Origin of the sequence: Arthrobacter sp. Ld5, from assembly GCF_051172775.1 — a bacterium.
Classification (GTDB): Bacteria; Actinomycetota; Actinomycetes; order Actinomycetales; family Micrococcaceae; genus Arthrobacter_D.
The window spans coordinates 277,409-333,361 of record NZ_JBPKBO010000024.1 but is presented as its reverse complement, the minus strand read 5'-3'; the positions used below and the strand labels follow the sequence as shown (position 1 = coordinate 333,361).

The 55,953-nt window shown below is 71.3% G+C and carries 55 protein-coding genes and 1 tRNA gene (2 of these 56 only partly in view); 13 read left to right on the top strand and 43 right to left on the bottom strand.

All coding sequences use genetic code 11. The features are described 5' to 3' along the window. The 6 genes from ACSGDB_RS14565 to ACSGDB_RS14540 form a co-directional block, all read right to left on the bottom strand. On the bottom strand, positions 1–586 hold the 5' portion of the coding sequence (locus tag ACSGDB_RS14565) for a hypothetical protein (RefSeq protein WP_434995608.1). Its footprint begins 35 nt before the window's first position; only the first 586 of its 621 coding nucleotides appear in the window; the start codon lies at positions 584–586; the stop codon falls past the left edge of the window. Positions 587–684: 98 nt separating this feature from the next. After that, positions 685–1,422 carry a helix-turn-helix domain-containing protein gene (locus tag ACSGDB_RS14560; RefSeq protein ID WP_434995606.1) on the bottom strand — a complete coding sequence of 246 codons (738 nt, stop codon included), beginning with the start codon at positions 1,420–1,422 and terminating at the stop codon, positions 685–687. A 135-nt stretch (positions 1,423–1,557) separates the two neighbouring features. After that, positions 1,558–1,785, bottom strand: coding sequence for a hypothetical protein (locus ACSGDB_RS14555; protein WP_434995604.1), 228 nt, complete (start codon positions 1,783–1,785; stop codon positions 1,558–1,560). 244 nt (positions 1,786–2,029) lie between these two features. Then, on the bottom strand, positions 2,030–3,298 hold the full coding sequence (locus ACSGDB_RS14550; RefSeq protein ID WP_434995603.1) for an endonuclease/exonuclease/phosphatase family protein: 1,269 nt from the start codon (positions 3,296–3,298) through the stop codon (positions 2,030–2,032). A gap of 124 nt (positions 3,299–3,422) precedes the next feature. Further along, positions 3,423–4,043 (bottom strand): hypothetical protein, encoded by a 621-nt coding sequence (locus ACSGDB_RS14545; RefSeq protein ID WP_434995602.1) that lies wholly within the window; start codon positions 4,041–4,043, stop codon positions 3,423–3,425. Between the two features lie 454 nt (positions 4,044–4,497). Further along, positions 4,498–4,574, bottom strand: a tRNA-Lys gene (locus ACSGDB_RS14540). 141 nt (positions 4,575–4,715) lie between these two features. On the opposite strand from ACSGDB_RS14540, the gene ACSGDB_RS14535 reads away from it, so the two are divergent. The 3 genes from ACSGDB_RS14535 to ACSGDB_RS14525 all read left to right on the top strand — a co-directional run bounded on the left by ACSGDB_RS14535 (position 4,716) and on the right by ACSGDB_RS14525 (position 7,209). Continuing rightward, entirely contained in the window at positions 4,716–5,363 is a 648-nt protein-coding gene (locus ACSGDB_RS14535) for a hypothetical protein (protein WP_434995601.1), read from the top strand. A 217-nt stretch (positions 5,364–5,580) separates the two neighbouring features. Next, complete coding sequence (locus ACSGDB_RS14530; RefSeq protein WP_434995600.1) at positions 5,581–6,198, top strand: DUF47 domain-containing protein; 618 nt, start codon at positions 5,581–5,583, stop codon at positions 6,196–6,198. Continuing rightward, entirely contained in the window at positions 6,199–7,209 is a 1,011-nt protein-coding gene (locus ACSGDB_RS14525; protein WP_434995598.1) for an anion permease, read from the top strand. 184 nt (positions 7,210–7,393) lie between these two features. Here the strand turns inward: ACSGDB_RS14525 and pstB are convergent, their stop codons facing one another. From pstB to pstS, 4 genes are all read right to left on the bottom strand, one after another. After that, positions 7,394–8,173: a phosphate ABC transporter ATP-binding protein PstB gene (gene pstB, locus ACSGDB_RS14520; RefSeq protein ID WP_434995597.1), complete on the bottom strand. Its 780-nt coding sequence runs from the start codon at positions 8,171–8,173 to the stop codon at positions 7,394–7,396. 78 nt (positions 8,174–8,251) lie between these two features. Continuing rightward, positions 8,252–9,355: a phosphate ABC transporter permease PstA gene (gene pstA, locus ACSGDB_RS14515; RefSeq protein ID WP_434995595.1), complete on the bottom strand. Its 1,104-nt coding sequence runs from the start codon at positions 9,353–9,355 to the stop codon at positions 8,252–8,254. A gap of 1 nt (position 9,356) precedes the next feature. Then, the gene (gene pstC, locus ACSGDB_RS14510; protein ID WP_434995594.1) at positions 9,357–10,289 is read right to left on the bottom strand and encodes a phosphate ABC transporter permease subunit PstC; all 933 of its coding nucleotides are present in this window, start codon (positions 10,287–10,289) and stop codon (positions 9,357–9,359) included. A gap of 163 nt (positions 10,290–10,452) precedes the next feature. After that, positions 10,453–11,568, bottom strand: coding sequence for a phosphate ABC transporter substrate-binding protein PstS (gene pstS, locus ACSGDB_RS14505; RefSeq protein WP_434995593.1), 1,116 nt, complete (start codon positions 11,566–11,568; stop codon positions 10,453–10,455). Between the two features lie 222 nt (positions 11,569–11,790). On the opposite strand from pstS, the gene ACSGDB_RS14500 reads away from it, so the two are divergent. The 3 genes from ACSGDB_RS14500 (at position 11,791) to disA (ending at position 15,629) form a co-directional block, all read left to right on the top strand. Next, complete coding sequence (locus ACSGDB_RS14500) at positions 11,791–12,918, top strand: FUSC family protein (protein ID WP_434995592.1); 1,128 nt, start codon at positions 11,791–11,793, stop codon at positions 12,916–12,918. Between the two features lie 51 nt (positions 12,919–12,969). Then, positions 12,970–14,355 (top strand): DNA repair protein RadA, encoded by a 1,386-nt coding sequence (gene radA / locus ACSGDB_RS14495; protein ID WP_434995591.1) that lies wholly within the window; start codon positions 12,970–12,972, stop codon positions 14,353–14,355. Between the two features lie 197 nt (positions 14,356–14,552). Next, positions 14,553–15,629 carry a DNA integrity scanning diadenylate cyclase DisA gene (disA, locus tag ACSGDB_RS14490; RefSeq protein ID WP_434995590.1) on the top strand — a complete coding sequence of 359 codons (1,077 nt, stop codon included), beginning with the start codon at positions 14,553–14,555 and terminating at the stop codon, positions 15,627–15,629. A 26-nt stretch (positions 15,630–15,655) separates the two neighbouring features. On the opposite strand, the gene ACSGDB_RS14485 is transcribed toward disA, so the two are convergent. Next, on the bottom strand, positions 15,656–16,351 hold the full coding sequence (locus ACSGDB_RS14485; RefSeq protein WP_434995589.1) for a hypothetical protein: 696 nt from the start codon (positions 16,349–16,351) through the stop codon (positions 15,656–15,658). 83 nt (positions 16,352–16,434) lie between these two features. On the opposite strand from ACSGDB_RS14485, the gene ACSGDB_RS14480 reads away from it, so the two are divergent. Continuing rightward, positions 16,435–17,448, top strand: coding sequence for an A/G-specific adenine glycosylase (locus ACSGDB_RS14480; protein WP_434995588.1), 1,014 nt, complete (start codon positions 16,435–16,437; stop codon positions 17,446–17,448). Between the two features lie 28 nt (positions 17,449–17,476). On the opposite strand, the gene dhaM is transcribed toward ACSGDB_RS14480, so the two are convergent. The 25 genes from dhaM to dacB form a co-directional block, all read right to left on the bottom strand. Further along, positions 17,477–18,238, bottom strand: a complete 762-nt coding sequence (gene dhaM / locus ACSGDB_RS14475) for a dihydroxyacetone kinase phosphoryl donor subunit DhaM (protein ID WP_434995586.1) — start codon at positions 18,236–18,238, stop codon at positions 17,477–17,479. Next, on the bottom strand, positions 18,235–18,885 hold the full coding sequence (gene dhaL / locus ACSGDB_RS14470) for a dihydroxyacetone kinase subunit DhaL (RefSeq protein WP_434995585.1): 651 nt from the start codon (positions 18,883–18,885) through the stop codon (positions 18,235–18,237). The genes dhaM and dhaL overlap by 4 nt, the downstream gene beginning before the upstream one ends. A 2-nt stretch (positions 18,886–18,887) precedes the next feature. After that, a complete protein-coding gene (gene dhaK, locus ACSGDB_RS14465; RefSeq protein WP_434995584.1) occupies positions 18,888–19,889 on the bottom strand; it encodes a dihydroxyacetone kinase subunit DhaK in 1,002 nt (333 codons plus the stop codon). A gap of 213 nt (positions 19,890–20,102) precedes the next feature. Next, positions 20,103–20,279 (bottom strand): CsbD family protein, encoded by a 177-nt coding sequence (locus ACSGDB_RS14460; RefSeq protein WP_434995583.1) that lies wholly within the window; start codon positions 20,277–20,279, stop codon positions 20,103–20,105. A 130-nt stretch (positions 20,280–20,409) separates the two neighbouring features. Further along, positions 20,410–20,919, bottom strand: a complete 510-nt coding sequence (locus tag ACSGDB_RS14455; RefSeq protein WP_434995582.1) for an amino-acid N-acetyltransferase — start codon at positions 20,917–20,919, stop codon at positions 20,410–20,412. 97 nt (positions 20,920–21,016) lie between these two features. Beyond that, the gene (locus tag ACSGDB_RS14450) at positions 21,017–21,895 is read right to left on the bottom strand and encodes a bacteriorhodopsin-like (RefSeq protein ID WP_434995579.1); all 879 of its coding nucleotides are present in this window, start codon (positions 21,893–21,895) and stop codon (positions 21,017–21,019) included. Positions 21,896–22,076: 181 nt separating this feature from the next. Next, positions 22,077–24,095 (bottom strand): S9 family peptidase, encoded by a 2,019-nt coding sequence (locus ACSGDB_RS14445; RefSeq protein WP_434995577.1) that lies wholly within the window; start codon positions 24,093–24,095, stop codon positions 22,077–22,079. Between the two features lie 155 nt (positions 24,096–24,250). Beyond that, on the bottom strand, positions 24,251–26,758 hold the full coding sequence (locus ACSGDB_RS14440; protein WP_434995575.1) for an ATP-dependent Clp protease ATP-binding subunit: 2,508 nt from the start codon (positions 26,756–26,758) through the stop codon (positions 24,251–24,253). 124 nt (positions 26,759–26,882) lie between these two features. Beyond that, positions 26,883–27,215, bottom strand: a complete 333-nt coding sequence (locus ACSGDB_RS14435; protein ID WP_434995574.1) for a histone-like nucleoid-structuring protein Lsr2 — start codon at positions 27,213–27,215, stop codon at positions 26,883–26,885. Positions 27,216–27,308: 93 nt separating this feature from the next. Beyond that, positions 27,309–27,497, bottom strand: a complete 189-nt coding sequence (locus ACSGDB_RS14430) for a hypothetical protein (protein ID WP_434995573.1) — start codon at positions 27,495–27,497, stop codon at positions 27,309–27,311. A 2-nt stretch (positions 27,498–27,499) separates the two neighbouring features. Next, positions 27,500–29,002, bottom strand: coding sequence for a lysine--tRNA ligase (gene lysS / locus ACSGDB_RS14425; RefSeq protein WP_434995572.1), 1,503 nt, complete (start codon positions 29,000–29,002; stop codon positions 27,500–27,502). Positions 29,003–29,050: 48 nt separating this feature from the next. Continuing rightward, on the bottom strand, positions 29,051–29,980 hold the full coding sequence (panC, locus tag ACSGDB_RS14420) for a pantoate--beta-alanine ligase (RefSeq protein WP_434995571.1): 930 nt from the start codon (positions 29,978–29,980) through the stop codon (positions 29,051–29,053). A gap of 64 nt (positions 29,981–30,044) precedes the next feature. After that, positions 30,045–31,040, bottom strand: coding sequence for a Rossmann-like and DUF2520 domain-containing protein (locus ACSGDB_RS14415; RefSeq protein ID WP_434995570.1), 996 nt, complete (start codon positions 31,038–31,040; stop codon positions 30,045–30,047). Beyond that, positions 31,027–32,787 carry a PH domain-containing protein gene (locus ACSGDB_RS14410; RefSeq protein ID WP_434995568.1) on the bottom strand — a complete coding sequence of 587 codons (1,761 nt, stop codon included), beginning with the start codon at positions 32,785–32,787 and terminating at the stop codon, positions 31,027–31,029. Before ACSGDB_RS14410 ends, ACSGDB_RS14415 begins: the two co-directional genes overlap by 14 nt. Next, positions 32,784–33,299 (bottom strand): PH domain-containing protein, encoded by a 516-nt coding sequence (locus ACSGDB_RS14405; RefSeq protein ID WP_434995567.1) that lies wholly within the window; start codon positions 33,297–33,299, stop codon positions 32,784–32,786. The genes ACSGDB_RS14410 and ACSGDB_RS14405 overlap by 4 nt, the downstream gene beginning before the upstream one ends. Continuing rightward, positions 33,292–33,783 carry a DUF3180 domain-containing protein gene (locus ACSGDB_RS14400; RefSeq protein WP_434995565.1) on the bottom strand — a complete coding sequence of 164 codons (492 nt, stop codon included), beginning with the start codon at positions 33,781–33,783 and terminating at the stop codon, positions 33,292–33,294. Before ACSGDB_RS14400 ends, ACSGDB_RS14405 begins: the two co-directional genes overlap by 8 nt. Positions 33,784–33,789: 6 nt before the next feature. Beyond that, the gene (gene folK / locus ACSGDB_RS14395) at positions 33,790–34,284 is read right to left on the bottom strand and encodes a 2-amino-4-hydroxy-6-hydroxymethyldihydropteridine diphosphokinase (RefSeq protein ID WP_434995564.1); all 495 of its coding nucleotides are present in this window, start codon (positions 34,282–34,284) and stop codon (positions 33,790–33,792) included. After that, on the bottom strand, positions 34,281–34,697 hold the full coding sequence (gene folB / locus ACSGDB_RS14390; RefSeq protein WP_434995563.1) for a dihydroneopterin aldolase: 417 nt from the start codon (positions 34,695–34,697) through the stop codon (positions 34,281–34,283). Before folB ends, folK begins: the two co-directional genes overlap by 4 nt. Beyond that, a complete protein-coding gene (folP, locus tag ACSGDB_RS14385; protein ID WP_434995562.1) occupies positions 34,694–35,605 on the bottom strand; it encodes a dihydropteroate synthase in 912 nt (303 codons plus the stop codon). Before folP ends, folB begins: the two co-directional genes overlap by 4 nt. Positions 35,606–35,616: 11 nt before the next feature. After that, entirely contained in the window at positions 35,617–36,234 is a 618-nt protein-coding gene (folE, locus tag ACSGDB_RS14380; protein ID WP_434995561.1) for a GTP cyclohydrolase I FolE, read from the bottom strand. A gap of 76 nt (positions 36,235–36,310) precedes the next feature. Continuing rightward, on the bottom strand, positions 36,311–38,407 hold the full coding sequence (ftsH, locus tag ACSGDB_RS14375) for an ATP-dependent zinc metalloprotease FtsH (RefSeq protein ID WP_434995559.1): 2,097 nt from the start codon (positions 38,405–38,407) through the stop codon (positions 36,311–36,313). 171 nt (positions 38,408–38,578) lie between these two features. Beyond that, positions 38,579–39,130, bottom strand: a complete 552-nt coding sequence (gene hpt / locus ACSGDB_RS14370; protein WP_434995558.1) for a hypoxanthine phosphoribosyltransferase — start codon at positions 39,128–39,130, stop codon at positions 38,579–38,581. Between the two features lie 3 nt (positions 39,131–39,133). After that, a complete protein-coding gene (gene tilS, locus ACSGDB_RS14365; RefSeq protein ID WP_434995557.1) occupies positions 39,134–40,276 on the bottom strand; it encodes a tRNA lysidine(34) synthetase TilS in 1,143 nt (380 codons plus the stop codon). Then, the gene (locus ACSGDB_RS14360) at positions 40,269–41,417 is read right to left on the bottom strand and encodes a zinc-dependent metalloprotease (RefSeq protein WP_434995556.1); all 1,149 of its coding nucleotides are present in this window, start codon (positions 41,415–41,417) and stop codon (positions 40,269–40,271) included. The genes tilS and ACSGDB_RS14360 overlap by 8 nt, the downstream gene beginning before the upstream one ends. A gap of 67 nt (positions 41,418–41,484) precedes the next feature. Further along, entirely contained in the window at positions 41,485–42,918 is a 1,434-nt protein-coding gene (gene dacB, locus ACSGDB_RS14355) for a D-alanyl-D-alanine carboxypeptidase/D-alanyl-D-alanine endopeptidase (RefSeq protein ID WP_434995555.1), read from the bottom strand. Between the two features lie 171 nt (positions 42,919–43,089). Between dacB and ACSGDB_RS14350 the strand changes: the two genes are divergently transcribed. After that, positions 43,090–43,656, top strand: coding sequence for an inorganic diphosphatase (locus ACSGDB_RS14350; protein ID WP_434995554.1), 567 nt, complete (start codon positions 43,090–43,092; stop codon positions 43,654–43,656). A 65-nt stretch (positions 43,657–43,721) separates the two neighbouring features. Next, positions 43,722–44,351 (top strand): hypothetical protein, encoded by a 630-nt coding sequence (locus ACSGDB_RS14345; RefSeq protein WP_434995553.1) that lies wholly within the window; start codon positions 43,722–43,724, stop codon positions 44,349–44,351. Positions 44,352–44,374: 23 nt separating this feature from the next. On the opposite strand, the gene ACSGDB_RS14340 is transcribed toward ACSGDB_RS14345, so the two are convergent. Next, positions 44,375–45,211: an HAD family hydrolase gene (locus ACSGDB_RS14340; RefSeq protein ID WP_434995551.1), complete on the bottom strand. Its 837-nt coding sequence runs from the start codon at positions 45,209–45,211 to the stop codon at positions 44,375–44,377. Positions 45,212–45,257: 46 nt separating this feature from the next. Continuing rightward, positions 45,258–46,538 carry a serine--tRNA ligase gene (serS, locus tag ACSGDB_RS14335; protein ID WP_434995549.1) on the bottom strand — a complete coding sequence of 427 codons (1,281 nt, stop codon included), beginning with the start codon at positions 46,536–46,538 and terminating at the stop codon, positions 45,258–45,260. A gap of 67 nt (positions 46,539–46,605) precedes the next feature. Between serS and ACSGDB_RS14330 the strand changes: the two genes are divergently transcribed. Continuing rightward, positions 46,606–47,712 carry a diacylglycerol/lipid kinase family protein gene (locus tag ACSGDB_RS14330; protein ID WP_434995548.1) on the top strand — a complete coding sequence of 369 codons (1,107 nt, stop codon included), beginning with the start codon at positions 46,606–46,608 and terminating at the stop codon, positions 47,710–47,712. A 19-nt stretch (positions 47,713–47,731) separates the two neighbouring features. Here ACSGDB_RS14330 and ACSGDB_RS14325 read toward each other — a convergent pair whose 3' ends face one another. From ACSGDB_RS14325 to ACSGDB_RS14310, 4 genes are all read right to left on the bottom strand, one after another. Then, complete coding sequence (locus ACSGDB_RS14325) at positions 47,732–48,088, bottom strand: hypothetical protein (protein ID WP_434995546.1); 357 nt, start codon at positions 48,086–48,088, stop codon at positions 47,732–47,734. A gap of 87 nt (positions 48,089–48,175) precedes the next feature. Further along, positions 48,176–49,150: a DNA topoisomerase IB gene (locus ACSGDB_RS14320; RefSeq protein ID WP_434995544.1), complete on the bottom strand. Its 975-nt coding sequence runs from the start codon at positions 49,148–49,150 to the stop codon at positions 48,176–48,178. A 44-nt stretch (positions 49,151–49,194) separates the two neighbouring features. Continuing rightward, positions 49,195–50,175, bottom strand: a complete 981-nt coding sequence (gene pheA / locus ACSGDB_RS14315) for a prephenate dehydratase (protein WP_434995542.1) — start codon at positions 50,173–50,175, stop codon at positions 49,195–49,197. Continuing rightward, the gene (locus ACSGDB_RS14310; protein ID WP_434995540.1) at positions 50,172–50,498 is read right to left on the bottom strand and encodes a rhodanese-like domain-containing protein; all 327 of its coding nucleotides are present in this window, start codon (positions 50,496–50,498) and stop codon (positions 50,172–50,174) included. The genes pheA and ACSGDB_RS14310 overlap by 4 nt, the downstream gene beginning before the upstream one ends. An 81-nt stretch (positions 50,499–50,579) precedes the next feature. Between ACSGDB_RS14310 and ACSGDB_RS14305 the strand changes: the two genes are divergently transcribed. From ACSGDB_RS14305 to ACSGDB_RS14295, 3 genes are all read left to right on the top strand, one after another. Continuing rightward, positions 50,580–51,974 carry an amidase gene (locus ACSGDB_RS14305; RefSeq protein ID WP_434995539.1) on the top strand — a complete coding sequence of 465 codons (1,395 nt, stop codon included), beginning with the start codon at positions 50,580–50,582 and terminating at the stop codon, positions 51,972–51,974. Positions 51,975–52,020: 46 nt separating this feature from the next. Further along, positions 52,021–53,484 (top strand): peptide MFS transporter, encoded by a 1,464-nt coding sequence (locus tag ACSGDB_RS14300; RefSeq protein WP_434995537.1) that lies wholly within the window; start codon positions 52,021–52,023, stop codon positions 53,482–53,484. Positions 53,485–53,637: 153 nt separating this feature from the next. Further along, positions 53,638–55,161: a long-chain-fatty-acid--CoA ligase gene (locus tag ACSGDB_RS14295; protein ID WP_434995535.1), complete on the top strand. Its 1,524-nt coding sequence runs from the start codon at positions 53,638–53,640 to the stop codon at positions 55,159–55,161. On the opposite strand, the gene ACSGDB_RS14290 is transcribed toward ACSGDB_RS14295, so the two are convergent. Continuing rightward, on the bottom strand, positions 55,158–55,953 hold the 3' portion of the coding sequence (locus ACSGDB_RS14290) for a glycerate kinase (RefSeq protein ID WP_434995534.1). Its footprint extends 410 nt past the window's final position; the window shows 796 of its 1,206 coding nt (coding positions 411–1,206); its start codon lies beyond the right edge, outside the window — the gene reads right to left on this strand; its stop codon occupies positions 55,158–55,160. The genes ACSGDB_RS14295 and ACSGDB_RS14290 overlap by 4 nt on opposite strands.

Sequence of the window (55,953 nt, the reverse complement as noted above, 5' to 3'; positions counted from 1 at the left end):
TGCCGACGGCGCGGCTCGCCCAGATCAGGCAGAGGCCCAGGACGGTCAGCAGGATGGCCGAGAACGGGAGGACGATGTCCCAGTGCATAAGGTCCAGGGGGGTCAGCCTCAGCAGCACGAACACCACCACGAGCGCGTAGCCGCAGGCCACGAGGGCGCACGCGAGGCGGTGGACCGTTCGCCCGTGCCGGTCCAACGCCGCCAGGGCCGCCGGGACGACGAGGCAGGCGGCGACGTACCCCGGGTAGAGCCGGCCGACGGTGGCGTACTGCTGCACCGTGTCCTGGTCCCCGAAGGCCCGCAAGCCGGTCGAGCTGCCCTCGAGCTCGCTCGCCGCGAAGAAGTAGAGCGTCGCCGCGACGGTCACGGCCACGATCGACAGGCCGACAGGCCCGACGATCAGGCGCCGGGCGCGCGCGGAATCGAACGCCGCCGCCATCCGGATCCCGAAGAGCACGAAGACGGCGTAGAGGGCCATCCGCAGCAGGAGGTTCGCGATGTTGACCCCGCCGAGGGCCCCGTCCACCGCGAGGTAGATCGGCTCGATCGACAGGCCGACGGCGCAGGTGAGGAGCAGGAGTGCCACGCACATGGAGCGTCCCCTGCCCCGGCACAGGCCGGGAATCCGGACTGCGGTCCCCGCGGCGCAGAGACCGAGTGCGGCCCACTGAATCGTCGACGTGTTCATCCGAGGTTCTCCCACAGGGCGCGGTCCCTGCCGTCGTCGAGCTCGGCCCGCCGGATCTGCTTGCCGAGGACGTCGAGGCGGTCGCGGGCGAGGAACACGAGGTCGAGGTCGCTCAGGGCGCAGAGGGCACGGGCGCGCCCGTCCTCCGGCCAGCCCCCCTCCTGCGCGGTGAGGAGCCCGGTGACCACGAGTCCGCTGGTGAGGGAGACGCCGGCGATCCTGGCGGCCTGGACGGCGATCTCGGGGGCGAGCCGACCCGCGGTGAGCTGCGCGGAGAGGTTCTGGCGGGCGACGCCGGTGCTGGCCGCCAGCTGCTGGCGGAGATCGCCCGGATCGATCGCCTCGATCCAGGCGCGCACGGAGTTCCGGTGCGGGAAGGATGCGAGATGCAGCTGCAGGTCCGTTCCCGCGCACTCCTTGTCCTCGCTGCGGGCCACGAGCAGCCGGAGGATGTCGATGTGCGAGACCTGGCTGACGAGTTCGGCGTCCGTCGGCTCCGTGGTGCCGCCGGGCAAGTCCTCATAACCCTCGAACTCGGCGAGCGCCTCCGCGGGCGGGAGCCCGTAGGCGCGGGCGATCGCCACGATGGTCGACACGGACACCTTGCCCCGGACGAGCTGCTGGGCAAGGGTGGATCGCTTGATGCCCGCGACCCTGCAGAGGTCGGTCACGGTGTCGTCGGGTGCAATGCGGGAACGCCACAGCTGGAACGCCTTGGCTGTGACGGCCATCATCACCTTTCGATTGGACTTTTCTGTCTATCGTCGAAGTATACTGAGATCGCTGGCTCCGAGTTCTGCGATTCCCCCATACGCAGAACTCGGGGCCAGCTCCACTTAAGCGGCCTCTTCGGCCACCCCGGTCAGGGGCTACCAGCGGACCTTCTTCTCCTTCTTCCCCTGCTTGCTGCTCTCGTGCGCGGCCTTGGCATGGCCCGCGCCGGTCGCAGCGGTGGGACTGGCTGCATGGTTCTTCTTCGCCAGCGCGAGTTGCGCTCGGGGATCGTCCTGGAGCTTCCGGGCACCGCGCCCCGCGGGGGCGGTGTCGGCTGCGGGCACGTCGTTCTGGGGCTCTTGGTCTTGAGGGGTGTTCGTCATGGTGTTCCTTTCGAGTGGGACGCCCACGGAACACGACTGGACTATCAGCGCGCAGGAAGCAGGAAACCCGCGGTGCGTGCTGGGAGGACCGGACAGATTCAGTGGGCGCCCTTGGAGGGTGTCATCGACAAGTGGCGTGGAGCTCGGCGGGGCCGGCTCACCTACTGGAAAAGAAGTGTCCTCATGGCCACGACCGTACACCCGGCCGCCGCGGCCGACAAGGGGCCGGGCAGGTCCTGCGGTCCTAGCGCTCGCGGCTGCCGTGCAGCGTGACGTCGACGAAGACCAGGCGGTGATCACTCGTGGGGAAGGGGAAGATCCCGGTCAGTTCCGACCCGGGCATGCCGGCCCGGGGCCAGAACACCCCCGCACCGGCAACCCGGAGCGTGCGGGACGGGAGGACGTAGTCGGCCCGGATGTTGCCGGCGCTGCGATCCTCGAAGTCCGCGGTGTCGAATCGGGCATCGCTCCGATGGTCGGCATTGGCGCCGCCCTGGAACGCCGACGCTTCGGTGGCTCCGTCCGACGACGGCAGCGGGTCCTGCACCAGCTTGTTGCCCAGCAGCTGATCGATCGATCCGTCGAGCGAGTCGCCGTCGAGCGGATCGCTGTTCTGGTCCCCCATCACGACGAAGCGTTCGCCGCGCTGGAGTCCCCCGACCGTCCCGGCGTCGTCGTAGATGTAGGAGGCGTCGCGGCCGCCGGTGACGTAGTCGGACCAGAACCGGATCTCGTCGCTGTTGCGCCTGCCGTTGCGGTCCTCCACGCCGTCGAAGACGGGAGGGGTGGGATGGCTGGCCAGGACATGGACGGTCTTCCCGCCCACGCTCACCGGCACGTCCCAGTGGGACTTGCTGGACAGCGGGAGTGCGTCGAGCTCGTTCGCGGAGTACCAGTCGTCAGGGGTGTCCGTGGCCGGATTGTCGGGAAGGAGCGCGCCGGGCATGTCCTTCCACAGGAAGGTGCGGAAGGTCCGCACCGACTCCGTGACGATCGGGTACCTCGAGTAGATGACCATGCCGTACTGGCCCTCGAACGCGCCGAAGCCCAGGGCATCGTCCGCGCCGCCCACGGAGCCGTCGTTGTTCAGGTCCTGCCCGCTGGGAACACCGGTGTTCGACGGCGCGGTGTACACGTAGGGGTAGTCGAGCGGAGCCTTGCCGTTCTGGCCGACCGACAGGTAGTTCTGGTCGAAGAGGTCGGCGGCCCGGCCTCCCGGGACGTAGTCGAACTCGTTGAGAAGCACCACGTCGGGGCGGTTGATCTGGAGGACCTCGGCGATCGCCCTCGCCTGCGCGTTGCCGGGCGTCGACAGGTCCCGGACCAGCTCGCCGGCCGAGGACCTGTTCAGGCTCGCGTTGTAGGTCGCGAACCGGACCTCCTGCTGCACGGACCGGCCGGCGGGGAGCACCGAGCGCGTGTCGTCCGCGTGCTTCGCGACAGCGAGGGGGGCAGGCACCATGAGGAGCGAGACGGCCAGCAGGCCGGTGGCACAGCGCGCTAGGAGTCGCATCGCTTCCCTCCTCGGATTTGGCAGGAGACGCCGCCGTCCGGCCGCGCCCTGCCCCAAGCCGTTCGCTCGGGTAACTTGATCCTAGCGGCGAAAAGCGTCCGTGAGCCGGCGCGGAGGTAACGATTCAAGGTCGACCCGGGGTGGCCCGGTGCCGGCCGCGACGTCGAGCCTCGAGCGCGCCGAGGTCGTGCTCGGCGGCGTCGAACGCCTGCTCGAGGCGGGTCACCGCGACCGCGTACCGCACCGCTCCGCTGTCGTCGTCCGGGGAGGTCGCGACGGCGTCACGGGCCGACCCCGCCGCACGGACGGCCCGCACCACGGGGCGCAGGACGGGGTTGCCGGGCTCGTGCATACCCGGGTAGTAAATGGCCTTGCCCGGGTCGAGGTCGTAGTCCGCCCACCGCCTCAACACGGCATCGTGGCGGCGCTGCAGGTCCTCCCTCACCGCCGCCCGCGACGCTTCCTCCGCCCGGCGGCGCCGCAGGTCGTGGCGACGCCACGTCCAGATCACGCCCGCCGTGGACGAGGTGACACCCACTGCCAGCGCCAGCCATGCCGCCCCGAGGGTTCCGGCGACGACGCCCGCACCCGCGACGACCACGGCCCCGCCGAAGACGAGCCAGAACAAGTCGTCCGCGTCGCCGCCGTGACGGGCGACGGCATCGACACGCCACGCGGTCAGGCCGACGGCGCCGACCATGACGACACAGGCGGCCAGGCTGCCCATCAGGGCGACGGCGTCCATGAATCCCTCTCCGGTGCACCTCGGCGGGCTTCCCTGCGCTCCACCGCGCAAGAGCTCCTACCAGTTCAAACGAGCGGGCGCCCCGAGTCAATCCCCGATGGCGGCAGGGACACCACGACGCACCGTACCGGGGGCGGCGGGCTGTGGCAGGCCGGGTCACGACCGGCCGGACCGCGCCCTGCGGACCCGGCACCGTCGTGCCGGAGCGCATCGAAGGGGAAGCCGTGCCTTTGTGGATCGAGGCGCTCGCCGGGGGCGATCGCCGGAGGAGCACTGCTCATCGGGGCCGGCACCGTGTGGAGATGGACGGTGCCTCCGCAAGCTGTGGCCTTCGTGATGGCCTTCGAGCTCGTACACGAGGCTTCGCCGCCGCCGCCGTCGTCGTCCACTGGGTATCCGCCCAGGACCGTCGACGCAAAAGGGCCCCGGCAGGACCGGGACCCTCTGCACCTGATGGTGGGCCCTGTGGGGCTCGAACCCACGACCCACGGATTAAAAGTCCGTTGCTCTAGCCAACTGAGCTAAGGGCCCGCGCCACGCCCCCCGTACACCGCATCCGTGGATGCCGCCGCCGGGCGTCGACCCGCTTACTTTATCGCAATCATCCGCGCTCGGAGGACCGCCCCGGGGCCAGCCTTCCTGCCCGAAATCGCCCAGGAGTATCCTCGTTCCATGGACGGCGAATACACGAACAACAGCCCGCGGCCCCACAAGCCGAAGCCATTCGCCCCCGCGGACTTCGAGGTTTTCGCGGGGGGAATCGACCCGTCGAGGGTCTCCGAGGCAGCGCACATGGCCGCCCATGCCCTCGTCCATCACGGGCGCGACTCCGACGATCCCGAGGTGACGCGCCGGCTCGTGGAACTCGCCGACCAGCAGGGGCTGGACGCGATCGCCGAGATGTGGGCCGCGAGTCCGCCGCGGTCCCTGCCCGGCGCCCTGTGGCGCCTCTATGCGCTCCGCGCAGCGACCCAGCAGAATCCCGAGCGCATGGCCGCGTTCTTCGCCTCGGGCAAGGAGGCGGCCCAGGTCTCGAAGGTCGTCGCCGGCGTCGCCGAGCCGCCGGGCGCCACGGAGATGGCCGCGATGGCCGACACCATCCTGTCCGGCGCCTTCGAAGGGGAGTTCGACGTCGCGCTCGAACGCTTCGCCGCGTTCTGCCGCGTCGTCGCGCTCGGACAGGCGAACCACGCCGACGACGCCGAGGTCGCCAACGGACCGCACGCCTCGAAACTCACCCGCAATTCGCACCAGCTCATCAAGACGGCCGAGGATCTCGAGCATGCCGCGGTGTCCTGGCGGCGCGGCGAACTCGACTGAGTTCCCGGGGACGGGGTCGATGTTGACAGGGGCTCCGGGGAGGGCAAGACTTAAGTCGGCGTCGGACCGTGGAACCCCCGGGCTTCAACACTCAGCCGCTTCGAGCGGCCTTCCGCCGAGAGGCGCTCCCGGTTCGACGCCACTACTCTGCCCTCCCGCATTCAGCGTGGCCCCCTCGGGCATGCTGACAGCCCCCTGTCCTCCTGAGGAAGACTCCGTGAAACTACGCCTCTTCCCGCAGGAGAACGCTGGGCTGGAACTCCTCTCCCGCATGGCCCGGCAGCTCGTGCTCGGCGTGGGGACCATGTCCGCCATCCTCGGCGCCTCGACGCAGGAGTACGACCGCCTGTCGGAGGAACTCCACCAGCACGAGTCGGCGTCGACGGACCTGCACTTCGCCCTCCTGACCTCCATGCGGACCTCGTTCATCAATCCGTTGCCCCGCGAGGACCTGTACGCCCTCTCCCGCCTGCTCAACGAGGCCATCGAGAAACTGGACGGCGCGGGCGAACTGATCGCCCTGTACAAGCTGAGCAAGCTCAGCCACCGCGCCGCCGACCAGCTCGAGGTGATCAACCGGCAGGCCGAACTGACCGCGGTCGCCATGCAGCACCTGGATTCGATGGACGATCTCGAGGAGTACTGGATCGAGATCCTGCGACTGGCCCGTCGGGCCGAACGGACGCACCGCAGCTGGTGCGCCGAGATCCTCGAAGACCACAAGCCGCTCGTCTACGCGCGGCACCGCGACGTCGCCAACCAGCTCGTCGACGTCACCAGGGACATCCGGCGGGTGGCCACCCAGGTGGGCAGCATCCTCGTCAAGGAATCGTAGGTGGAGCCACTCCTCCTCGGTGCGGTGGTCCTCGCCGCGGGCGGCTTCGCCTTCCTCAACGGCTTCCACGACGTCTCGAATTCGGTCGCCGCCGCGGTGCGCACCCGGGCGCTCACGCCCACGGTCGCCGTCCTGCTCGCGGCCCTCTTCAACTTCGTCGGAGCGCTGCTCAGCACGGCACTGGCGCTGTTCTTCACGCAGGCCGCCATCGGCCTCCCCTCCGGGCCGTCGGGGCTCGGCATCCTCCTGGCGGCGCTGCTGGCCGCCTGCCTCTGGGGCCTGCTCACCTGGTACCGCGGCATGCCGTCGTCGTCGACCCACGCACTCCTCGGCGGCATCCTGGGCGCGGGAGGCGCATCGCAGCTCACCCGCGGGCCCGCGATGAGCGGTGCGGGTGAGCTGCTCCTGCTGCAGATCGCAGTGCCCCTGATGCTCTCGCCGATCGCCGCCTACCTCCTCGCCTACGCTGCCGTCTTCCCCGCCACGTGGCTGCTCCGCCACGGCTCCCCGGCCCGGGTGAACAGCGGCAACCGGATGGCACAGTCCGTCCTGGCCGGGACGTTCGCCCTGGGACACGGCCTCCAGGACGGGCAGCGGACGATGGCCGTCATCCTGCTGGCCCTGGTCGGCTCCGGCTACGCGACGGGCTCGACGATGCCCCTGTGGGTCCAGGTCTTCGCCGCCGCGCTCCTGGCCACGGGGTCCCTCTTCGGCGGGTGGCGCATCACCCACACCCTCGGCAGCCGCCTCGTGCACATCGATCCGCTGCGCGGCATGACCGCGCAGGGCGTCGGTTCGGCGATGCTGTTCATCGGCGCCATCTCGCTGCAGATGCCGCTGTCGAGCACGCACACGATGACGGCGGCGATTGTCGGGTCGGGTGCGAACCAGCGGTTCGCCTCCGTCCAGCGCCCACGGGTGGTCCGGATCCTCGCCGTGTGGCTCGGGACGGCCGTCATCACCGCCCTCCTGGGCGCCGTCTTCTACCTGGCCCTCAGTCCACTCCTGTAACGCCGGACGCACGTCCGGGGGGTGGACCGCCGCGGCGGCGGCCCAGACCCGGCGGAACGTTCCGCCGGGTCTGCACGCCCGCCGCGGCGGTCCGCACGACGACGGGGGCGGTGCGCCTGGTGCCGGGACGACGACGGCGACCCCCTCGAGAGCCGCCGTCGCCCTGCTCCCCCGGGGGATGCGCCTACCCGAAGCGGCCGGAGACGTAGTCCTCGGTGGCCTTCACGGCGGGCTTGCTGAAGATCGTGGTGGTCTCCCCGTACTCGATGAGCTTGCCCGGCTTGCCGGTCCCGGCGATGTTGAAGAACGCCGTCTTGTCGGACACCCGCGCCGCCTGCTGCATGTTGTGGGTGACGATCACCACGGTGTACTCGGCCTTGAGCTCGTTGATGAGGTCCTCGATGGCCAGCGTGGAAATGGGGTCCAGGGCCGAGCAGGGCTCGTCCATGAGGATCACCTGGGGCGAGACCGCGATGGCCCGGGCGATGCAGAGGCGCTGCTGCTGTCCGCCGGAGAGGCCCGACCCCGGTCGCGCCAGGCGGTCCTTCACCTCGTTCCACAGGTTGGCGCCGCGCAGCGACTTCTCGACGAGGGCGTCGGCGTCGGACTTGCTGATGCGCTTGTTGTTGAGCTTCACGCCGGCCAGCACGTTGTCCCGGATGGACATCGTGGGGAAGGGGTTGGGGCGCTGGAAGACCATGCCGATGCGGCCACGCACGGTCACCGGGTCCACCTCGGGGTCGTACAGGTTGTCGCCGTCGAGCAGCACCTCACCCTCGACGCGGGCGCCCGGGATGACCTCGTGCATGCGGTTGAGGGTGCGGAGGAAGGTGGACTTGCCGCAGCCCGAGGGGCCGATGAACGCCGTCACGGAACGGGCCTCGATGACGATGTTGACGTCCTCCACCGCAAGGAACTTGCTGTAGTAGACGTTCAGGTCCTTGACGTCGATGCGATTGGACATTGCTTCCTTATCGGTAGTAACCGCGTGATGTCAGCGGCTGGTCGTGGGAAAGAACGGTTCTCGACCCGCACGTGCGCGTCATCGGCTGGTCTTCGGCGCGAAGGCGCGGGCGATGAGACGGGCGCCCAGGTTCAGGAGCATGACCATCACGATGAGGATCAGCGCGGCGGCCCAGGCCCGCTGGGTACTGGCATCGATGTTGGTCGGGGACGTCGGGGTGAGGATCTGGTAGTAGATGAACGTCGGAAGCGTGCTCATCCACCCGCTGAACACGTTCGTATTGATCGAACTCACGAAGCCCGCCGTGACGAGGATGGGCGCGGTCTCGCCGATGACCCGGGCAATCGCGAGCGTCACGCCCGAGGCGATACCCGAGATGGCGGTGGGCACCACGACCCTGACGATCGTCCGCCATTTGCGGACACCCAGCGCGTAGGCGGCTTCACGCAGTTCGTTCGGGACGATCTTCAGCATCTCCTCGGTGGAGCGGACCACCACGGGGATCATCAGTACCGACAGCGCCACCGCCGCCACGAAGCCCGTCCTGGTCCCGGGACCGAACAGCATGGCGAAGAAGGCCGCGGCGAACAGGCCCGCGACGATCGACGGGATACCGGTCATGACATCGACGAAGAACGTGATCGCCCGGTCGAGCCGTCCGCCCGTCCCGTACTCGACCAGGTAGATGGCCGCCATCAGCCCGATGGGGACGGAGATGATCGTGGCCCAGAGCGTGATCTGGAGTGTCCCGATGATGGCGTGGTAGGCGCCGCCGAGGACGGGGGTCCCGTTCTCGGCCGACTCGTTGTCGGTGGCTCCCGTGACGCCGTTCATCGACGTGAAGAAGAAGTCGTAGGACAACCCCGGCAGCCCCCGTTCGAGGACGGTCCAGATGACCGACAGGAGGGGGAGCAGCGCAATGAGGAAGCAGCCGTAGACGAGGTAGGTCATCAGGGAGTCGGAGGCCTTGCGGGTGCCCTCGAAGGCCGCCGTGATGATCGTGGCACCGGCGACGAAGAACACGGCCGCCAGCACCGCCCAGACGATGACGTTGAATCCGACGAGGGCGGAGACGGCTGCGCCGAGGACGACCGCCGCGGCCAGGACCACCCAGACGACGTACCGGGGCATCCGGCCCTTCGTCAGCTGCGAGCGGCGCTTCTCGAGTGTTGTGCTGCTCATGTCAGTTTGCCCCTGAGAATTCCTTGTGGCGGCTGATGATCCAGCGCGCGATGATGTTGACGGCCAGGGTGATCACGAAGAGCACCAGGCCGGCCGCGATGAGTTCGCTCAGCCTCAGACCGAACGCCTCGGGGAAGTTGAGGGCGATCTCCGCGGCGATCGTCTGGTTGCCCGACTGGATCAGGCTTGCCGTGAGCGCTCCTCCGGACAGGACGAGCGCGACGGCCATCGTCTCTCCCAGCGCCCGGCCGAGGCCCAGCATGGCCGCGCTGACGATTCCCGCCCGCGCGAACGGAAGGACGGCCATGCGGATCATCTCGAGCCTCGTGGCACCCATGGCCAGCGCCGCTTCTTCGTGAAGTGTCGGCGTCTGCAGGAAGATCTCCCGGCTGAGCGAGGTGATGATGGGCAGGACCATGACTGCCAGGACGATGCCGGCCGTGAGGATGGTGCGCCCGGTCTGGCTGGCCGGGCCTTCGAAGATGGGCAACCAGCCGAGGTTCTCCGCCAGCCAGTCGTAGCCGAGGGCCAGCTGCGGCGCGAGGACCGCGTACCCCCAGGCGCCGTAGACGACGGAGGGGATCGCCGCGAGGAGATCGACCAGGTAGCCGAACCCCTGGGCGAGGCGCCGGGGCGCGTAGTGCGAGATGAAGAGCGCGACGCCGATCCCGAGCGGCGTAGCGATCAGGAGCGCGATGGAGGCCGCGATGACCGTCCCGATGACGATGGGGAAGATGTACGCGCCGAAGCCCTCGCCGCCGGTGATGTCGGCGGGGTCGGCACTGAAGGTGGGCAGCGCCTGGACGATCAGGAAGACGGCGACGCCGAAGAGGACTGCCAGAATGAGGCATCCCGCGGCGAGGGTGGCTCCGGAGAAGATCTTGTCTCCGGACTTCCCTCCCACGTCACTTCTGGTCAGAGTGTTGGTTGACACGGGGAACCCTTCGTGGCGAGTGGTGGTGGGCGTTGCGCGCTCAGGACATTTTTACGGTACGGGATTCTGCGGCACGCGTCCCCATCGAGCGCAACCCCCGGACAGCTGACAACCCCGTCCGGTGTCCCTCGGGACCCGGACGGGGTGTCGGTAGCGGTGTCGGCTAGGAGGCCACCGTGATGGACTCGACGGCGGCCTCGGCATCCGTGCGGATGGTGTCCGAGAGCGGGGCGTTCCCGGCCGAACCGGCGGCGGTCTCCTGGCCCTCGGCGCTGACCACGTAGGACTCGAAGGCCTTGACGAGGTCGACGGTCTCCTGGTCCTCGTAGGTGCTGCACACGATGTGGTAGGACACGAGGACGACCGGGTAGGCGCCCGACTCGGTCGTGTCGCGCTCGAGTTCGAGGGACATGTCGACGTCCGAACGGCCCTCGACGGGCGTGGCGGCCTCGACGGCCAGCGCGGCCGCCTCGGGGCTGAACGGGACGTACTCCTCGCCGACCTTGACCGCCACCTGGCCGAGGTCGCCGACGGCGGACGCGTCGGCGTAGGTGATCGCGCCGTCGGTGCTGGTGGTGGTCGAGACGACGCCGTTGGTGCCCTGGGCGTTCTCGGCGACGTAGGCGGCGGGCCATGCGCCGTCGGCCTCGTCGGTCCAGACGTCGGGGGCTGCGGCGGCGAGGTACTCGGTGAAGTTCTCGGTGGTACCCGAGTCGTCCGAGCGGTGCACCACGGTGATGGGCGTGCTCGGGAGCTCGACGTCCGGGTTCTGCGAGGCGATCGCCTCGGCGTCCCAGGTGGTGACCTCGCCGCGGAAGATCGACGCGATGGTGGCGGCGTCGAGGTTCAGGGTTTCGACGCCGTCGAGGTTGAAGGCGATGGCGATCGGGGAGACGTAGACGGGGATGTTGATCGCGCCGTCGGGGCCGCAGATCTCCTTGGAGGCCTCGTACTCCTCGTCGTCGAGGAAGGCGTCGGAGCCCGCGAACTGGGCGCCCTGCGCCAGGAAGGCCTCCCGGCCGGCACCGGAGCCGTCCGGGGAGTACTGGACGGTGGCTCCGCTGTTGGCCGAGGAGAAGCCGTCCTGCCAGGCCGTCATCGCAGCGTTCTGGGCGGAGGACCCCGCTCCGGTCAGGGTGCCGCTGACAGCAGTTGCGCCCTCGGAGGCGGCGCCGCCGGCGTCGGCCTCACCTGTGGCGTTGTCGGACCCGCACGCGGTCAGCGCCAGCGCGGCGACGGAGAGAACTGCCGCGGCGCGGCCGAAGCGAAGAACCTTCACGAGATATTGCCCCTTCCAGGGATGTATTCTCCGATGCGCGGACGGCGCTCGGGAGATGTACGCGTTCCTGTACGCCTGAAACGCTAGGCAGTACAGATGAAGAGACTGGCCAAGGAACATGAACGGAAGGTGAACGGCGCCGGTCCATTCTCCGGTGGCACCGGTCCCGCGCGGCCGACGGGTCGGCGTCCCGGCCCACTGCGCACCTCCTAGACTGGGTCCATGCCGCCGCGCCAGGGAATCGCCACCACGCTGGCCTTCCTGCGCAAGCGCTCCCGGATCGGTTTCAAGCGTAGTGCCGGCTCCGTGGTCACGGCCCTCCAGATGACCGTCTGCGCGGTGGGCGCCTACGCCTTCGCGGAGCAGGTCCTGGGTCACGAGGGGCCGCTGTTCGCGGCGACGGCGTCGATGATCTCCCTGGGCTTCTCGCGGGATCCCCGCCTGCGGCGCGTCCTGGAGGTGGCGATCGGCTGCACGCTCGGGATCGCGGTGGGCGACCTCCTGCTCGCCCTGTTCGGGAACGGCCTGTGGCAGGCCGCCCTCGTACTGTTCATCTCGATCCTGCTGGCCCGGTTCCTGGACAGCGGGACGATCTTCACGACGCAGCTCGGGCTGCAGTCCCTGCTGGTGGTGCTGCTCCCGGCGCCGGAGGGCGGGCCGTTCACGCGGAGCGCCGACGCGATCGTGGGCGGCCTGTTCGCGCTCGTGGTCACCGTCTTCCTGCCGCGCGACCCGCGACGCGAGCCGAAGACGAACGTGCGCGGGCTCCTGGACGAACTCTCCGGCGTGCTCCGGGACGGCGCGTCGGCCCTCCGGACGAGCGATTCCACGCAGGCATGGCACGCGCTGATCCGCGCGCGGAACTGCCAGTCCCAGCTGGACGGCCTGACGGGCAGTATGAGGGCCGCCCAGGAGGTCGCCCGCATCTCCCCCGCGTACCGCCGCCACCGCGAGGAGCTGGGGTCCCTGGGGGACGCCATCGATTCGATCGACCTCGCCATCCGCAACAGCCGCGTCTTCTCCCGCCGCCTGACGTCCGTGATCAATCACGCGGCGCTCACCGACGAGGCGATCGAGTCCCTCAGCGCGTCCCTCGACGACACGGCCGACGCCGTCGACGTGCTGAGCCGGGCCCTGTCGGTCGGCGATCCGTCCGAGCGGCGCCTGAACCTGCGGCAGGCACGCAACGAACTCGCGGCCGTCGCGACGGACCTCCACCCCAGGACCCTCCACATCAGCCGGCTCGAGGGCGAGGGGCTCGTCCTCCTCCTCCGGCCGCTCGTCGTGGACCTGCTCGGCGCCACGGGCCTCTCGCACGAGGACGCCGCCGACTACCTCCCGCGGCTCTAGGTGACCGCCGCCGTGGCGGGCGCTGTCGGTGGCCGCCGGTAGCCTGAAGCCATGGCCACCAAGACCTCCCCTGCCGCCCGCGTGGGCCGCAGCAACACCCCGGGTTACCGCTGCGCGGAATGCGGATGGACCACCGCGAAGTGGGTGGGTCGCTGCGGCGAGTGCCAGGCGTGGGGCACCGTCGAGGAGACCGGCCAGGTCGTCGCGCGCACCACGGCCGCGACGGCGGTCACGACGCCGGCCCGGCGGATCGCGGACGTCGACGCCACGCTCTCCGGCTTCCAGCCCACCCGCATCGACGAACTCGACCGCGTCCTGGGCGGCGGGCTGGTGCCCGGCGCCGTGATCCTCCTCGCCGGGGAGCCGGGCGTCGGGAAGTCGACCCTCCTGCTCGACGTCGCCGCGCGGGTCGCACGGCTCGGCCGGGACGTCCTGTACGTGACGGGGGAGGAATCGGCCGCCCAGGTGAAGCTGCGGGCGGACCGGATCGATGCCGTCGCGGACTCCCTGTACCTGAGCGCGGAGACGGATCTGGGCCAGGCGCTCGGGCAGGTCGAGAAGGTGGACCCCGCACTGCTCGTCGTCGACTCCGTGCAGACCCTGAGCAGCGCCGCGGTGGACGGCAGCGCCGGCGGGGTGACGCAGGTGCGGGAAGTCGCGGCGTCGCTCATCGGGGCGGCGAAGGCGCGGGGGATGACCACGCTGCTCGTGGGGCACGTCACCAAGGACGGCTCGATCGCCGGACCGAGACTCCTCGAGCACCTCGTCGACGTCGTCTGCCAGTTCGAGGGCGAGCGCCACTCGCGCCTGCGCCTCCTGCGCGCGGTGAAGAACCGGTACGGTCCCACGGACGAGGTGGGCTGCTTCGACCTGACGGACGGCGGCATCGAGGGACTGGCCGACCCCAGCGGGCTCTTCGTGTCCCGCACCAAGGACCCGGTGTCGGGGACGTGCATCACCGTGACGCTGGAGGGCCGGCGCCCCCTTCTCGCCGAGGTCCAGGCCCTGCTCGCCGAGTCGCCGAACTCCCAGCCGCGGCGGGCCACCAGCGGGCTGGACAGCTCCCGGGTCGCGATGCTGCTGGCCGTGCTGCAGAGCCGCGCGTCGGTCAGCCTGCACAAGGACGACAGCTACGTCGCGACGGTCGGTGGTGTCCGGCTGACGGAGCCCGCCACCGATCTCGCCGTCGCCCTGGCGATCGCCTCCGCGAAGACGGACCACCCGCTGGCCGCTCGGCTCGTCGCGTTCGGGGAGGTGGGCCTCGCCGGCGAGGTGCGGCCGGTCCCGGGGATCGGCCGGCGCATCCAGGAGGCGCAGCGCCTGGGCTTCACGCACGCCATCGTCCCCGCCTCGCCCGCCGGCACCGGGCCGGTGCCGAAGGGCTTCTCCGTCCGGGAGGTCTCCACGCTCGCGGAAGCACTGGCACTGCTGTTCTGACCACGCCGCCCCGGCGGCGGCACGCAGGGATGTGTTACGGCTCTGCGACCGACGACGGCGGCGGGGGATTCGGCGCGCCAGTAGTATGGAACCCGGCCCTGGCGTTCCGTCGGGAGCCGCTGCACGCCGTCCGAGGACCGACGGCGGCCGCCCGACTGCGCCGGGCTCCAACAGCGCGGGCGGTGAAAGGATAGGCCATGGTTCGTAGTCCGGAGGACTCGCTCAAAGCCACCCTCGCCAGAGTAGCCCCGGGCACGCAGCTCCGCGACGGTCTCGAGCGGATCCTGAGGGGACGGACCGGCGCGCTGATCGTCCTCGGCTTCGACCGCACGGTGGATTCCATCTGCTCCGGCGGCTTCGACATCGGGATCGAGTTCTCCCCCACCCGTCTGCGCGAACTGGCGAAGATGGACGGGGCGATCGTCTGCGACAAGGACGCCGGCAAGATCCTCCGCGCCGCGGTGCAGCTGGTGCCGGACCACACCATCGAGACGCAGGAGTCCGGGACACGCCACCGGACCGCGGAGCGGGTCGCGAAGCAGACCGGCCTCCCGGTGATCAGCGTCAGCCAGTCCATGCAGATCATCGCCCTGTACATCGACGGCCTCCGCCATGTGCTCGAGGGTTCCGAACCGGTGCTCGCCCGCGCCAACCAGGCGCTGGCCACCCTCGAGCGGTACCGCGCGCGCCTGGACCAGGTGACCAACTCCCTGTCCGCCCTCGAGATCGAGGCGATGGTCACGGTGCGTGACGTCGCCGTCACCCTCCAGCGCCAGGAGATGGTGCGCAGGATCTCCGAGGAGATCTCCCAGTACGTGCTGGAACTCGGCGTGGACGGGCGCCTGCTGTCCCTGCAGGTGGAGGAGCTGACCACGGGCCTCGGGCCCGGCAGCGAGATGGTGCTGCGCGACTACATGGACCTCGGCAGCAGCACGGCGCCGGTCGAGGAGCGCGTGGCGACGCTGCAGGGGTTCAGCTCGACGGACCTCATCGACCTGGGCACCATCGCCAGCGTGCTGGGCTTCAACCCGTCGCTGGATTCACTGGAGGCGGTCATCCAGCCCAAGGGCTACCGGCTGCTCTCCGGCATCAAGGCGATGCCGCCCGCCGTGGCGAAACGGCTGGTGGAACACTTCGACGGACTGCAGAACCTCATGGCGGCCAACATCGAGGACCTCATGGCGGTCGACGGCATCGGCGAGCAGCGCGCCCGCACGGTCCGTGAGGGGTTGTCGCGCATCGCGGAGACGAGCCTCCTCGACCGCTTCATCTAGATCCGCCGCAGCGGGCGGCCCGCGGCCTACTGCAGCGTGAAGGTCACGGGGTCGCTACTCCTCGTCCCCAGTCGCGTGGTCAGGGTGTAGGTGCCCTCGACCGGCTCCTCCTCCACGACGGTGCACCCGGGCACCGTGGAGTTGCGTGCCCACTCGAACGTCGCCCGCTCCTCTCCATCCGGTTCGATGACGCGATCGAGATCCTCCGAGGACTCCTGGCAGTCGATCGACGAGAACACGCGGTCGTCGCCCCGGGTGAGGACGAACTCCATCTGCGAGGTCCCCACGTTCACCGTGCACGGGGTGGTCCCGCCGTTGCGGATGACCAGGGACAGGACCGGGGTCTCCTCCGGGGAGTAGGTGCGCTCATCGGTCTCGGCGACGACCACCACGGCGTCCGGATCGCAGCGGTCCGCGGACGGGCTCGGGGCGGCGGTGGCAGCGGCCGACGATCGGGACGGAGACGCACCCGGGCTCGGCGGGGTCCGGCTCGCCGAATAGGCCGGGCCCGTCGGCGAGGACTCCGATCCCCCGGGAGGTGGTCCACCCGCGGTGTCCTCCCGCCCGAAGAGACCCGCCACGACGGCAGCCCCGACCGCGAGCGCGGCGACGACGACGAGCACGAGGACGGCCACCGCCAGGCGGCGCCGCCGGTACACCCTCGGGCTGGGCCGCCGCCCGCCGCCTGTCGGTCCGCCGGTGCCGTGATCCGTTGATGCCATCCATCAAGGCTAGGGGGTTCCGCGTTCCTCCGGGCACCACGCCGGTGGATAGAGTAGTCACGACGAGACCCCAGGAGCACCCCATGACCCCCGGTACTGCGGCGTCGGCCGTCCCACGGAGACCGGCGGACGCGGTCGACGACGCGCCGCCCACCCTGCCCGAGCTGCACCGCCGGGTGACGGACTGGTTCGCCGGATCGGCCCGCGACCTGCCGTGGCGGGAGGCCACCTGTTCCCCCTGGGGCATCCTCGTCAGCGAGGTCATGCTGCAGCAGACCCCCGTGGTCCGGGTCCTCCCGGTCTGGCACGAGTGGCTCGACCGCTGGCCCTCCCCCGCGGACCTCGCAGCGGAGCCCTCCGGCAGCGCCGTCCGGCACTGGGGGCGCCTCGGCTACCCCCGGCGCGCCCTGCGCCTCCACGCGGCGGCCACGGCCGTGGTCGAGCGTCACGGCGGCGCGGTCCCCGCGACCTACGACGACCTCCTGGCCCTGCCAGGGGTGGGCACCTACACCGCCGCCGCCGTGGCGGCCTTCGCGTTCGGACGGCGCGAGACCGTCGTCGACACGAACATCCGCCGGGTCCACGCGCGCCTCTTCGCGGGCAGCGCGCTGCCCGCGCCGGCGCTGACGGCCGCCGAGACGCAGCGCGCGGCAGCCCTCCTGCCGCACGACGAGGCGCTCTCCGTCCGCTGGAACGCCGCCGTGATGGAGCTCGGAGCCGTGGTCTGCACGGCCCGGGCCCCGCAGTGCTCCGCCTGTCCCGTGCTGGACGCCTGCGCCTGGGTGGCGGCCGGGCGGCCGGCCCCCGACTACGTCCCCAGGGGCCAGGCGTGGGCCGGGACGGACCGGCAGGTGCGCGGCGCCATCGTCGCCGTGCTGCGGCACAGTGACGCCCCGATCCCGCGGTCGCTCCTGCTGGACACGCCCGTCGACCTCACCATGGCGTCCGCCGGAGGCACCGCCGCCGTCCTGCCGGGACCCCTGGCGGCCCTGCACGGACTGCAGGCCCCGGCCGAGCAGCTCGAACGCGCCCTCGCGGGCCTGCTGGCCGACGGGCTCGCCGAGGAACGGGCCGACGGGGTCCGGCTGCCGGGCTGAGCGGTCCCCGCGAGCGCGGGGGACGGTCTCAGGTCGGCTCGCCGAACCCCACCTCGACCTCACGGCCGACGAGGTCCACCGCCTCCTGCGCGTCGGGGCCGGTGGCCTCGACCGTGATCGTGCGGCCCTGACCGAGGCCGAGGCTCATCAGGAGCATGACCGACTTGCCGTCGACGCCGTTCACGGTAACCTCCGCGTCGAGGTCCGCGAGCGCGGTGGCGAGCATGGCCGCCGGCCGGGCGTGCAGGCCCATCTGGTTCGGGAGCGTCCACGAGCCACGGGCCGTCACGCCCGGCTCCCCCTCCGTCGCGGGGCCGGGCGGAACCGGCGACGACGGACCCGCGCCCGGCGCCGCCGCGGCGTGCGTCACGAAGGGCTCGAGCTCCTCGGGCCGGATGGAGACGACGGCACCCTCGGCTGCCCGCACGACCTCCTCCAGCGCGGATCCGCCCTGCGCCTGCACCGCGGCGGCGACGGCCCCCTCCACGAGGGCCGCCTCGGCGAGGCGGACCCGCTCGCGCGCCTCGGGGTCGAGGAACTCGAGCACCATCTCCGCCGTCATGACGGCGGAGCCCAGATCCGTGAGGATCACGACGCCGTCACCGCCGTCCGCCTCCGCGATCGCAGCCTGGACCCGGTCGAAGCTCGTGCCGATCCGCGCGGGTCCGGCGCCGTCGCCCGTTCCCCCGGCGGCGGCGAGGACGACGTCGGGCGCCATCTGTGCGGCGAGGTCGACGACCCCCTCCGCGATCTTCTCGCTGTGCGACACGATGACGAGGCCTACGCTCATGCCGACCGTCCGCCGGCGGTCTCCGCGGCGACCTCCAGGAGGAGGGCCGTCGACTCCGCGCCCGGATCCCGATGCCCGGCACTGCGTTCGCCGAGGTAGCTGGCCCTGCCCTTCCGGGCGACCAGCGGTTCCGTCGCGACGGCCCCGGTGCGCGCGGCGGCGGCCGCCGCCGCCAGGACCTCGGCTGCGGTCGCCCCGGCCTGGGCCGCGGTCCCTGCCGCATCGGTGGCGGGGGTCCAGGCGTCGACCATGGTCTTGTCCCCGACCTCCGCCTTCCCCCGCGCGACGATGCCGTCGCGGGCGGCCCTGATCATGCCGGCAGCCGCCGCGGCGTCGATCTGCTCCGCCTCTCCCAGGGCCGTCGCGGCCCGCAGGAACGCCGTCCCGTACAGGGGTCCTGCGGCCCCTCCGACGGTGGACATCAGCGTCATCGCGACCTGCTTGAGCACCGCTGCCGGCGTCCCGGGGGCCTCCCCGGCATCCAGCTTCGCCACGACGGCGCTGAAGCCCCGGTCCATGTTCTCGCCGTGGTCGGCGTCCCCGATGGCCCGGTCGAGTTCGATCAGGCGGGTGCGGTTCTCCGCGACGACGCGGGCCGCCTCGTGGATCCACAGGACGGCCCACCGGGTGTCCAGGGGTTGCGCCATCCTCACGCCCCCCAGCGCAGTGCGGCGGTGTGCACGGGCGAGTCCCAGAGCTCGAGCATCTCGTCGTCGGCCCGCAGGATGGTCAGCGACGCCCCCTGCATCTCGAGCGCCGTGATGTAGTTGCCGACGAGGGAGCGGTCGATGCTCACGCCGAGCCCCTCGAGGAGCTGCGCGACCTTCCGGAACACGATGTACAGCTCGCTGGCGGGTGTCCCGCCCATGCCGTTCACCATCACGATGGTGCGGTCACCGGAGGCGAGCTTGAGGTCCGCGACGATGGGGTCCAGGAGCCGCTGCGTGATGCCGTCCGCGTTCTCCATCGCGATCCGGTGCCGCCCGGGCTCCCCGTGGATGCCGATCCCGATCTCGATCTCCTCCTCGGAGAGGTCGAAGCTGGGCACACCCGCGTGCGGCACGGTGCAGGCCGCCAGGGCCACGCCCATGGAACGGACGTTGTCGATGACGCGCTGCGCCACGGCGGTCACGCCGTCGAGGTCGTCCCCCCGCTCGGCTGCAGCACCGGCGAGCCGCTCCACGAAGACGGTCCCCCCGACGCCGCGCCGGCCCGCGGTGTACAGGGAGTCCTCGACGGCGACGTCGTCGTTCACGACGACGGACCGGACCGTGACGCCCTCCGCCTCAGCCATCTCCGCCGCGGTCTCGAAGTTGAGGACGTCCCCGGTGTAGTTCTTCACGATGTGCAGGACGCCCGCACCGCCGTCGACCGCCGTGGTCGCCGGGATGATCTGGTCGGGGGTGGGGGAGGTGAACACGGCGCCCGGGACGGCGGCGTCGAGCATGCCGCGTCCCACGAACCCCGCGTGGAGCGGTTCGTGGCCGCTGCCGCCGCCGGAGACCAGGCCGACCTTGCCCTGGACGGGGGCGTCCTTGCGGGTGATGAACAGGGGCGCGGGATGGACGGTGACGAGGTCGGCGTGCGCGATGCCGAATCCTTCGACCGACTCGTCGACCACGGCCTTGGGGTCATTGATGAGCTTCTTCATGACGCTGCTCCTTGACTGCGAACGGACATTTGACAGCCTGCAGCCCGCCTCACATGGACCACGCCGGCCACTGTGAACGTTACCGCCCGTTCCTGCCCCTGCCTATAGGTCGGTGTGGCCCGTTCCCACCCGGTGGAACGCCTGAGGGAGGGGCCCGGACGGGCTCCCTCCCTCAGGTGGTGGGACCGCCCCATGGGGGCGGCCCGCAATGCATCAGTCGCGCTTGAACGCGTCCTTGACGTTCTCGCCGGCGTCCTTGAGGCTCGAACTGGCCTGGTCCTTGTGGCCCTCGGCCTCCAGGTTCTCGTTGCCGGTCGCCTTGCCGAGGCCTTCCTTGACTTTGCCGCCGAGGTCTTCGCCCTTGTTCCCGATCTTGTCATCCAGTCCCATGATTCGGACCTCCTTCAACTCGGTGTACGGCCACCGGTTCCGATGGCCTGCCCGGCATCCCTAAGGAACACTAAGCTGTCTTACCGTATCCTCCCGCACGGCTGGAAGGCCAGTGCGCGGCGCGGGCGGGTCACAGCTCCCGGATCATGCGGGTGTTGCCGAGGGTGTTCGGCTTGACGCGTGCGAGGTCGAGGAACTCTGCAACCCCCTCGTCGTGGGACCGGAGGAGTTCGGAGTAGACGCGGGGGTCCACGGCGGACTGGTCGGCCATGACCTCGAACCCGTGACGACGGAAGAAACCGACCTCGAACGTCAGGCAGAAGACCCTGCTGACGCCGAAAGCCCGGGCCTCCTCCAGCAGCCGTTCCACCAGCGCGTGCCCCACACCCTGCCCCCGGGCCGCGGGTGAGGTCACCAGCGTGCGCACCTCCGCCAGGTCCTCCCACATCACGTGCAGCGCTCCGCAGCCGAGGATCTCACCGCCGTCGGACTCCGCGATCCTGAACTCGGGCAGGCCCTCGTAGTACGCCACCGTCTCCTTGGCCATGAGGACGCGCTCCTCGGCGAGCGGCCCGACGAGGGCCTTGATCGCGGGGACGTCCGACGTGCGGGCGGGGCGGATGGTGAAGGGCTCGGTCATTCACCCCACTCTACTGAGCCCCCACCACGCAGCAGGCCCGACCGGGGTTCCCGGTCGGGCCTGCCCGGTCCTGCGACCAGGCCGCGGGGTCCTGAGGTCAGGCCAGTTCGTCCGCTTCGCGACGCTGCGCCCGCACGGGTTGCGCTACGGCGCTGCGGCGTCCGGGCTGCAGGTCGTCGTCCTCGACATGCCCTTCGAGCGCGGCGAACGCAGGATCGTCCGCGTAGGACTTCAGCTTCGCCAGGCGGTAGATGATCAGTGCGTAGACCGCCTTGGCCGCGATGTCCGCGAGGGAGTACCCGGCCTGTTTGAGCACCCAGGCGTCTGCGCCCGAGATGCCCAGCAGCGGCAGGGCGTAGGCCACCGGGTAGACGAGCCAGCTGACCAGGAGCAGGATCCGCAGCTGGCTGATCAGGGACTTGACGCCGGCGGGCTGCCGGTCGAGGGACTTGGTCAGCTCGACGAACAGCACGTACAGGATGTACAGGAACGGGAGGGTGGAGAGCACGCCCCACAGCACGCGGGCCCCGTCGGTCGTGCTGATTTCCCCGGGGTACCCCAGGAGGATCATCAGGGTCGCGGCGGGGATCAGCTTCCACAGCAGCTTCCTCTGCACCGCGGCCGCCAGGGCCAGCACGGCGATGAGTTCCACGAGCAGGAGCGGGACCGTCAGCAGCCAGTCGACGTAGCGGTAGCCCTCGTTGAACGAGGCCCCGGGAGCCTGCACGTAGGTGCCGCGGCCTCCGACGGCGTCCGTGACGAAGGCGTCCCTGAACGAGTCGAAGATGCGGAAGTAGTGGTACGCCGCGATGCCGCAGACCACGGCAGCGATGATCAGTGCCTGCCGGTATCGGGGCAGGACTCGCTGGAGAGCGAGGATCAGGAAGAGTGCGGTGAACAACTGGGCTGCGATGACGAGCGACAGGAAGTTGTAGACCGTATCGAATTGGCCCTGCGTGAGGGCGTCAGGAATCATGGACGTGCTCCTTCGGACGGGATGAAAGCAGTGAACCCTGCACCCCGGTGAACCCGGAAAGTGGCCCGTTCCACGCGGAGCTTGCAGATATTCTACGCCCTGTAGAAAAGTTGTCCAGAGGTGGCGGTGCGTGGTCTCCGACCCGTGCCGCGCGTGGGGGGAGGCCCCCCACGCGCGGGGCCTACAGTCCGAGCTCGGGCGGCAGCGCGCGCTCCTCCCCGAGGAGATGGGTGGCGAGGAACGCCTCGACGACCCCGTACCAGATCCGGGCGTGCTGGGGCTTCAGGATCCAGTGGTTCTCGTCGGGGAAGTAGAGGAAGCGGTGCGGCGTCTCGCCGCCCTCGCCGGCGGCGAGCTTCGACTGCGACAGCAGTTCGTACCAGAGCCGGAGCCCCTCCCCGATGGGCACGCGGTAGTCCTTGTCCCCGTGGATGACGAGCATCGGCGTTGCGATCTCCGCCACGTGGTGGTGCGGGGAGTTCTCCTCCCTCGCCGCGGGCGTCATCTCCCGCTCCCAGTAGAAGGCCGCGTCCGTGGTGGGGCCGAATTGGTCGAGCGCCCAGAGGCTGGCATGGGTGACGATCGCCGCGAAGCGGTCGGTGTGCCCGGCCACCCAGTTCGCCATGTAGCCGCCGAAGCTGCCGCCCATCGCCGCGACCCGCGTCGGGTCGATGTCCTCGCGCGCCACGAGGGTGTCCGTGGCGGCCATCAGGTCCGTGTAGGGGGCGCGCCCCCACTGACCCCATCCGCGGTCCACCATGTGCTGGCCGTACCCGGTGGAGAGCGCCGGATCGGGCAGCAGGACGGCGTAGCCGCGGGCCGCCATGATCCACGGCGACCAGCGCCAGGTCCAGGCGTTCCACGAGCCGATCGGCCCGCCGTGGATCCAGAGCAGGGCCGGCGCCGGGCGATCCGCCGAGGCCCCCTCCGGGAGCACGAGCCAGGACCTGACGGGCTGGCCGTCCTCACCGACGGACTCGATCCGCTCGAGCGTGCCGGGCAGTGCGGGGCGCTCGGCCGGGTTGTGCAGGCGCTCCGTGCGGCCGGTCGCGAGGTCGATGCGGACCGCCTCCGCCGGGAAGAGGTAGGAGCTGCGCAGCGCGTAGGCGGTGGCGCCGTCGGGGGACACGCTGACGTCCGTATAGGCGGCGGCGTCCTCCGTCACCCGCCGCACGGTGCCCGAGGCGACGTCGATGAGAAAGACCGGCGCGGCACCGTCGTCGTCGGCCGTCACCAGGAGGGCCGATCCGTCGGGCAGCCAGGCCGCGGGCGACGGCCAGCGGTCCCAGTCCTCCGCCAGGACCGTGGGGTCCCCGCCGTCCAGCGGGAGCAGCAGCAGGCTGGTCCGTGGCGCGAGCGCCGCCGTGGTACGCCGGTCCCGGACGACGGCGAGGAAGCGTCCGTCGGGGCTGACGGGCCCCGGCGAGTAGTCGTTCCCGAGGTCGTCGAGGAGGACGGTGAGTTCCTTGGTGGCGATGTCGACGCGGACGAGTACAGAGCGCTGGGAGCCGCGCTCCTCCGGCAGAGTGAGGGAGGAGAACAGCGCGGTCCCGTCGGGGGCGAGCACGGGATGGGCATCTCTGAGGCCGCTGCGCGCGGACGGGACGAGGTCGTCCAGCGACACCTCGCCGTCCAGGCCATCGAGCCCGAAGTAGCGCGGCTCGTCGGGCCCGAGGTCGGCGTCCCAGTAGCGGACGGGGTACCCGGAATGCAGGATGGCGGCGACGCCGGACTCCTTGCGGGACTTCCGGCGCGCGGCGTCGTCGTCCTCGTTCGCGGATCCGGCGAGGACATCACCGGTCACGACGACGACGTCGGCCGCCTCCGCCGTCGCCACCCCGGCCACGCCGCCCGCGCGGGTCAGCACGAGGGAGGCCTCCCCACCCGCGGCCGGGAGGCGCCAGAGGGCCGCGCGCTTCTCGCCGTCGGCGTCGTCCGGGTCCGGCCTGGACGAAGTGAACAGCAGATCGCCGCTCACGAGGAACGCCGCCCCGGATTCGCCGGCGGAGCTGCGCGTGAGACGCCGGGCCGGCTGCTCCCCGGCGGGGTCGATCTCCCAGAGCGCCGTCTGGTAGGCGGTCTTCTTGGGGTTGAGGGTGGCCAGGGAGGTCACGAGCCGCGTGCCCTCCGCGTTGAGGACGAGCCCGCTCTGGCGGGGCAGTCCGACGAAGTCGTCGAGGGATGAGAAGGGGGTGGTCATGCCTCATCTCTACCACCGCCTGTGGCTCGGGTCACAGGCGTTCACTCAGGGACGAATCCGTTGCCACGGGCACCCAACGGCTGTGGGAACCCCGGAGACGACGAACCCGCCCTGGTGGTCCAGGGCGGGTTCGGGTGCCGGAGTGCGAGCCGGTGCTACTCGGGGACGGTCGCCTCGATGGCTGCCGGGGCGTCCTCGATCTCCTTGGGTGCGCCGTGTCCGGTGAAGGTGAAGCGTGCGTCCACGCCCTCGCCCTCCACGTCGATGTCGATCCGCTCGCCCGACTTGATCTCGCCGAACAGGATCTTCTCGGAGAGCTGGTCCTCGATCTCGCGCTGGATGGTGCGGCGCAACGGCCGCGCACCCATCGCGGGGTCGTAGCCGCGGGTCGCGAGGAGCACCTTGGCCGCCGGCGTGAGCTCGATCGTCATGCCCTTGTCGGCCATGCGTCCGCCCAGGCGCTCGAGGAACAGGTCCACGATCTGGACGATCTCGTCCTGCGTGAGCTGCGGGAACACCACGGTGTCGTCCACACGGTTGAGGAACTCCGGGCGGAAGTGCTGCTTGAGCTCCTCCTGGACCTTGGCCTTCATCCGGTTGTAGCTCGTGCTGGTGTCGGTGCCGGACTGGAAGCCCGTCATGACGCCCTTCGAGATGTCCCGCGTGCCGAGGTTGGTGGTCATGATGATCACCGTGTTCTTGAAGTCCACCATGCGGCCCTGGCTGTCCGTCAGGCGTCCGTCCTCCAGGATCTGGAGGAGCGAGTTGAAGAGGTCGGCGTGCGCCTTCTCCACCTCGTCGAAGAGCACCACGGAGAACGGCTTGCGGCGGACCTTCTCGGTCAGCTGGCCGCCCTCCTCGTAGCCCACGTAGCCCGGAGGGGCACCGAAGAGCCGGGAGACGGTGTGCTTCTCCGAGTACTCGGACATGTCCAGCGTGATGAGGGCGTCCTCCTCGCCGAAGAGGAACTCGGCGAGAGCCTTGGCGAGCTCCGTCTTACCCACGCCGGTGGGGCCGGCGAAGATGAAGGAACCGCCCGGACGCTTCGGGTCCTTGAGGCCGGCCCGCGTGCGGCGGATGGCCTGGGAGATGGCCTTGATGGCCTCGTTCTGCCCGATGACCCGCTTGTGCAGCTCGGCCTCCATGTTGAGCAGTCGCGAGGACTCGGCCTCGGTCAGCTTGAACACGGGGATGCCGGTGGAGTTGGCGAGCACCTCGGCGATGAGTTCCTCATCCACCTCGGCGATGTCGTCGAGTCCGCCCGACTTCCAGCGGCGTTCCTTCTCGCTGCGCTCGTCGTGGAGCTTCTGCTCCTTGTCGCGCAGCGCCGCGGCTCCCTCGAAGTCCTGGGAGTCGATCGCAGACTCCTTCTCGCGCTTGACGTCCGCGATGCGCTCGTCGATCTCCTTGAGCTCGGGCGGCGCGGTCATCCGGCGGATGCGCAGCCGCGCGCCCGCCTCGTCGATGAGGTCGATCGCCTTGTCCGGCAGGAAGCGGTCCGAGATGTACCGTTCGGCCAGCGTCGCCGCGCTGGCGAGCGCGCCGTCGGTGATCGAGACGCGGTGGTGCGCCTCGTAGCGGTCGCGCAGGCCCTTGAGGATCTCGATCGCATGCGCCACGGAGGGCTCTGCGACCTGGATGGGCTGGAAGCGGCGCTCGAGGGCGGCATCCTTCTCGATGTGCTTGCGGTACTCGTCCAGGGTGGTCGCACCGATCGTCTGGAGCTCCCCACGCGCGAGCATGGGCTTCAGGATCGACGCGGCATCGATGGCGCCTTCGGCGGCACCTGCCCCGACGAGGGTGTGGATCTCGTCGATGAACAGGATGATGTCACCGCGTGTGCGGATCTCCTTGAGGACCTTCTTCAGGCGCTCCTCGAAGTCACCACGGTACCGGGAACCGGCGACGAGGGACCCGAGGTCCAGCGTGTACAGCTGCTTGTCCTTGATGGTCTCGGGCACGTCGCCGCGCACGATCGCCTGGGCGAGGCCCTCGACGACGGCGGTCTTGCCGACGCCGGGCTCACCGATCAGCACGGGGTTGTTCTTGGTGCGGCGGGAGAGGACCTGCATGACGCGTTCCATCTCCTGCTCGCGCCCGATCACGGGGTCGAGCTTGGACTCGCGCGCAGCCTGGGTCAGGTTGCGGCCGAACTGGTCCAGGACCACCGACCCGGCGGGAGTGCCCTCCTGCTGGGGGCCGCCCGCGGCAGCGGGCTCCTTGCCCTGGTATCCGGACAGCAGCTGGATGACCTGCTGGCGGACACGGTTGAGGTCCGCCCCGAGCTTGACGAGGACCTGCGCGGCGACGCCCTCACCCTCGCGGATGAGACCGAGCAGGATGTGCTCGGTACCGATGTAGTTGTGGCCGAGCTGGAGGGCCTCCCGCAGGGACAGCTCCAGGACCTTCTTGGCGCGGGGCGTGAAGGGGATGTGACCGGACGGGGCCTGCTGGCCCTGGCCGATGATCTCCTGCACCTGCTCCCGGACGGCACCCAGCGAGATGCTGAGTGACTCCAGCGCCTTGGCGGCGACACCCTCACCCTCGTGGATCAGGCCAAGCAGGATGTGCTCGGTGCCGATGTAATTGTGGTTGAGCATGCGGGCCTCTTCCTGGGCCAGCACAACAACACGACGGGCACGATCTGTAAATCTCTCGAACATCAGACACACACTCCTAGCTAACGCGTATTTCGATGCTACGGGTACGGGGTGTGCTTTGGGCGCGTGTTCGCCACAGGCGAGATAACGCCGGAGGCCTTCCGCCCCGGCGCCTTCTCGGAGTGGGTCAGCGCTGGGCGGCCCGGTAGGCCTCGACGATCTCGCTGTTCACGCGGCCGCGGGCGGAGACGTTGTAGCCGTTCTCCTTCGCCCACTCCCGGATCCGGGCGGCATCCTGGTTGCGGGACGACGACCCGCCCGAGGTGCCCGGGCGCTGCTTCGACTGCCCGCCGCGGCGGGCCTTGTCGACGTAGCCGGACAGCGCCGACCGCAGCTCCGAGGCGTGCGCCTCCGAGAGGTCGATCTCGTACTGCACGCCGTCGAGCCCGAACCGCACCGTCTCGTCGGCTTCTCCGCCGTCGATGTCGTCAATGAGAATAATGTTTACCTTCTGTGCCACGGTGCTCTCCTGATATTCCTCGACGTGAATGCGCTCAAAAGCAATTATGCGCCACCGTCAGATCGAGGTCAAAGAAGGGCAATTGTATGTGGACTAATTCTCCTGCTCGCCCTTTTCCTCTTCCGCGGTTCCGCGGTTCCGCGCGTCCTCTGCGTCCTGCAATTCCTCCGCGCGCGCCATGGCCTCCCGTTCCGCCCGGTCGACGTTGAATATGGCCTTGATCACGAAGTAGAAAAGCACGGCCAGGCAGACCGAGGGCAGGAGGACGGCCACATATTCCACGGCTACTGGCCGCCTTCCGGCTTCAGAATGGGGAAGAGGATGGACTCGCGAATCCCGACGTTCGTGAAAAGCATCACGAGGCGGTCGATCCCGAGCCCGATGCCGCCCATCGGCGGGGCGCCGTATTCGAGCGCGCGAAGGAAATCCTCGTCCAACTGCATGGCGTCGTGGTCGCCGGCCGCGGCCTGGCGGGACTGCTCCGTGAGGCGCTCGCGCTGGATGACCGGGTCGATGAGCTCGGAGAAGGCCGTTCCGCGCTCCATGCCGCCGATGATCAGGTCCCAGGCCTCGATCAGCCGCGGGTCGTCGCGGTGCGGGCGGGCGAGCGGCTGGGCCGAAGGAGGGTAGTCGTAGACGAAGGTCGGCTGGATGAGCGTGGGCTCCACGATCTCCGAGAACAGCTCGAGCACGATCTTCTCGGCACCCCACGCCGGATCGAGGGAGACCTCGTGGCGCGCGGCGATGGCGCGGAGTTCCTCCGCCGGGGTGTCCGGGGTGACCTCCTGGCCCACGGCCGAGGACAGGCCCGGGTAGACGCCGAGCCACGCCCACTCGCCGTCGAGCTCGATCGTGCCCTTCGCCGTCTCGATGGTGCGCGAGCCGAGCAGGTCGGCGCACGCGAGGATGATCTCCTTCATGCGGTCCGCCATGACGAACTGGTCCGCGTAGGCCTCGTAGCACTCGAGCATCGTGAACTCCGGGCTGTGCGTGGAGTCCACGCCCTCGTTGCGGAAGATGCGCCCGATCTCGTAGACGCGGTCGATCCCGCCGACGACCGCGCGCTTGAGGTACAGCTCGAGGGCGATCCGCAGGGTCATCTTCTGGTCGAACGCGTTGAGGTGCGTGGCGAACGGGCGCGCCGTGGCGCCGCCGTGGACGAGCTGGAGGACGGGCGTCTCCACCTCGATGTAGTCGCGGCGGTTGAGGGTCTCCCGGACGGTCCGCGTGATGGCGGCGCGCGTGCGCACCATCTGGCGGGCTTCCTCGCGCACCATGAGGTCGACGTACCGCTGGCGCACGCGCGTCTCCTCGTTGACGCCCGCGTGCAGCGTGGGCAGCGGGCGGAGGGCCTTGGACGCCATGGTCCACGAGTCGGCCATGATGGAGAGCTCACCGCGGCGGGAGCTGATGACCTCGCCGTGCACCTGCACGTGGTCGCCGAGGTCCACGAGGGCCTTCCACTCGGCGAGGCGCCCGTCGCCGATCTCGGCGAGGCTCAGCATCACCTGGAGCCGCGTGCCGTCGCCTTCCTGGAGGGTCGCGAAGCACAGCTTGCCCGAGTTCCGGAGGAAGACCACGCGGCCGACGACGGCGGCGTGCTTCCCGCTCGACTCCCCCGTCTCGAGCCCGGCGAACTCCTCCCGGATCTCCACCAGGGAGTGCGAGCGCTCGGGCCGGACCGGGTAGGGCTCGGTTCCGGCGTCGAGCAGGGCTGCGCGCTTCTGCAGCCGGAAGCGCATCTGCTCGTTGAGGTCGTCCGCGGGGAGGATGTCGTCGTGGGTCACGGAAGACAAGTTTACGGCTCCCGCCCGGGCGTCCGGTGCCGGTGCGCGTCAGCGCGGGGCCGGCAGGAGGATGTTGTCGATCAGCCGGACGGCACCCACCCGGGCGGCGACGACGGCGAGGGCCGCGTGCGGCTCCGGGCCCGGCTCCCCCGGCGGAGCGAAGGAGGCGGGGTCGACGACGTCGAGGTAGTCGAGGTCCACCCCCTCCTCGGCGGTGATCTGCGCCCGGGCGGCGGCGAGGTCGAGCGGTCCACCGCGCTCGGCCCGCTCGCGGAGTGCGACCAGCGCCCGGGACAGGACGAGGGCGGCGGCGCGTTCGTCGGGCGCCAGGAACCGGTTGCGGCTCGACAGCGCCAGGCCGTCGGCGTCGCGCACGATCGGTACGCCCTCGATCTGCACCGGCAGGTTGAGGTCCACCACCATCCGGCGGATGAGGGCCAGCTGCTGGGCGTCCTTCTCGCCGAAATAGGCGCGGTACAGGGCGCGGGTGGCGGGCTGCGCGAGGTTCAGGAGCTTGGCGACGACGGTCAGCATGCCGTCGAAGTGGCCCGGGCGCGAGGCCCCCTCGAAGAGCCGGCCCATGGGGCCGGCACTCACCCGGACCAGCGGCTCCCCGCCGGGGTACATGTCCTCCACGCCCGGGGCGAACACGAGGTCGACCCCCTGGGCCCCGAGCAGCCGCAGGTCCGCCTCGAGCGTGCGGGGGTAGCGGTCGAGGTCGGCCTGGTCGCCGAACTGCAGGGGGTTCACGAAGACGGACGCGACGACGACGTCGTTCGCGGCGCGCGCGGCACGGGCGAGTGCCGCATGGCCGGCATGCAGGCCCCCCATGGTGGGGACGAGGGCGAGCGAGGGCCGATCGTCCGCCGCACCCCGGGACCGGGCGGCGTCCAGCAGGGCGGTCGCGGCCACACGGAGGTCGGCGGGGGTGGAGACGAGGAGCGGGGTGGCCGGGCTGTCGGGTCCGGACGGGATCACGGGAGGTCCTTCGGGGAGGAATGGAGGGCCGGCGCGCGGTTGCGGGCCGCCGGTGCGGGAGGAGTCAGGAAGGCCCGGCCCCGGGGACCCCCGGACCGCCGGAGGCACCCGGACCGCCGGACGCGTCGGTCCCGGGGTCGGGCCCGGGGCCGGACGGCCCGTCCGGTGCGTCCGCGAGGATCGCGAGGATCGCCTCGGCCTGAGCGGGCGTGAGTACACCGCGTTCGAGGGCGCGCAGGGCGGTGGCACGCGCCATGCCGAGGTAGGCCTGGCGGGTGTCCGCCGCGTCATGGGCGTCGAGCGCCCCGCGGTGGGCCCGGACGGTCCCGGCGTCACCGCGTGCCACCGGTCCCGTCAGGGCGCCCTCCCCCGAGGACAGCGCGTTCTCCAGGGAGGCCTTCATGAGCGGGCCGAGCAGGCGGTCCGGCTGCTGGACGCCGAGGTCCGCGAGGAGCTGCGCGGACTGCGCGGCGATCGTGACGAGGTGGTTCGACGCGTGCGCCAGGGCCGCGTGGTACAGCGCCCGCGACTCCTCCTCGATGACCACCGGCTCGGCGCCCATCTCGACGACGAGCGCCTGGGCGATCGGCAGCACGGCGGCCGGGGCGGTGACCCCGAACGTGCTGTCCGGGAGGCGACCGAGGTCGAGCGAGAGCCCGGTGAAGGTCATCGCCGGGTGGATCGCGAGCGGGATGGCGCCCGCCGCACGGGCCGGCGCCAGGACGGCGGTGCCGTACCGCCCGGAGGTGTGGACCACGAGTTGCCCGGCCTGCCAGGCGCCGAGCCGGGCGAGGCCCTCGACCAGGTCCGGCAGGGCGTCGTCGGGCACCGCGAGCAGCACGAGTTCGGCCCGCTCGATGATGTCCGGGATCTCGAGCACCGGCACCCCGGGCAGCAGGTTCTCGGCCCGCTCCCGGCTGGCCTCGGAGACGGCGGAGACCCCGACGACGGCGTGCCCGGCCGAGCGCAGGGCGGCGCCCAGCACGGAGCCGACCCTGCCGGCACCCACGATGCCGACGCCGAGCCGCCCGGGGCGCCGGGACGCATCAGTGCCGGCCATCGGGTGCCTCCTCGGCGGTGCTGCGCGCGGGCGTGTAGCGGGGCGCCACGGGCATCACCCGATGGGGCGCCGGCGACACCGGCACGGGCGGGTGCCCGGTGCCTGCGGAGGGAGGCCCGCCGTCGGGGAGGGCTCCGCCACCGACCGAGGGCGCGGGCGGGCGCGGCGTGCCGTCGCTCGGGGAACGGTCCGTGGACGGTGGGCCGTCGGTCGGGGACGCGACGCCGTGGGCCGACGGCGGGGCGGGCTGCACCGACTCCTCCGGAAGCGGTCGCATCCACTGTTCGGGGCCGCTGCGGCGCCGCGCCTCGGCGGCACGCGCCGCCTGGCCGTGGAACAGGTCCCACGCCGTCGCGGCGTCGGCGAGCGTCACGCGCGGGCTGACCGGACCCGGCGTGGTGTGCAGCACCAGGTCCGCCACGCGGAACCGGCGTCCCACGGGTCCCTGCTCGATCGCCAGCGACTGGGTCCGCGCGTGCGGGACGACGGCGAGCCGCCGCCAGAGGACGCCGGAGCGCAGGAGCAGGGCCGTCGCGGTCACCGCGAAGCCGGTGCGCCGCCAGGCCAGCGGCGCGAGCCACCGCGCGCGGCGCGGCGTGGTGACGAATCCCTCCCCGCCGTCGCGGCCCGCCATCCCCGCGGCGAAGAGCTCGACGGGACGGTCCGTGCCCGGGTCGGGCAGGACGAGGGCGAGGAGCTGCAGCACCTCGTCGCGCGTGCCGACGGGCAGGAGGGTGGCCCGCGCCTGCCCCTCGTTCGAGGCCGATGCCCCGTACCCTGCGACGTTCGCCGTGACGCGGTACCACCCCTTGAGCCGCCACAGGGGCGACTGCACGATGCCCAGCGCCTGCACGCGCCCGGGCGGCACGGTCTGCGCGCGGGTGTCCAGCAGGCCGTAGCGGAGGCGGAGGCCGTCGGGGGAGGTCGCCGCCCGGAAGTTGTACCCCGTGCTCAGTGACGACCAGTAGGACCCTGCCACGCCGATCAGGATCGGGATGAAGGACGTCGCCACGATCGGCGTCTCGAACACCACGCCGAGTGTGATGACCACGATGGTGGCGACGACGAGGGCGATGCTCGTCCCGGACAGCAGCGTGGATCCGACGACCCGGCCGGGCGGGACCACCACCACCTCGCGTTCGGGTGCCTCGACGATCTCGTCGGGGCGCTCCGGGTCAGGCTCCACCCCCGCGGCCCGGGCGAGGATCATGGCGCGCAGGCGGCGGGCGTCGTCGAGCTTGAGGAAGGCGAGCCGGACCGCGGACTCCCCGGCGTCGGCCACCTCGAACTTCAGTTCGGCGAGGCCGAAGACGCGGGCGAGGAACGGCTGGACGATGTCGATGGCCTGGACCCTGTCCAGCCTCGCCTGCCGCTGCTGGCGGAAGATCACGCCGGAGTGCACGCGGACGTGGTCCCGCGTGATCTGGTAGCGCGTGCAGTACCAGGACAGGAGGAACGCGCCGGCGACGATGGTGACGACGCCCAGCAGGACCCCGACGGCCGCGAGGATCCCGACCCCCTCGGGCAGGGGTGAGCCCTCGCGCGACGCCGGACCGAACAGTCCCTCGAACCAGTCCCTGCCCACGAAGTAGAGGATCGCGACGAGGGCGATCCAGCCGCGCACGAGCGGGGAGACGACGTGGACGCGCAGCCAGCCCTCGCCGGGGCCGGCCTGCGTGCCGGCCTGCGTGCCGGTGTCGCCGGTCGCGGGGTGCGGCCCGGGCTGCGGTGGCTGCGGGTGCGTCACAGCCCTGCCAGCCGGGCTTGCCCGCGTGCGGACAGCTGCTCCCGCAGCCTCGCGCCCTCGTCTGTCGGCAGCCCGGGGATCTCGGCGTTCGTGGCGGGGGACGCGGTGTGGAGCTTCAGGGTGCAGATCCCGAAGGCCCGCTCGAGGGGGCCGACGGCGACGTCGACGTACTGCATCCGGCCGTAGGGCACCACCATGGTGCGCTGGAAGACCACGCCGTGGCGCACGAGGAGGTCGTCGTCGCGCTCGGCGTAGCCGATGGCCGCGACCTGGCGCGGGAGGAGCACCCCCCGCCACACCGCGCCGACGAGGACGGCGGCAGGCAGTGCACACGCCAGCCAGAGCGGAGGGAAGGAGTCCCACACGCCGGTGAGGCGCAGCACGAGCGGCACGCAGGCCAGGGCCAGCCAGACCAGCGATCCGATGAGCCAGCCGAGCACCCGCACCCTCAGGTACCTCGGCGACACCCTGGACCACTCGAGCCCCGACGGGTCGATCGGTTCCCTACGCATACTCCCCCTCGCTCTCCCCACCCGGTGCGCCCGTGCCGTCGTCGTCGTCGGACGGGAGCCGGCAGAAGTCCTCGACCACCAATCCCACCATAATCATCACGATTCCGCCCGCCATCAGCGCCACCGACCCCCAGAGGGGCGCCGTGGTGGAGCGGACCGACAGGAGCGCCACCTGGTCCACGAAGATCCCCGCGTGCCAGCCGAGGCTCACCGCGCCGGCGTACGCGCAGGCCTGCGCGAGGACGAGGGTGCGGGTGGCGAGGATCGGATCCAGCGGCCGGTCGCGCTTGCCGTTGCGCCAGCGCAGCACGCGCCGGCCGAACACCAGGGTGATGGTGATGATCGCCGCCGTGGTGACGAGGGACGTCAGCGGGAGGGCCGGCGTGCCGTAACCGTTGCGCGTGGCGAACCAGGTGACCAGCCAGCCGGCGAGACCCGCAACGAGGCCCACGAGGGCCAGCCAGCGGAAGCGAAGGGAGCTCACGGCGTCCTAGGCTTCCTCGAACGGCACCAGGCCCGGAAGGTCCTCGGCCTCGGCGGCGAGGTCGGCCACGCGTCGTCCCCCGAGCCGCGCCCCCGCGTCCATCCACGCCCAGGGCTGCAGGACGAACGCGCGGGTCGCCGCACGCGGGTGCGGGACGGTGAGGTTCCGGTCGTCGGAGACCCAGGTCCCGTAGGTGATGATGTCGATGTCGAGCGTCCGCGGACCCCAGCGCACCGTCCGGGTGCGGTGGTGCTGCTCCTCGACGGCCTGGCAGTGGGCGAGCAGCTCGTACGGGCCCAGGTCCGTCTCGACCTCGATCACCATGTTGAGGTAGTCGGGCTGCTCCGGGCCGCCGACGGGCCGGGTGCGCACCACGGGTGAGACGGAGTGCAGGCGGACGTCGTCCGACCCGACCAGGTCCGCGACGGCACGCACGAGGGTGTCGCGGCTGGCCCCGAGGTTGCTGCCGAGGGCCAGTACCGACCGCACGGTGCCGCTCATGCCCGGCTCCTGCGCAGCGTCACGGCCACGTCGCCGAACGGGACCGTGATGGGGGCCTTCGGCTTGTGGACGGTGACGTCGACGGCCGCCACGGGGAACGCCGCGAGGACCGCAGCGGCGATCGTCTCGGCGAGGGCCTCGATGAGGTCGAAGGGCTCGCCCTCGATGATGCCGTGCACCAGTTCCGCGACCTCGCCGTAGTGCGCGGTCCGGGCGAGGTCGTCGCTGGTCCCCGCGGGCTGCAGGTCGAGATGGAGCGTGAGGTCCACCGCGAAGGGCTGGCCGTCGCGGCGTTCGTGCTCGAAGACGCCGTGGTAGCCCGTGGCGGTGATGCCCGTGAGGGAGACGGTGTCGAGGTCCCCGGACGGCGAGCCCGACCGGCCGGCCGGCGGCACGGTCGCGGCCGTGGTCACGGCCGCGGGCCGGCGGCCGCTGCGACCTTGACGGCGTCGAGGGTCGCGGCGGGGTCGTGGACGCGGACCCCCCAGGTGCCGGCCGCCGCCGCCAGGGTCGCGACGGCGAGGGAGGCGTGGTCGCGCTCCACGGGTGCTGCGGCCTTCCCCGCCGAGGTCAGCAGGGTTCCGAGGAACCGCTTCCGGGAGGCGCCCACGAGGACCCGGTGCCCCAGACCGGTGAAGGAGTCCAGGTTCCGGAGGATCTCCCAGTTCTGTTCGTCGGTCTTCGCGAAGCCCAGCCCGGGGTCGAGGATGATCTGCTCGGCGGCGACACCCGCGGCCACGAAGCGGTCCCGCAGGGCCGTGAGTTCGCGCACCACGTCGGCGACGACGTCGTCGTACTCCGTCAGGGAGCCCATGGTCGCGGCGGTGCCGCGGCGGTGGGTGAGGATGTAGGGGACCCGGCGCTCGGCGACCAGTGCCGGCATCGCGTCCTCGTGGCCCGCGCCGGAGATGTCGTTCACGATCGCGGCGCCGGCGTCGAGGGCCTGCCGGGCGGTCTCCGCGTGCATGGTGTCGATGCTCACGAGCGCCCCGGCCTTCACGAGCGCCGCGACGACGGGCAGGACGCGCGTCAGTTCCTCCTCGACCGGCACCTCACGGGCGTTGGGGCGCGTGGATTCCCCGCCGACGTCGATGATGTCCGCCCCGCCGTAGTGCATCCGCAGCCCGTGGCCGATGGCGTCGTCCGTCGTGGCGTACCGCCCGCCGTCGCTGAACGAGTCGGGGGTGACGTTCAGGATGCCGAGGACGACCGCGCGGTCCGACGGGAGGTCACGGACCGTCCTGGGGGCGCGGACGGGCCGGATGACGGGCAGCGGCGAGGTGGCCGGTCCCGTTCCGGGCGTTGCGGCGAGTGAATCCATGCGGTTCGGTCCTACCTTCCGAGTATGAGGCTCATGGCCTCGGCGCGCGTCGCGGTCTCGCGCAGCTGGCCGCGGACGGCCGACGTGACGGTCTTGGCACCGGGCTTGCGCACCCCACGCATCGACATGCACATGTGCTCGCACTCGATGACGACGATCGCGCCCTTGGGTGTCAGGTGTTCCATCATCGCATCAACGATCTGGCTGGTCAGCCTCTCCTGGATCTGCGGGCGCCGCGCGTAGACCTCGACGAGCCGCGCGAGTTTGCTCAGGCCCGTGACGCGCCCGTCCTCCGAGGGGATGTAGCCGACGTGCGCCGCGCCGTGGAACGGCACGAGGTGGTGCTCGCAGGTGGAGTAGAAGGGGATGTCCTTCACCAGCACCAGTTCCTGGTGGTCGATGTCGAAGGACGTCGAGAGGACCTCCCCTGCGTCCTGATGCAGCCCCGAGAACATCTCAGCGTAGGCCTTCGCCACCCGCTTCGGCGTGTCGAGCAGCCCGTCGCGCTCCGGATCCTCCCCGATCGCCGCGAGGATCTCCCGGACCGCCCGCTGGATGCGGGGCTGGTCGACGGGCGATCCGGTGGCCGCCAGGACCGCATCCACTACTTCGTCGTCGAAATCCGTCACGGGCTCTCCCTCTCGGTGTGGCACTCCTCCGCCTCCGGCCGCACGGCCGGGCGTCGTCCTCTGCAGGCCGGCAGCATCAGCTGTCCGTGCTGTCCGTGCTTCCCGGGCGCTCCGTCCCGCCCGCACTGCTGCGCGGACCGTTCTCCGACGGCTCGGGCGTCGGCAGCTCCGCTTCGTGGACGTCGAAGTCGTTCGGGAGGTTCGCGTGGGCGATCTGGTCCTGCGGCGCCACGGTCTCCGGGGCGGGCTGACCCCCCTCGAGGGCCTCCGCGCGTTCCCGGCGCGAGGTGACCGGGGGCAGCGAGTGCACGGGGCGGGTCTGCTTGGACAGCCAGACCTCCCTGAGTTCGCGCTTCCGGACGTTGGTGAACACCTCGGCGATCTCGGCCTGGTTGAGCGTCTCGCGCTCGAGCAGTTCCAGGGCGAGGCGATCCAGGACGTCGCGGTTCTCGGTGAGGATCTGGTAGGCCTCGTCGTGCGCGTTGTCGATCAGCCGGCGCACCTCCTCGTCGACCACGAGGGCCAGCTGGTCGGAGTAGTCGCGGTCGCTGCCCATGTCGCGTCCGAGGAACGGCTCCCCCGCGCCCTGGCCCAGTTTCACCGCGCCGATGCGCTCGCTCATCCCGTACTGGGTGACCATCTTCCGCGCGGTGCCGGTGGCCTTCTCGATGTCGTTGGACGCGCCCGTGGAGGGGTCGTGGAACACGATCTCCTCGGCGACCCGACCACCCATGGCGTAGGCGAGCTGATCGAGGAGCTCGTTGCGCGTCACCGAGTACTTGTCGTCGCTCGGCATCACCATCGTGTACCCGAGAGCGCGTCCGCGCGGCAGGATGGTCACCTTGGTGACAGGGTCCGTGTTGCGGAGGGCCGCGGCCACGAGGGCGTGCCCGCCCTCGTGGTAGGCCGTGATCTTCCGCTCGAGTTCCTTCATCAGACGGCTGCGCTTCTGCGGCCCGGCGATGACGCGGTCGATCGCCTCGTCGAGGGCGCGGTCGTCGATCAGCTGCGCGTTGGAGCGTGCCGTGAGGAGCGCGGCCTCGTTGAGGACGTTCGCGAGATCGGCACCCGTGAACCCGGGGGTCTTCTTGGCGACGCCCTTGAGGTCGACGCCGCCCGCCATCGGCTTGCCCTTGGAATGCACGGTGAGGATGTGCTCGCGGCCCCTCATGTCCGGTGCCTCGACGCCGATCTGGCGGTCGAAGCGCCCCGGGCGCAGGAGCGCGGGATCCAGCACGTCGGGGCGGTTGGTGGCGGCGATCAGGATCACGTTGGTGTTGGCGTCGAAGCCATCCATCTCGACCAGCAACTGGTTGAGGGTCTGCTCGCGCTCGTCGTTGCCGCCGCCCACGCCGGCACCGCGGTGACGCCCGACGGCGTCGATCTCGTCGACGAAGATGATGGCGGGTGCGTTCGTCTTGGCCTGCTCGAACAGGTCCCTGACGCGGGACGCACCGACTCCGACGAACATCTCGACGAAGTCGGAGCCCGAGATCGAGTAGAACGGCACGCCGGCCTCGCCGGCGACCGCACGGGCGAGCAGGGTCTTGCCGGTGCCCGGAGGGCCGTAGAGGAGCACGCCCTTGGGGATCTTGGCGCCGAGGGCCTGGAACTTCGCGGGCTCCTGGAGGAACTCCTTGATCTCGAGCAGTTCCTCGACCGCCTCGTCCGCGCCGGCGACGTCGTTGAACGTGACCTGCGGCATGTCCTTGGTGATGAGCTTGGCCTTGGACTTGCCGAATTGCATCACCTTGGAGCCACCGCCCTGCATGCGGCTGAGGAGGAACCAGAAGATGACGCCGAGGATGAGGATCGGGACGATCAGGCCGGCCAGGCTGAGGAGCCAGTTGCTCTCGGCGGGCTGGTCGGTGAAGCCGTCCGTGTCCGAGGCGTCGATGGCGTCGACCACGCCCTCCGCCCGCGCGGTGCTGTAGAAGAACTGGACGCTCTTGCCCATGTCCTCGTAGTCCTCGCGCAGGGTGAGGTCCACGCGCTGCTCGCCGTCGTAGATCTTGGCCTGGGCCACCTGGTCATCCTCGAGGAGCTGGAGGCCGACGTTCGTGTCGACGCGCGAGCTGCCCGTGCCGAACAGGCTGGGCAGGACGAGCAGGAGCGCCACGACGGCGAGGACGATCCAGAAGATGGGCCCCTTGAAGATGTTCTTGAATTTCATTCGTCTCAGGGCGCCGAGCCCTGTCCCTCCTGCTGATGCAAGTAAAAATGTGCGGGCGCATCGGCGTACGGGTGCCCCCTGAGCACCTCAACATATACACCGTCCGAGATTGACCACGCGCGGATCGGGGCAATAGTTCCCCTGCCGGCGTAGCGGCGGCGGGCGCGGAACCTACTCGTAGACGTGCGGCGCCAGGGTGCCGATGAAGTCGAGGTTGCGGTACTTCTCCGCGAAGTCGAGGCCGTAGCCGACGACGAACTCGTTCGGGATGTCGTAGCCGACGTACTTGACGTCGATCTCGACCTTCGCGGCGTCGGGCTTCCGCAGGAGGGTGCAGATCTCGACGGAGGCGGGGCCGCGGGAGAGCAGGTTGGCCTTGAGCCAGGAGAGCGTGAGGCCGGAGTCGATGATGTCCTCGGCGATCAGGACGTGCTTGCCCATGAGGTCGGTCTCGAGGTCCTTGAGGATGCGCACGACGCCGGAGGACTGCGTGCCCGACCCGTAGGAGGACACTGCCATCCAGTCCATCGTGATGTGGGAGTTCAGGGCCCGGGCGAGGTCGGCCATGACCATCACCGCTCCCTTGAGCACACCGACGAGGAGGATGTCGCGACCCTGGTAGTCGGTGTCGATCTGCCGCGCGAGCTCGTTGATCCGCTGCTGGATCTCCTCCCGGGTGTAGAGGACGTGCTTGAGATCTGCCTGGACGTCGTTCGAATCCACCGATTACTCCTGGATTGGGCGGCGGTACTGCTTCCCGCCGGGACCGTTGTCGCTGCCATTGTTCCGTAGAACAAGACTGCCATAGCTTGGTTCTCCGCGAAGAACCGATCGTCCCCGCACCTGGCGGTGCACGCTCACCTTCCCGCCCAGCTGCACCGGCCCGGCCGAACCCTTCCGCTCCAGCAGCGATTCGGCGGCGCGGAGGCGTTCGAAGCTCGGCTGGAAGGCGCCGAGTTCGAGCGCGGCGAGCGCGAGGACACGCTGCCGGAGCGCGGCGGGCAGCGCCCGCAGGCCATCCTCCGGGAGGAGCACCGTGCCGTCGTCGCCCTCCGTGCGCAGGGAGGCGTACGCGTCGGCGCTCAGCTGCTCGAGGAGGTCGGCGTCCTGCCCGAGGATGCGCGCCGTGCGTGCCAGCGCGCGCGCGATGCCCGGTCCCAGTCGGTCCTCCAGGAAGGGCAGCACCTCACCGCGGACGCGGGAGCGCGCGTAGGAGGGGTCGAGGTTGGTGGGGTCGTGCCACGGGTCCAGCCCGTAGAAGGCGCAGATCGCCTCCGTGTCGGCCCGGCGCAGGTCGAGGAACGGCCTCCGGTAGGGGCCGCGGCGCTCCGGCATGCCCGCCAGGGACCGGGTGCCGGAACCGCGGGCGAGGCCCAGGAGCACCTGCTCCGCCTGGTCGTCGAGCGTGTGGCCGAGCAGGACGGCGACGGCCCCGAGCCGGGACGCGGCGTCGTCGAGTGCCGCGTAGCGGGCACCGCGGGCGGCGGCCTCCGGGCCGACGCCGCCGTGTTCGACGCTGACGCGACGCACCTTCACGGGGTCGAGCCCGAGGCCCCGGACCGCGGCGGCTGCCCGCTCGGCGGTCCCGGCGCTGCCGGCCTGCAACCCGTGGTCGACGACGACGGCGCCCACCCGGCACCGCCCGGTGCGCGCGAGGTGCACCGCGACGGCGGCGAGGGCCAGCGAGTCCGGTCCCCCGCTGCAGGCGACGAGGACGAGCGGGAGGTCCGCGGAATCCGGTGCCGCAGCGCCGTCGTCGTCAGGGCGCCCGCCGCGCCGCGGCGGCTCCGCGAGGAGTCCCTCCAGGCTCGCGGCGAGCAGGTTGCGCGCAGTGCCGACCGCCGGGAGCAGGCGCGGGCGCCTAGCCATGACGGCGCAGGCTCATCCTGTCGATCCACTCGTCGGGCGCGTGAATCTCCCGCTCGGTGGGCAGGTTCGACGCCGCTTCCCACACCGCGTTGAAGCCGTCCATGCCGGTCTGGCTGACGACCCGGCGGACGAACTTCGAGCCGTCGCTGTACTGGCGCATCTTCGCGTCCAGCCCCATGAGCTGCCGGATGATCTTCTCGAGCGGACCGCGGGACGTGCCGCGGGCGTTGAAACGGCGGCGGATGGTCTTGACGGAGGGGACGATGCTGCCGTCCACGCCGTCCATGACGACGTTCGCGTGGCCCTCGAGCAGGCTCATGACGGCGGTGAGGTGGGACAGGAGCTCCTTGTCCTCCGGGGCCTGCAGGATCGAGAGCACCCCGGCGGGCCGCGGCGGCACGCCGTCGGTCGCTGTCCGCGCCGCGGCCTCGCCGCGGGAGCGGACCCTGGCGGTGGTGATGTTCCTGACGGCGGCGCCGAGCCGTTCCGAGAGGGTGTCCGCCTGGTCCAGCAGGCCCGAGGTCAGCTGCCCGATGTGGCTGGTCATGTGGTCCTTCAGCCACGGTGCTGCCGCGAACTGCACCCGGTGCGTCTGCTCGTGGAGGCACACCCAGAGCCGGAAGTCGGACGGGTCCACGTTCAGCTCGCGCTCCACCGAGATGATGTTCGGCGCGACGAGCAGGAGCCGGCCGCCCAGCCCGTCGCGCGGGGGCGCGAACGGGTCGTACTGGCCGAGGACCTTGCTGGAGAGGAACGCGAGGATCGCGCCGAGCTGCGCCCCGGTGACGGTCCCGCCGAGGGTCAGGGACGCGGACTTCAGGACCTCGGGCCGCGTCGCGGCCAGCTGGTCCAGTGCGGGGTCCAGCAGCGCGCGGAAGCTCTGCGAATTGGCCCGGGACCAGGACGCGCGGTCCACGACCAGCAGTTCGGAGTCCCGCAGGTCGCGGGCCGCGTCGAGCCGGGAGATCGCGTGGACATGGTTCACGGACACAGCGGCGAGGTGGCGCATGTTCTCGACGGCGCGGGTGATGTCGACCGGGGACATGGTGGGCCCGGGCGGGGTCAGGGACGCGGCCGTGGAGGCCGCGAGATCCCAGTTGACCAGCTGCGGGCGGGGCGTGGCTGACTCGTTCCTGGACATGCGCCTATTCGATCACATCCCTCCGGCGGGGGCGGGCCGGCCCCTCCACCCCGCGGGTGCGGTGCCGCTAACGGCAGCCGCACCCGGCGAGGACGGCGGCCGCGTGGTCGGCGGCGGCCCGCGCCTCGGCCGGTGCGCCGTCGAGCCCCGCCGCGAGGAAGGAGAACACGAGGAGGCGACCGTCGGCGGTGACCACGTGCCCCGTGAGCCCGGTGACCGCATTGAGTGTCCCCGTCTTGGCGCGGACGGTGCCCGCCCCGGCGGCGGCGGGTCCGTCCTCCGCCGTGAAGCGGGAGGAGAGGGTGCCGGTGAGTCCGGCGATGGGCAGCGATCCGGCGACGGCGGCGACGCCCGGACGGTCCGACGTGACGATCCCGCGCATGAGCGCGGCCAGCTGCGCGGGTGAGACGGCGTTCCGGGTGGACAGGCCCGCCGCGTCTCCGACCAGCAGCCCCTCCTCGGGGACCCCGGCCCGCACGGCGGCCTCGGTGATCGCTTCCGTGGCTCCACCGGACGAGGCCGGGCGGCCGCTCGCCCGCGCTGCGGTCCGGGCGAGGGCCTCCGCGAGGTAGTTGTCGGAGACCTCCAGCATGCGCCGCACCTGGTCCTGCAGGGGCGCCGAGTCGACGGCCGCGAGCGGTGCGGCGTCCTCGGGCGCCGTCCGCCGCTGCACCTCCGGGACGACGACGACCCCGCGGTCCGCGGCCGCCGCCACGAGGGCCGAGGTGAACACGCGGGCCGCGTCGAGGGCCGCGTCCTGGGAGCGCGGCCCGGCGCTGCTCCCCTCCCCGAGCCGGGCGGATTCGATGGCCAGCGCGTGGACCGGTGCGATCTCGCCGGCCGCCACGTCCCCCTCCGCCCACGTGGGGTTGAGGGGCGCCCCCACGAACAGGGTGTCGTCGAGGTACACGGTGTAGGTCCCCGTCCCCGGCAGCGCGGCGGCGGTCTCCGCGGCGAGGGTCCCGAGGCCTGCACGGCCGACCACGGCGTCCGGGTCCGACGCGCCGGCCCCGAGGAGGACGTCCCCGCCGCCGTGGAGGTAGAGGGCCCCGGGCGTCGACTCCGCGCCGAGGACCGACGTCGTCAGGACCTGCTCCGGCTGCCCGAACGTCAGGGCGGACACCGCGGTGAACAGTTTGATGGTGGAGGCCGGCGCCTGGAGGCGTCCGGCGTCCCGGGCGTAGAGGACGCTCCCGTCCGTGGGGTCGACGACGGCGGCCGCGAAGGTGCCCGGCCCCGGGAACTGCAGGGCCGCGTCGAGGTCCCGCCCCAGGACCGCCGGGTCCGGCACCGGGGCGGACGCCGACAGCGTCGTGACGACGTCGGGCACCGCCACGGCCGTCGGCGGGATCTGGGCGGGCGGCGTGACCGGCGGGGCGACCGGGGACGGCGGGGCGACCGCCGCCAGCACCCCCGGCGTGAGGTGGGTGGCCACCGGGACCGCTATCGCTGCCATGACCAGGACCAGGAGGAGGCCGGTCAGCAGGCGGAGCGGGCGCACGCGGTGTCCTTTCGCGCAGTGCCGCCAGGAGCGCTGCAGGTACGGAGAATGCCCGGGTACCGGCGGACGACCGATATGTTAGGGCTGACGATCAAACAGTAGACCGGCGGAGCCCCCTTGTCCCCGAGGGCGCGGCCGCGGGCTGCCCATCGACCTACCCCAGGAGTTGCCATGAAGCTCGACGTCACCATCGAGATCCCGAAGGGCTCGCGCGTCAAGTACGAGATCGACCACGAGACCCACCGCCTGCGCCTGGACCGCGTCCTGTTCACGGCCATGCAGTACCCCACGCACTACGGCTACTTCGAGAACACCCTCGGCGAGGACGGCGACCCGCTGGACGCGCTGGTGATGCTGCAGGACTTCGACCTCATCCCGGGCGTCCTCGTCGAATCGCGCCCCATCGGCGTCTTCAACATGGTCGACGACGGCGGCGGGGACGCCAAGGTGCTCTGCGTCCCCGCGGACCCCCGCTTCGACCACATCCAGGACCTCTCCGACGTCTCGGACTTCCTGCTCGAGGAGATCAAGCACTTCTTCACGAAGTACAAGGACCTCGAACCGGGCAAGTGGGTCGAGGCCGCCGACTGGGCGGGCCGCGAGGCGGCCGAGGCAGAGGTCGAGGCCTCCCTCCAGCGCTTCAGGGATCTCGGTGACACGAGCGAGGAGGACGAGCCGCAGGGCCGCTCCGTCGATGTCGAGGCGAGCAACGCCACGGAGACTCCCGAGGGACGCTAGCCGCGAACCGCACGAAATCAACGCACTTGCGTTGACCCGGGTCCTCCAGGCTCCATACTGATGCCATGCGTTACGTCCTGACGATCAACCAGCGCGACTCGCGTGAGGTCGGGGATCTCACCGCCGACCTGCTGAAGGTGCTGCGGGACGTGCCCGCCGCGGTGCCGTTCCAGCGGTCGGTCGGGGACGAGGTGCAGGGCGTGGTGGATTCGGCGACGGCCGCGGTGGAGGCGGCGCTCCGCGCGCTCCGCCACCGGCGCTGGCACGTGGGCGTCGGCGTCGGCGGCCTCACCCCGCCCGTGCCCGAACGCCTCGTCGACGCCGAGGGCTACGGCCTCGTGTACGCACGCCGCGCGGTGGACCGGGCCCGGAGGACCGGGGAGCGGATCCCCCTCGCGGTCGCGGGCCCGGACAGCGAGGTCGCCGCCGAGGCGGAGGCCGTCCTGCGCCTGCTCGGCCAGATCGTCGCCACGCGGACGGAGGCCGAGTGGGCCGTCGTGGACCTCCTCACGCCCGGGGCGCGGGGACAGCAGAAGTACGTGGCCCAGGAACTGGGGATCACCACGCAGGCCGTCAGCCGGGCCGTCGTCCGGTCCCACTGGACGGAGGAGTGGGCGACACGGCCCGCCGCGGCCCGGCTGCTGGACCTCGCGCACGGTCCTGCGTCCCTCCCCGCGGCCGCACTGGCCTACTGAGCCCCCGGACCGGTCGCGGCGGGTCAGACGAGGGAGCGGAGGATCTTCGCCACGCCGTCGTCGTACACGCTGCCCGTGACCTCGGAGGCGGCCGAGCGGACCTCGTCCGGCGCCTGCCCCATGGCCACGCCGCGCCCGGCCCACTGGAGCATCTCGATGTCGTTCCGGCCGTCGCCCACGGCGACCGTGAGCTCCCGGGAGGTGCCGAGGCGGTCCCTGAGGACCTCCAGCGCGCTGGCCTTTGTGACGCCCGCCGCGGCGATGTCCAGCCACGCGGTCCAGCCCACCGAGTAGGTGACCCCGTGCAGGCCGATGGACGCGACGGCGTCGCCGAACTCCTCGGCGGAACTGTCGGTGCTGAAGACCACGACGCGCACCGCGCGGGACTCGAGCATCTCCTCGAATCCGACGCTCTGCGCCTCCGAGCCGAAGCTCGCGTCCTGGAAGCTCTCGGTCGAGAGGAACCTGCCGCGGTCGTCCTCGAGGGCGTACTTGGCGGACGGCAGGCGCTCGCGCAGCGCGCTGAGGGCCGGCTTCGGGTCGAAGGTCACGCGGTCGATGACCTCGAACCCCTCGGGGAGGGCGGCGTCGATCCTCAGCGTCACGCCCCCGTTGGAGCACACGGCGTATCCCCGCGTGATGCCGAGGAGCCCGATCACGGGCAGCGTGGCCCCGAGTGAGCGCCCCGTGGCGATGATGACGTCGTGCCCGGCCTCGATGACGGCCTGCGCGGCGTCGCGGACCTCGTCCGTCATGTTCCCCTCGTGATCCACGAGGGTGCCGTCGACGTCGAGGGCGACCAGATGCTGTGTACGGTTCTCCTGCCGGTCATCGATGCCGGCATTGGTCAGGGTAGTCATACTCCCTAGTGAAGCAGACGCCTCCGACCCCCGGGTAGGGCGGCCCTCACAGGACGGGAAGGATTTCCAGTCCGTTCAGGTACGGACGCAGGGCGGCGGGGACCGTCACCGAGCCGTCCGGGTTCTGGTGGTGCTCGAGGATCGCGACGATCCAGCGCGTGGTGGCGAGGGTCCCGTTGAGGGTCGCGACGGCGCGTGTGCCCTTCTGCCCCCCGCCCTCCTGGCGTTCGCGGATGTTCAGCCGGCGGGCCTGGAAGGTGGTGCAGTTCGACGTCGAGGTCAGCTCCCGGTAGTCGCCCTGCGTGGGGACCCAGGCCTCGCAGTCGAACTTGCGGGCCGCGGACATCCCGAGGTCGCCGGCGGCGGTGTCGATGACCCGGTAGGGCAACTCCACCTTCGCGAGCATCTCCTCCTCCCAGGCGAGCATGCGTTCGTGCTCCGCCGGGGCGTCCTCCACCGTGGTGTAGGTGAACATCTCCACCTTGTTGAACTGGTGCACCCGGATGATCCCGCGGGTGTCCTTGCCGTGCGAGCCCGCCTCCCGGCGGTAGCAGGAGGACCAGCCCGCATAGCGCAGGGGGCCGGCGCCGAGGTCGAGGATCTCGTCGGAGTGGTACCCGGCGAGGGCGACCTCGGAGGTGCCCACGAGATAGAGGTCGTCCGCCTCGAGCCGGTAGATCTCGGCGTCGTGCGCGATGTCGAAGCCGGTGCCCTGCATGGTCTCGGGGCGCACGAGGGTGGGGGTGATCATGGGCGTGAACCCGGCGGCGATGGCCTGGTCCAGCGCCATCTGCAGCAGCGCGATCTCGAGGCGCGCGCCGACGCCCTTCAGGAAGTAGAAGCGCGAACCGGAGACCTTGGCACCCCGTTCCATGTCGATCGCCCCGATGAGCTCGCCGATCTCGAGGTGGTCGCGGGGCTCGAAACCCTCGGTCGTGAAGTCGCGGGGCGTCCCGACGGTCTTGACCACCACGTAGTCGTCCTCGCCGCCCTCCGGCACGCCGTCCTGCACGAGGTTGGGGAGCTTCCGCAGCAGCGTCTCCTGCTCGGTCCTGGCCTCCTCGGACGCGGCGGCGGCCGCCTTGACGGACCCGGCGAGCTCCTTGACCTCGGCGAGCAGCGCCTGCTTCTCCTCGCCCTTTGCCTGGGCGACGCGCTTCCCGAACGCGTTCTGCTCGGCGCGGAGCGTCTCGTAGCCCGTCACGGCCTCGCGGCGGCGGGTGTCGGCGGCGAGCACGGCGTCGACCAGCGACTCGTCCGCCCTGCGGGCACGCTGCGATGCTCGGAACTGCTCGGGATTCAGGCGGAGGTCGTTGACGTCGATCACCCGCTAAGACTACCCAACCTCCGGTGTCCGCCCGGCCCGGCGGACCGGGCCGCTATTGTGGGTGACCATGCGCCGCAAACTGCTCGCCGGGACCGCCGCGGCGTCCGCCGCCGTCGCATCCCTCCAGTCCTTCTGGTCCGTGCGGCGCCTCCACCAGACCAGGACGCCCACTGCGTCCGTCCACGAGCCCGTGCCGGCGGCCGGCGGGCCGCAGCGCGTGGCCCTCGTCCTGAATCCCACGAAGCTGCAGGCCGCCGCCACGCGGGCGCTCGTCGAGCAGGCGTGCTCCGACGCCGGGTGGATCCCGCCGCTCATCCTCGAGACCACGCTCGAGGATCCCGGCACGGGGCAGGCGGGGCAGGCGCTGGCGGCCGGGGCGGACCTCGTGCTCGCGGCCGGCGGCGACGGGACGGTGCGGGCCGTCGCGGAGGCCCTCGCGCGTCGACCCGCGGCCCTGGGCCTGGTGCCGCTGGGCACCGGTAATCTGCTGGTGCGCAACCTCGGCCTGCCGTACAACGACGTCGCGGGATGCCTGAATATCGCACTGCACGGCTTCGAGCGGCGGATCGACATGGCGCGGATCACCCTCCGCAACGAGCAGACGACGACGGCGTCGGACCATCCCTTCCTCGTGATGGGAGGGATCGGCTTCGACGCGAGCGTCATGGCGTCCACCAAGGACGACCTCAAGGAGAAGTACGGCTGGCTCGCCTACAGCGAGGCGAGCGTACGGCACCTGCCGGGCCGGCGCCGGCGCATCTCGATCAGCCTGGACGGCCGGCCGCCGCAGACACGGAAGGTGCGCAGCCTGCTGGTGGCCAACTGCGGGAAGCTGCCGGCGGGCGTGGACTTCGTCCCCGCCGCGCGGATCGACGACGGGTATCTCGACGTCGTCGTGCTCAGTCCGCGCAGCCTGATCGGCTGGACGTTCATGGCCGCGAAGATCATCCTGCGGCACCGCGGCCCCACCCCGGTGATCAGCTACTACCGCGCCCGCGAGGTCTCCGTGTGGTCCGGCGAACCGATCGCCACGCAGCTCGACGGCGACGCGTCGGGGACGGTCACGTCGATGACCGCCCGCGCGGATCCAGGGGCCCTGGTGGTCCGGGTGCCGCCTCCGGTTCCCGGACCACCAGCGGGCGTCTCGCCGGTCCCGTCCTGGCGGCGGCGCTGACGCCCCGCAGGGCGGGCTCCTAGCGGTCGCGGTCGGTGTATTCGCCCTCGCCCTCGGGAGGGTCGACGAGCGGCCGGTCCTTGTCGGTGTACTCGCCCTCCTCGGCCGGGTTCTCGGCGGAGGTGTAGCCGCCCGAACCGCCGACGGGTTCGGCGCTGGTGTAGTGGCCCTCGTGCTCGACGGCGTCCCCGGCCTCCGCAGTGTGCGTGACCTCCGTCGCGCCGCCCTCGGACTGCTCGTTGATCAGCGCCTGCTCCTCGGCGAAGCGGAGGTCGTTGCCCTGGTCCCCGGCGTCGCCGTGCCAGTTCGGATCCGACGTCGAGCCGTCACCCTTGTTGGGGTTCACGATGTGTCCTTCGTGCGAGTTCTCGCTCATGATGCTGCCTTTCCTGGGAGGATGCGCTCCTCGTTGGGCGCCCGCTGCCAGCGTACTGAGGAACGGGATGGTTTGAAATGCTCGGCGTCAATCGCGGAGCAGTTCCTGCACGGCCTTCTCCGAGGCCGAGTAGGAGGTGATGGGGATGACCTCCCCGCTCATGAAGCGGTCCACGAGCCGCGGGTCCACGTAGGAGGTCCTGGCCACGGTGGGGGTGTTGCCGAGGTGGTCGGCCACGGCACGCATGGTGGCGCTGACGGCCTTCTGCCGTGCGGTGCGGGTCGTGGCGCCGAGGTCCTCCTTGGCGAGGGCCATGGCGGCGACGACGGTGGCCTGCCAGGTCCTGAAGTCCTTGGCGGTGAACGGCCCGCCGGTGACCTGGCGCAGGAACTCGTTGAGCTGGGAACCGTCGACGTGGTGCCATGCGCCGTCCTCCGTGCGGTGGGCGAGGACGGTGTCGGGGTCCTCGCGCTCCAGCATGGGTCGCAGCGCCCGGGCGAGGTCCTCGTCCTCCAGCCGGGTGTCCCACTGCTGGCCGCTCTTGCCGGGGAAGTCGAACATGACGACGTCCCCCTCGACGGTGCAGTGCTCCACCAGGAGCGTCGTGACGCCGAAGGACCCGTTGGCTTCCGCGTACTGGGCCGAGCCGATCCTCAGGGCCCCGGCGTCGACGATCCGGAGCGCGGCCGCGAAGGCGCGCTCCCGCGGCACGCCGTCGCTGCGGAGGTGCTGGGTGATGGCGCGGCGCGCGCTCGGCAGCTTGGCCCCGAAGTCCAGGGCCCGGTCGAACTTCTCGCGGTCCTTCTGCTCCCGCCACGCCGGGTGGTACAGGTACTGCCGCCGGCCGGCGTCGTCCGTCCCGATGGCCTGGACGTGCCCGTTGGGGTAGGGCGCGATCCACACGTCCTTCCACGCGGGCGGGATCACGAGTTCCCTGATGCGCTCCACCTCGTCGCGATCCTGGAGCAGCGCGCCGTCGGGTGTGCGGTAGCTGAAGCCCTTGCCGTGCCGTCGGCGGGTGATACCGGGCCTGCGCGTATTGCTGCGCCGCAATCGAGCCATCGAGAAACCAGCCTTCGGTGGGAGGAGGACCTTCGATACTAAGCCTACTGTTTTTCGGCTGCTCCCCGTTCCGGCGTCCGCCCTCCGCGGACGATCCCCTCGAGCCAGGCGTCGGCGGCCTGGAAGGCGCCGTCGGAGGTGTGGCGTTCCACGGCGGGCGAGCGGCGGTCCGCGCGGGCATAGGAACCGAGGAACCGCAGGCCGGGGCTGATGCGGTGCAGGCCCTTGAGGGCGTCGGCCACCCGGGCGTCCTCGACGTGGCCGTCGGCGTCCACGCTGAAGAAGTAGTCGCCGAGGAACTGCCCCGTGGGCCGCGACTCGATGCGGCTCAGGTTCACCCCGCGTGCCGCGAACTGGTCGAGGATCTGCATGAGGGCGCCCGGGTGGTCGTCGGGCAGGGGGATCACGAGGGTGGTCTTGTCCGCTCCCGTGCGGCGGGGCAGGGCGTCTGGCGTCCCCACCAGGATGAAGCGCGTGACGGCGTCCGTGACGTCCCCGATGTCCGTGGCGAGGACGGCGAGGCCGAGTCGTTCGGCGACGAGGGGCGAGCAGATCGCCGCGTCGTAGCCGTGCTCGTCCCCGGCGAGTCCGAAGGCCGCCGCGGCGGTCGACGACGACGGGAAGTACTCCGCCTCCCGCACGTGGGCGTCGACCCAGTTCCGGCACTGCGCCCAGGCGTGCCCGTGCGTCGCGATGCGCCGGACCGCGGCGACGGGGGTACCGGGCCGGGCAGCGAGGACGAACGTGATGGGCACGAGTTCCTCGCGGAGGATGCGCAGCGGCTCCCCCACGGCGATGGCGTCCAGGGTGGCGCTCACGCCGCCCTCGACCGAGTTCTCGATGGGCACCATCGCGGCGTCGACCGAGCGGGCGCGGACGGCGTCGAGTGCCGCCCCCACCGTCGCGGCGGGGACGCGCCGGGCGTCGGCCGCGCCGGGCACCTGGAGCAATGCGGCCTCGGTGAAGGTGCCCTCGGGTCCCAGGTACGCGTAGGCGGGAGCGTCCGTGCGATCGGCGCCGGTCACAGGACCGTGGGCTCGCCGCCCACCTCGGAGACCATCGGCTTCCCGGCCTCGAGCCAAGCGCCCATGCCGCCGCTCACGTTGACGGCCGTGTAGCCGTTCCCCTCCAGCCATTCGGCGGCTCGCTGCGACCTGCCGCCGCTGCGGCAGATCACGTGGAGGTCCTCCTCCGGATCGAGTTCCACGATCCGGTCCGGAAGCTCCGCGAGGGGGACGTGCACCGCGCCGGCCACGTGCCCGGCCTCCCACTCGTCGTGCTCGCGGACGTCGAGGATGCGGGCGTCCTGGGGTACTGCCGTCACCGGTATGTTCTGGATGTCGCTCATGCGCCTACCTTTGCACGGGCCGGCGGGGCGTCGCCATTGCTACGGTCCGCCGGCGGCCGGCGGCTCCTATAGTGGTCCCTGATGAGCGAACTCCACGAACTCTCCGCACTGACCCTCCGGGACGCCCTGGCGCGCGGCGCCGCCGGTGCGCGGGAGGTCACCGAACACTTCCTCCGGCGGATCGACGACCTGGATCCCGGGCTCGGCTCGTTCGTCACGGTCACGCACGACGACGCCCTCCGCGCCGCTGACAACGCCGACCGCGTCCGCGCCTCCGGCGCTCCCCTCGGGCCCCTGCACGGCATGCCCCTCGCGCACAAGGACCTCACCGACGTCGCCGGCGTGCGGACCACGCTGGGCACGGCCGCCCTCGACCACGCCGTCGCCGAGCGGGACGCCCCGCTCGCCGCGGTGCTGCGCCGGGCCGGTGCCGTGAGCCTCGGCAAGACGCAGGTGCCCGAGTTCGGCCTGAGCTGCTACAGCGAGAACCGCATCGCCCCGCCGGCCCGCAATCCCCTCGACCGCCGGCTCAGCCCCGGCGGCTCCTCGGGCGGCAGCGCCGCGGCGGTGGCGGCGGGGATGATCCCGTTCGCCCCGGGGACCGATGGCGGGGGATCGATCCGCATCCCCGCGGCCGCCACCGGCCTGGTGGGCCTGAAGCCCAACCGGGGCCGCGTGCCGTCGGGGTCCGGGCAGGCCGATCTCGGCCAGCTCGTCGTCGCCGGCCCCCTCGCACACTCCGCCGTGGACGCGGCCCTGCTCCTCGACGCGCTGGTGCAGGAACCGAACTACCGGCCCACGAGCGCGGCCTCCCGCTACCCGGGCTCCTTCACGGACGCGGCCCTGCGCGCCGAGGGGCGCTTCCGCATCGGCGTCAGCACCGCCTCGCCCTTCGCCGGGGCCCTGGAGATCGCCCTCGACGGGGCCGCCACGGACGCGTTCACCGCCGGCATCCGGACGCTGGAGCGCGCCGGCCACGACCTCGTCGAGGCCGACCTCGGCTACGACCCCCGCTACCACGACGCCTTCCAGCTCGTCTGGACGGCCGGACTGGCCACGGCCCCGATCCCCGCGGACCGCGAGGACCGCCTGACGGACATCACGCGGGTGCTGCGGCGCCGGGCGCTCGGGCGCAGCGCCGCGGACCTCGCGGGCGCCGTCGACGTCCTGCGGCAGTTCGAACACGACACCATCGCGCAGTACTCCCGCTACGACATGATCCTGACGCCGGCGCTCGCCATGACCCCCCGGCCGGTCGGCTGGTACACCGACGCCGACGGCGACACCGACTACCTGCGGCAGTGCCAGTACTCGCCCTACACCTCGATGGTCAACGTCTGCGGCCTGCCCGCCGTGACCGTGCCCACCCTGCGCCTGCCCGACGGCCTGTCCATGAGCGTGCAGCTCATCGGGCGCCCCGGTGAGGAGGCGCAGCTCCTCGCCGCGGCCACGCACATCGAGGCGCATCGGCCGTAGATCCGCGATTTTGCATCCCGCCGCACTGCGCGGCACCATGGAGCGAATGAGTACAACGCAGCGCCCAGCTGATCTCGAGGGGAAGAAATTCCTCGGCCACCCGCGCATGCTGGCCAATCTCTTCAGTGTCGAACTGTGGGAGCGCTTCTCGTTCTACGGGATGCAGGCGCTGCTCCTCTACTACATGACGTACTCCCTCGCCGAGGGCGGCCTGGGCTTCGACCCGGCACTCGCGGCCGGGCTCGTCGGCGCCTACGGCGGCGGGGTCTACCTGTCGACGATCCTGGGCGCGTGGCTCGCCGACCGCGTGCTCGGCTCGGAGCGGGTGCTGTTCTACTCGGCCATCGTCATCATGTGCGGACACCTCGCCCTCGCCCTGCTGCCCGGCGTGGCGGGACTCGCGGCCGGCCTCGTGCTGGTGGGGGTCGGCTCGGGCGGACTCAAGGCGAACGCCTCCTCGCTCGTGGGCACGCTCTACCGGTCCGGGGACGAGCGGCGGGACGCCGGATTCTCCATCTTCTACATGGGTATCAACATCGGCGCCCTCGTGGGCCCGCTGCTGACGAACCTGGCGTGGGACGCCTACGGCTTCCACGTGGGCTTCGGCCTGGCCGCGGTCGGCATGGCCGCAGGGCTCATCCAGTACTCCCTCACCCGCAAGGACCTCCCCGCGGCAGCGCACGAGGTCGAGAACCCCCTGCCCCGTGCCGAGTACCCGCGCTGGATCGGCATCGCCGTGGCCGCCGTCGCGCTCCTCGGCGCGGCACTGGCCACCGGGCTCCTCGACGCCGGCAACCTGGCGGACGTCATGGCGTACACCGCGATCGCGGCGACCATCGCCTACTTCGCGGTGATCCTCTCGAGCAGCAGGGTCTCCGCCGTCGAGCGGCGCCGCGTGTACTCCTTCATGCCCCTCTTCGTGGCCAGCGCCGCGTTCTGGTCCCTGTTCCAGCAGCAGTTCACCGTGGTGGCGCTCTACTCGGAGAGCCGCCTGGACAGGACCCTGTTCGGGTGGGAGATGCCTCCCGGGATGGTGCAGTCCATCAACCCCGTGTTCATCATCATCTTCGCCGGGGTCTTCGCGACCCTGTGGACCCGGCTCGGCAGCCGCCAGCCGTCCTCGCCCGTGAAGTTCTCCTTCGGTCTGATCGTCATGGGCGTCGCGTTCCTCGCCTTCATCCCGTTCGCGGGTGGCGGACCCAACAGCACGCCGCTGATCGGCCTCGCCGCGATCCTGCTGCTGTTCACCTTCGCGGAGCTGTTCATCTCCCCGATCGGCCTGTCGGTGACCACCAAGCTGGCGCCCGAGGCGTTCCGCACCCAGATGCTCGCCCTGTTCTTCCTGTCCATCTCGCTCGGCACCACGATGTCCGGCCTGCTCGCCGGCCTGTACTCCGAGGAGACCGAGGTCCCGTACTTCGCGTTCAGCGGTATCACGGCGATCATCCTGGGTGCGGCGCTGCTCGCGGCGGCCCCCGCGATCAGGAAGGGCATGAGCGGCGTCCGGTAGCTGAGGGCCGTGCGTGACAGGACCCTCTCCGGGCACCGGGGAGGGTCCTGTTGCATGGAGGCCTCCGATCCCACAGACTTCTACCCACCAGTAACATCCGCACCGGCGGTTGCAGCTTGCCTGCCGGAGAGCGTCGAGATCAAAGGAGATCGCGTGTCGAACCTCGCCAACAACCTCGTGGCCACTGCGACGAGGAGCCCCTCGGCGGTGGCCATCAAGCTCGACGACGTCGAGGTCACTTTCGGCGCCCTCGAGGTGCTCAGCCAGAAGGTCGCCACACTCCTCGCGGAGTACGGGGTGCAGCGCGGTGACCGCGTGGCCCTCATCATGCCGAATATTCCGCAGATGGCATTCGTGTACTACGGCGTCCTCCGGGCCGGCGCCGTCGTGGTCCCCCTCAACCCGCTCCTCAAGGGGCGCGAGGTCGCCTACCACCTCACGAATTCCGGGGCGAAGCTCGTCTTCGCCTGGGAGGGGGTCGTCCAGGAGGCGCAGTCCGGCGCCGAGGCCTCCGGGACGGAGACCGGCCGTGAGGTCGCCGTGGTGACGGTCGACGGCGGCGCCTTCCTGGAGCGCGTCTCCGCGGCCGAACCCACGCCGGGCGTCGTCGAGCTCGACGGCGAGGACACCGCCGTCGTGCTGTACACGTCCGGGACCACCGGACGGCCCAAGGGGGCCACGCTCTCCCACGCCAACCTCTCCCGTAACACCGAGATCTCCCGCGACCTCATGGGGACGGCCGAGGGCGAGGTCCTCTTCGGGGGCCTGCCGTTCTTCCACATCTTCGGGCAGACCTGCGCGCTGAACGCCGCGGTGCTGACCGGCGCCACCGTCACCCTGCTGCCACGGTTCGAACCGGGCAAGGCCCTCGAGATCATCCAGCGGGACCGCGTGACGATCTTCGAGGGCGTCCCCACCATGTACGTGGCGATGCTGCGCCACCCGGACGTGGCCGGCACGGACCTCTCCTCCGTCCGCGTGGCCGTGTCCGGCGGCTCCGCCCTGCCGGTCGAGGTGCTGCACGAGTTCGAGCGCGTGTTCAGGGCAGACCTGCTGGAGGGCTACGGCCTGTCGGAGACCTCACCCATCGTGTCCTTCAACCGCGTCGGCCAGAAGCGGAAGCCCGGCTCCATCGGCACCCCCGTGGACGGCGTCGAGGTGCGGATGCTCGACCCGCAGGGCGTCGAGGTGCCCCAGGGTGAGGTGGGGGAACTCGCCGTGCGCGGCCACTGCGTGATGAAGGGCTACTGGGAGAACGCGGAGGCCACCGAGGCAGCCATCCCCGACGGCTGGTTCCGCACCGGCGACCTCGCGCGCGTGGACGAGGACGGCCTGCTGTTCATCGTGGACCGCAAGAAGGACGTGATCCTCCGCGGCGGCTACAACGTGTACCCCCGCGAGATCGAGGAGGTCCTGTACGAGCACCCGGCGGTGGCGGAAGCCGCGGTGATCGGCGTACCGGACGACCTGCACGGCGAGGAGATCGTGGCGGTCATCGGCGTCCGGGCCGAGCACGCACCGGCCGACGACGCCGCCCGCGAGGCCCTCGCGGCGGAGATCACCGCCTTCGCGAAGGAGCGGGTGGCCGCCTACAAGTACCCGCGCCGCGTGGTGCTCGTCGAGGCCCTGCCCAAGGGGCCCACGGGGAAGATCCTCAAGCGCGAGATCACCGTCTAGCAGGACATCTGGCCCCGGCCCGCTCCGAAGACGCCGTACACCTGCGCGGCGGCATCCTCCATGAGGTGCGAGGCCCCCTCGATCAGCTCGTCGAGGGTCACCGGTCCCGGGGCCAGGGAGAAGGCCGCCGCCAGGCCGGCCTCCTGCACCTGCGCGGCCGGGAGCTGGACGCGTCCGGCGATCACGACGACGGCGCACGTCGCGGGGGCGTGCGCCGCGACGGCGTGGACCACCTTCCCGCCGAGCGACTGGGAGTCGAAGGAGCCCTCGGCGGTGAGCACGAGATCCGCGTCGGCCAGGGCAGCGGCGAGTCCGACGGCGTCGGCCACGAGCGCTGAACCAGGGACGATCTCGGCGCCCAGGAAGGGGACGAGCACGGCGGAGAGCCCGCCGGCCGCGCCCGCTCCGGGCACGTCGAGCATGTCGACGCCGGTCGAGACGGCGACCACCCGCGCGAGGTGGTCGAGGGCGGCGTCGAGGACGGCGACGTCGTCCGGCGTCGCACCCTTCTGCGGCCCGAACACGGCCGCCGCGCCGCGCGGCCCGCACAGGGGGTTGTCGACGTCGACGGCGATGCGCCACCGGACGGCGCGGGCGCGGGGATGGAGGCCCGTCACGTCGATCGTCGCGAGGGCACCCAGCGCGCCGCCGCCCGGTGCGAGGGGGTTGTTGTCAACGTCGAGGAAGCGCGCCCCGAGGGCTGTCAGGAGGCCGACGCCGCCGTCGGTGGTCGCCGACCCGCCGATGCACAGCAGGATCTCCTCCGCGCCGTCATCGAGGAGGCGGACGGCG

What these genes read in the sequence shown, in the direction of transcription:
- ACSGDB_RS14560 (WP_434995606.1), bottom strand. Translation starts at nt 1,422, where the DNA reads ATGATGGCCGTCACAGCCAAGGCGTTCCAGCTGTGGCGTTCCCGCATT.
- ACSGDB_RS14555 (WP_434995604.1), bottom strand. Translation starts at nt 1,785, where the DNA reads ATGACGAACACCCCTCAAGACCAAGAGCCCCAGAACGACGTGCCCGCA.
- ACSGDB_RS14550 (WP_434995603.1), bottom strand. Translation starts at nt 3,298, where the DNA reads ATGCGACTCCTAGCGCGCTGTGCCACCGGCCTGCTGGCCGTCTCGCTC.
- ACSGDB_RS14545 (WP_434995602.1), bottom strand. Translation starts at nt 4,043, where the DNA reads ATGGACGCCGTCGCCCTGATGGGCAGCCTGGCCGCCTGTGTCGTCATG.
- ACSGDB_RS14535 (WP_434995601.1), top strand. Translation starts at nt 4,716, where the DNA reads ATGGACGGCGAATACACGAACAACAGCCCGCGGCCCCACAAGCCGAAG.
- pstB (WP_434995597.1), bottom strand. Translation starts at nt 8,173, where the DNA reads ATGTCCAATCGCATCGACGTCAAGGACCTGAACGTCTACTACAGCAAG.
- pstA (WP_434995595.1), bottom strand. Translation starts at nt 9,355, where the DNA reads ATGAGCAGCACAACACTCGAGAAGCGCCGCTCGCAGCTGACGAAGGGC.
- ACSGDB_RS14500 (WP_434995592.1), top strand. Translation starts at nt 11,791, where the DNA reads ATGCCGCCGCGCCAGGGAATCGCCACCACGCTGGCCTTCCTGCGCAAG.
- radA (WP_434995591.1), top strand. Translation starts at nt 12,970, where the DNA reads ATGGCCACCAAGACCTCCCCTGCCGCCCGCGTGGGCCGCAGCAACACC.
- disA (WP_434995590.1), top strand. Translation starts at nt 14,553, where the DNA reads ATGGTTCGTAGTCCGGAGGACTCGCTCAAAGCCACCCTCGCCAGAGTA.
- ACSGDB_RS14485 (WP_434995589.1), bottom strand. Translation starts at nt 16,351, where the DNA reads ATGGCATCAACGGATCACGGCACCGGCGGACCGACAGGCGGCGGGCGG.
- ACSGDB_RS14480 (WP_434995588.1), top strand. Translation starts at nt 16,435, where the DNA reads ATGACCCCCGGTACTGCGGCGTCGGCCGTCCCACGGAGACCGGCGGAC.
- dhaM (WP_434995586.1), bottom strand. Translation starts at nt 18,238, where the DNA reads ATGAGCGTAGGCCTCGTCATCGTGTCGCACAGCGAGAAGATCGCGGAG.
- dhaL (WP_434995585.1), bottom strand. Translation starts at nt 18,885, where the DNA reads ATGGCGCAACCCCTGGACACCCGGTGGGCCGTCCTGTGGATCCACGAG.
- dhaK (WP_434995584.1), bottom strand. Translation starts at nt 19,889, where the DNA reads ATGAAGAAGCTCATCAATGACCCCAAGGCCGTGGTCGACGAGTCGGTC.
- ACSGDB_RS14460 (WP_434995583.1), bottom strand. Translation starts at nt 20,279, where the DNA reads ATGGGACTGGATGACAAGATCGGGAACAAGGGCGAAGACCTCGGCGGC.
- ACSGDB_RS14455 (WP_434995582.1), bottom strand. Translation starts at nt 20,919, where the DNA reads ATGACCGAGCCCTTCACCATCCGCCCCGCCCGCACGTCGGACGTCCCC.
- ACSGDB_RS14450 (WP_434995579.1), bottom strand. Translation starts at nt 21,895, where the DNA reads ATGATTCCTGACGCCCTCACGCAGGGCCAATTCGATACGGTCTACAAC.
- ACSGDB_RS14445 (WP_434995577.1), bottom strand. Translation starts at nt 24,095, where the DNA reads ATGACCACCCCCTTCTCATCCCTCGACGACTTCGTCGGACTGCCCCGC.
- ACSGDB_RS14440 (WP_434995575.1), bottom strand. Translation starts at nt 26,758, where the DNA reads ATGTTCGAGAGATTTACAGATCGTGCCCGTCGTGTTGTTGTGCTGGCC.
- ACSGDB_RS14415 (WP_434995570.1), bottom strand. Translation starts at nt 31,040, where the DNA reads ATGGCCGGCACTGATGCGTCCCGGCGCCCCGGGCGGCTCGGCGTCGGC.
- ACSGDB_RS14405 (WP_434995567.1), bottom strand. Translation starts at nt 33,299, where the DNA reads ATGCGTAGGGAACCGATCGACCCGTCGGGGCTCGAGTGGTCCAGGGTG.
- folK (WP_434995564.1), bottom strand. Translation starts at nt 34,284, where the DNA reads ATGAGCGGCACCGTGCGGTCGGTACTGGCCCTCGGCAGCAACCTCGGG.
- folP (WP_434995562.1), bottom strand. Translation starts at nt 35,605, where the DNA reads ATGGATTCACTCGCCGCAACGCCCGGAACGGGACCGGCCACCTCGCCG.
- ftsH (WP_434995559.1), bottom strand. Translation starts at nt 38,407, where the DNA reads ATGAAATTCAAGAACATCTTCAAGGGGCCCATCTTCTGGATCGTCCTC.
- tilS (WP_434995557.1), bottom strand. Translation starts at nt 40,276, where the DNA reads ATGGCTAGGCGCCCGCGCCTGCTCCCGGCGGTCGGCACTGCGCGCAAC.
- ACSGDB_RS14360 (WP_434995556.1), bottom strand. Translation starts at nt 41,417, where the DNA reads ATGTCCAGGAACGAGTCAGCCACGCCCCGCCCGCAGCTGGTCAACTGG.
- ACSGDB_RS14350 (WP_434995554.1), top strand. Translation starts at nt 43,090, where the DNA reads ATGAAGCTCGACGTCACCATCGAGATCCCGAAGGGCTCGCGCGTCAAG.
- ACSGDB_RS14345 (WP_434995553.1), top strand. Translation starts at nt 43,722, where the DNA reads ATGCGTTACGTCCTGACGATCAACCAGCGCGACTCGCGTGAGGTCGGG.
- ACSGDB_RS14340 (WP_434995551.1), bottom strand. Translation starts at nt 45,211, where the DNA reads ATGACTACCCTGACCAATGCCGGCATCGATGACCGGCAGGAGAACCGT.
- ACSGDB_RS14330 (WP_434995548.1), top strand. Translation starts at nt 46,606, where the DNA reads ATGCGCCGCAAACTGCTCGCCGGGACCGCCGCGGCGTCCGCCGCCGTC.
- ACSGDB_RS14325 (WP_434995546.1), bottom strand. Translation starts at nt 48,088, where the DNA reads ATGAGCGAGAACTCGCACGAAGGACACATCGTGAACCCCAACAAGGGT.
- ACSGDB_RS14320 (WP_434995544.1), bottom strand. Translation starts at nt 49,150, where the DNA reads ATGGCTCGATTGCGGCGCAGCAATACGCGCAGGCCCGGTATCACCCGC.
- ACSGDB_RS14310 (WP_434995540.1), bottom strand. Translation starts at nt 50,498, where the DNA reads ATGAGCGACATCCAGAACATACCGGTGACGGCAGTACCCCAGGACGCC.
- ACSGDB_RS14305 (WP_434995539.1), top strand. Translation starts at nt 50,580, where the DNA reads ATGAGCGAACTCCACGAACTCTCCGCACTGACCCTCCGGGACGCCCTG.
- ACSGDB_RS14300 (WP_434995537.1), top strand. Translation starts at nt 52,021, where the DNA reads ATGAGTACAACGCAGCGCCCAGCTGATCTCGAGGGGAAGAAATTCCTC.